The following is a 56847-nucleotide window of genomic DNA, read 5'->3' on the forward strand; positions in this document are numbered from 1 at the left end:
TGAAGCGCACGGACGCCATGCCGTAGCCCCAGCGGTCCAGGGCGTCCTTGGCGGCGGCGACGACCTCGGGGTGGTCGGCCAGGCCGAGGTAGTTGTTGGCGCAGAAGTTCAGGACGTCCGCCCGCCCGCCGTCGGCGGTGACGCCGACGGTGGCGCTCTGCGGGCTGGAGATGACGCGCTCGGGCTTGAAGAGGCCCGCTTCGCGGATCTCGTCGAGGGTGGCGCGGAGTTCGTCGCGGACGGACGCGTACATGAGGAGCTCCCTGGGGGACGCGGTACGGAAGGATTCACGGTGTCGGACGGGCGCGGGCCGAAGCCCTGCGGAGGCCGGCCGGGTGCCCGGCGGGTGAGCCGGGGAGAGGGTGCCCGGGCGCCCGGCGGGTGGGCCGGGGGCCCGGGCGCCCTAAAGCGAACCGGGCTTCGAGCGGCGGGGCTCACGCCTCCCAGTTCAGGATGATCTTGCCGCTGCGGGCGGTCGCCGCCTCGTCGAAGGCCGCCTCGAAGTCCTGGTAGCCGTACGAGCCGGTGATGACGGGGGTCAGGTCGAGGCCGCCCTCGATCAGCACCGTCATCGCGTACCAGGTCTCGTACATCTCGCGCCCGTAGATCCCCTTGACCGTGATCATCGACGTGACGATCTTCGCCCAGTCGACGGCGAACTCCTCGGCGGGCAGGCCCAGCATGGCGATGCGGCCGCCGTGCGTCATGTTGGCGACCATGTCGCGCATGGCCTCGGGGCGGCCGGACATCTCCAGGCCGATGTCGAAGCCCTCCTTGAGGCCCAGCGTGTGCTGCGCCGCGGCGATGGACGACTCGGCGACGTTGACGGCGAGGGTCGCGCCGGCCTTGCGGGCCAGTTCCAGGCGCGGCTCGCTGACGTCGGTGATGACGACGCTGCGGGCGCCCGCGTGCTTGGCCACGGCGGCGGCCATGATGCCGATCGGACCGGCGCCGGTGATCAGGACGTCCTCGCCGACCAGCGGGAAGGACAGCGCGGTGTGCACGGCGTTGCCGAACGGGTCGAAGATCGCCGCGACGTCGAGGTCCACCTTCGTGCGGTGCACCCACACGTTCGAGGCGGGCAGCGCGACGTACTCGGCGAAGGCGCCGTCCACGCCGACGCCGAGACCGACGGTGGCGCGGCACAGGTGGCGGCGGCCGGCCAGACAGTTGCGGCACTTGCCGCAGACCAGGTGGCCCTCGCCGCTGACGATGTCGCCGGGCTCGATGTCGGCGACGTCCGCGCCGACGTGCGCGACCTCGCCGACGAACTCGTGGCCGAGCACGCGCGGCGTGGTGACGGCCTGCTGCGCCCAGCCGTCCCAGTTGCGGATGTGCAGGTCGGTGCCGCAGATGCCGGTGCGCAGCACCTTGATGAGCACGTCACCGGGCCCGGTCTCGGGCTCGGGGACGTCCATGAGCCACAGCCCGGGCTCGGCCTTGTGCTTGACGAGTGCTCGCATGGCTGTGGCTCCTGGAGGTAGTGCGTGACGGTGGCGCGCGGACGGCGCCGGTCCATGGCAGGACGCCACGGAACGCCCATGGTGATCGCCTGCGGGCTCCAATCTGCCGACCTGCGGCGGCCGCGTCCATCGAGGTTTTCTTAAGTGGCCCCCAAGGGGAGCTTCATTCGCACGCGCGCCCGCCGCTCGCGCCCGCTCCCGGTACGCGCTTCACCCCCGGTACGTCTCCAGCAGCCGCAGCCACACCTCGCTGATCGTCGGGTACGAGGGGACCGCGTGCCACAGCCGGTCGATCGGCACCTCGCCGACCACGGCCACCGTCGCGGAGTGCACGAGCTCGCTGACGCCCGGGCCGACGAAGGTGACGCCGACCAGGGTCTCGGTGTCGAGGTCCACGACCATCCGGGCGCGGCCCGTGTACCCGTCGGCGTAGAGGCCGGCCCCGGCGACCGCGCCCATGTCGTAGTCGACGGCGCGCACCCGCCGCCCGGCCCGCTCGGCCTCCGCGAGGGTCGCGCCCACCGATCCGGCCTCGGGGTCGGTGAAGACCACCTGCGGCACGGCGGCGTGGTCGGCGGTCGCGGAGTGCGCGCCCCACGCGGCGTCGTCCACGGCGCGGCCCCGCGCCCGGGCGGCGATGGCGTCTCCGGCGACGCGGGCCTGGTACTTGCCCTGGTGGGTGAGGAGCGCCCGGTGGTTGGCGTCGCCGACGGCGTACAGCCAGTCCGAGCCGGTGACCCGGCAGCTGTCGTCGACGTCGAGCCAGGAGCCGGGCTCCAGGCCGACGGTGTCCAGTCCGATGTCGTCGGTGCGCGGCGCGCGGCCCACCGCGAAGAGGATCTCGTCGGCCCGGAGCGTGTCGCCGCCGTCGAGGGTGACGGTGACGCCCGCGGCGTCGCGGTGGACGGCCGACACCGACGCCCCGGTACGGACCGTGGCCCCGGCCGCTTCGAGGGCCTCCCGGACGAGCTCGCCCGCGAAGGGTTCCATCCTGGGCAGCAGGCCCTCCTCGCCCCGGACGAGGACGGTGACCTCGGAGCCCAGGGCCTGCCAGGCGGTGGCCATCTCGACGCCGACCACTCCCCCGCCGACGACCACCAGCCGCCCCGGCACGGACTGTGCGCTGGTGGCCTCCCTGCTGGTCCACGGCCGGGCGTCGGCGACGCCGGGCAGGTCGGGCACGACGGCCCGGGTGCCGGTGCACACGGCGACGGCGTGGCGGGCGGTGAGCGTGGTCAGGGCGCCGTCGGGGCCTTCGACCACGACGCGCTTCTCCCCGGCGAGCCTGCCGTGGCCCCGGTGGATGTCCGCGCCGATCGACTCCAGCCAGCCGACCTGCCCGTCGTCCTTCCAGTGCGAGGTGTAGTCGTCGCGGTGGGCGAGCACGGCCGGGGCGTCGAGGGGGCCCCGCACCGCCTGCCTCAGCCCCGGCACGCGACGGGCGTCGGCCCGGGCGGTCACCGGGCGCAGCAGCGCCTTGCTGGGCATGCACGCCCAGTACGAGCACTCGCCGCCGATCAGCTCGGCCTCCACGACGGCCACGCTCAGGCCGCCCGCGCGGGCCCGGTCGGCCACGTTCTCGCCCACCGGTCCCGCGCCCAGCACCACCACGTCGTACGCCCGCGTCGTGCGGTCTTCTTCGTTTCCCGCGTCAGTCGTCATGAAGCTCAGTCTGATGGGTGGTGTGGGCAGCGACCACAGGGGAAGGCGGTCCTGCGGAATAGCGCCTCGCCGTCCGTCGTTGAGCGGGGACGGCGACGCGCTGAATGACGGAAGAGGAGCACACCATGGCCACTGTCGAACTCACGAAGGAAAACTTCGACTCGGTCGTCACCGACAACGACTTCGTTCTGATCGACTTCTGGGCCTCGTGGTGCGGTCCGTGCCGTCAGTTCGCCCCGGTGTTCGAGAGCGCTTCCGACCGTCACGAGGACCTCGTCTTCGCCAAGGTCGACACCGAGGCGCAGCAGGAGCTGGCGGCGGCCTTCGAGATCCAGTCGATCCCGACCCTGATGATCGTCCGGGACAACGTCGCGGTGTTCGCCCAGCCGGGCGCGCTCCCCGAGGCGGCGCTGGAGGACGTCATCGGCCAGGCCCGCAACCTGGACATGGACGAGGTCCGCAAGTCGATCGAGCAGGCGCAGGCGCAGGCCGCCTCCGGAGAAACCAAGGAAGCGGGCTGACTCGTCCGTCTCCCCGTACGCGGCCTCCCCGTACGCGGCACAGTGGGCGCCACCCGGCACGGGTGGCGCCCACTGCCGCGTACGGGCCCCTCAGCGCTCCAGCACCAGCGCCAACCCCTGCCCGACCCCGATGCACAGCGCGGCCAGGCCCGTGCCCGATCCGGCCGCCGCGAGCTGGTGGGCCACCGCGCCCGCGAGCCGCGCCCCGGAGGCCCCCAGCGGATGCCCGACGGCGAGAGCGCCGCCGCGCGGGTTGACGACGGCCGGGTCCAGGCCCGGCCACTCGGCGAGGCAGCCCAGCGCCTGGGCGGCGAAGGCCTCGTTGAGCTCGAAGACGGTGAGGTCGTCGAAGGTGCGGTCCGCCTTGGCCAGCGCCCTGCCGACCGCCTCGACCGGGCCCAGCCCGAAGAGGTGCGGCTCGATGCCGGTGACGGCGGAGGCCCGGATGCGGGCCAGCGGCTCGCGGCCGGTGGCGCGCAGGCCCTCCTCGCCGACCAGGAGCAGGGCGGCCGCGCCGTCGTTGAGGGGTGAGGAGTTCCCCGCGGTGACGGTGCCGCCGGGGCGGAACACGGGCTTCAGCTTCGCCAGGGCCTCCGGGGTGGAGGACTCGCGCACGCACTCGTCGCGGACCAGGTCCACGCCGTCGTACGGGACGACTTCGCCGTCGTAGTGCCCCCGGGCCCACGCGGCGGCCGCCTTGCGGTGGCTGGCGAGCGCGAAGGCGTCCTGCTCCTCGCGGCCGATCCGGTGCTTGTCGGCGACGAGTTCGGCGCCCTCGCCCAGCGGGACGGTCCACTCGACGGGCATCTGCGGGTTGGTCATCCGCCAGCCCAGCGTGGTGGAGTGCAGTTGCTGGTGGGCGGCCGGGAAGGCCCGTTCGGGTTTCTGCAGGACCCAGGGGGCGCGGGACATGGACTCGACGCCGCCCGCGATGGCCACGTCCGCGTCGCCGACGGCGATGGCGCGGGCCGCCTGGATCACGGCCTCCAGGCCGGAGCCGCAGAGCCGGTTGACGGTGACGCCGGGGACGGTGACCGGCAATCCGGCGAGCAGCACCGCCATGCGGGCCACGTCGCGGTTGTCCTCGCCCACGCCGTTGGCGTCGCCGAAGTACACGTCGTCGACGCGGGCCGGGTCGAGATCGGGGGTGCGGGCGACCAGGGCGCGTACGACATGGGCCGCGAGGTCGTCGGGGCGTACGCCCGAGAGCGCGCCCCCGAACTTGCCGATCGGTGTGCGGACGGCGTCGACGACGTACACGTCGCGGATGCTCGTGGGCATCGGAACTCTCCTCCGGGTCGAGGGCGTTCGGACCGGAGAACGGCACCGGTGCGCGACCGCCTGTGATCGTCCTTGATCACCCGTGCCCGAGTCTGTGGCGCGTCCCGTCGGCTGTCAACGACGGGACGCGTCACCGACGGGGGTCAGCTCGACTCCCGGGGGACCGCGTGCGCGCCCATCAGGTCGTGGTTCTCGGCCCGGTCCGCGGGGTGGGCCACCAGCCGGTCGACCAGGTCGGCGAGGAACCGGCCCGGCGGCAGCTCCATGTGCACGGTGCTGAGGCTGGGCCGCAGCAGCTTGCCCATCAGGAGGTCGTCGGCGCCCATCACGGCGGTCTCGCCGGGCACGTCGACGCCCGCGTCCTGGAGCGCGCGCATCAGGAGCTGCGCGTACTCGTCGTTGTAGGCGAACACCGCGTCCAGGTCGAGGTCGCGCCAGCGGGCCGCGAGCGCCGCCGCGGACTCCTCGTCGTACCGCATGCCGAGCGGCTCCACGCGGGCGCCGGTGCCGCTGACGGCCTTGCGCAGTCCCGCCAGGCGGGGTTTGGAGAAGAGCTCGAGGCCCGGCTCCTCCGGGAGGACCGCGCCGATCCGGCGGCGGCCGCGCTCCATCAGGTGCCGGGCGGCGGCGATGCCGACCTCGCGCTGGTCCATCACCAGGGAGTGCGCGCCCTCGACGCGCTGCGGTCCCATGGTGATGACGGCCTTGGCGCCCGACCTCTTGAGGAGGGAGACGCCGCGCGCGGTCAGGGTGATCTCCCCGAGCGAGACCACCGCGACCGGGCGCAGTTCCGCCCAGGCGCGGGCGGCCTCGTCGCCGCTGAGACCGAGGCTGCCGTACTGCACGACGGTGTAGTCGAGGTTGCGCAGCGCCCAGTGCAGCTCGTTGAAGAACTGTCCGTACAGCGGGCCGACGGGGATGTGCGCGGTCGGCAGCAGGACGATGCGGGTGTGGCCGGCGCGCAGGCTGCGGGCGGCGGCGTGCGGGACGTAGCCGAGTTCCTCGGCGGCCTCGCGGACCCGGCGGCGGGTCGGCTCGCTGATCCGCACGGCCGAGGTGTTGTTCAGCACGTAGGAGACGGTGGCGCGCGAAACGCCCGCCAGGCGTGCGACGTCGGTGCTGGTGGGGACGGGTTGTTCGGCTGGCTTCTTCGGTGTCTGGCTCATCGCGTTCGGCATCTTTCCAGACTGGTGCGGCACAGGGTCTGGCGGTTGGCCGGATTTCGGTGCTACAAAGCGTTTACACGCGTCACTGACACGTGTCATCACGGCGTTCCGAGCTCCCTGTCCGGCGCCCCGCACGGGTTCCCCTCCCGGCGGACGTGTCCGTCGTCCCAGGAGCCCGCCTCCCGTCCCATTCACCGTTCTCTCGACACTGGAGGGCAGCGTGGCCCTTTCCTCCCCCGGCTCCGGCGTTGCAGCCGCTTCCGACTCCGTTCAGGCGCCCCGTCCCACTCGTGGGCTGCTGCCGCTGCTGCTCCTCGGCAACACGGCCATGTACGCCCTCTACATCGGTGTTCCGGGCTTCGTGCTGGCCCTCCAGGTGGCCGGCATCGACCCGGCGAACAAGGTCGGCAACATGACCGTCGTGTCCGGTGTCTCGGCCGTCTTCGCGACGGTCTTCAACCCGGTGGCGGGCGCGCTGTCCGACCGCTCCGGGCGCCGCAACCCGTGGATCCTGGGCGGCGGCGTCGGGGCCCTCGCGGTGATGGCGCTGCTCGGCAGCGTCAACACCGTGCTGCTGGTGACGATCGTCTGGTGTCTGGGCCAGGCGGCGATGAACTTCTACCAGGCGGCGCTCACCTCGGTGGTCCCCGACCGCGTCCCGGTGGCCTCGCGCGGCCGGGCGTCGGCGGCCGTCGGCCTCGGCATCCCGATCGGCTCCACCGTCGGCGCGCTGCTCGGCGCGGCCTTCTCGGACAGCTACCGCACCGGTTACCTGGTCTTCGGCGCCCTGGTCGCCGTGTCCGCCGTGGTCTTCACGAGCTGCGCCAAGGAGGAGCGCCGTCCGGGCAAGCCCGCGGCGCCGTTCAAGGAGCAGGTGAAGACCTTCGCCGGCGCGCTCGCCCACCACGACTTCCGCTGGGCCTTCATCGGCCGGGCGCTGCTGATCCTGGGCTACTTCGGCGTCCTCGGCTTCCAGATGTACATCCTCCAGGACCACACGAAGCTGCCAGCGGGCATGACCGCCCCGGCCGCCGCCGCGATCCTCACGATGGTCAACTCGGCCGCCTCCGTGGTCTCCACCGTCCTGGGCGGCTGGCTGTCCGACAAGTACGACCGCCGCAAGCTCTTCGTCGCCGTCTCCGCGCTGCTGGCCGCCGTCGCCATGGTCTTCCCGGCGCTGTCCGCCAGTTGGACCGCGATGCTGGTCTTCGGCGTGATCAACGGCCTGGGCTTCGGCTGCTACATGGCCGTGGACACCGCCCTGGTGACGATGGTGCTGCCGAGGTCCGAGGACGCCGCCCGTGACATGGGCATCCTCAACGTCGCCAACGCCGGTCCGCAGATCGCCGCGCCGTTCGTCGCCGGCCTGGTGGTCCAGCTCTCCGGGGGGTACACGGCGCTCTTCCTGGTCGCCGCCGTACTCTCCCTGCTCGGAGCACTCGCGGTCCACCCGATCCGCGGCGTCCGCTGAACCCCCGGGGGGCGGGCCGGGTCCGCACCGGCCCGCCCCCCGGACGTACGAAGGCCCCACCGGGCCCCGCACCCCCGAAAGGCACGCACGTGCAGCTGAACACCCACACCTGGGGCGAGGGCGACCGCGTCGCCCTCCTGGTCCACGGCATCATGGCCGACCACCGCGCCTGGCGCACCGTGGGCCCCGCGCTCGCCGACCGGGGTTACCGCGTCATAGCGGTGGACCTGCGCGGTCACGGCCTGAGCGGGCGCGCGGACTCCTACGCCCCCGAGGACTTCGCCGACGACCTGGTCGAGACGCTCCCCGCGGGCGCGGAGCTGGCCATCGGCCACTCGCTGGGCGGCCTGACGCTCTCCCTCGCCGTGGACCGGCTGCGGCCGCGGCGCGCGGTGTACTCCGACCCGGCGTGGCACCTGGAGCTTCCCGGGGGCCTGGGCCCGGAGGTCTTCGCCCAGTTCAAGACGACGCCCCGGGAGGTCGTCGCGGAGCTGAACCCGCGCTGGGCCGACGAGGACGTGGACGTGGAGGTGGCGACCCTCGCGCTCTGGGACGAGGCCAGCGCGCACGGCCTGGCCGGCCTCGGGGGCCGCGACCTGCTGCCCGTGAAGCCGGTCGTGCCGTCGCTGGTGCAGCTCGCCGACCCGAGCATGATCATCGACGCGGCGCGGGCCGCGCTGCTGCGCGAGCGCGGCTTCGAGGTGCGCGTCGTGCCGGGCGCGGGTCACACCATTCAGCGTGACGACTTCGACGGCTTCATGGCCTCGCTGGATGGCTGGATCTAGTCCGTCGTCGCACCGGTGGACCGGACCATGCTCCGGTCCGCTCGCGGCGGCCGGTTCCCCGCGACGGGGGCCGGCCGCCGCGCCGTGCGGGCCTTCGCCGTGCGCACCGCGCTCACGGCCGCCCGCCCGCCAGCACCTTCCACACCCCGGGGTCCTCGAACCCCAGCGCCCACAGCCCCGTCCGGGTGATCCCGTGCTTGCGCAGCACCGGCAGGTGGGCGGCGACCCCGCGCGCGTCCTGGTACCAGACGGTGCGCCTGCGGCCCTGGTCCTCGTAGCTGAAGTGGGGCGACCCCGCGTCCGGGTCGAGGCGGTACGGCGCGCCGGTCCGTTCGCGCAGCGCCTCGGCCTCCTTCCAGGTCACGTGCCGGGTGGGGCCGCCGGGGGTCCAGTCCCAGCCGTAGGCGGGCAGCGCCGTCTCGATCTTGGCGCGGGGGATCACGGCGGTGGCGTGGGCGAGGATGCGGTCGTACCACCGCGGGGTCGACAGCGGGCCCGGCTTCCCGCCCTCCCAGTGCAGGTTGTACGCCATGATGCGCACCCGGTCGGCGGCCCTGCCGAGTGCGGGGTAGTCCCAGATGCGGCCGCTGCCCCCGGTCTGCGGGGTGACCGCGACGGCGCACGTCTTCCGCTTCGTGTGCAGCGCCGCGCACAGGTCGGTGACCAGGGCCGCGTAGCCGGCGCGGACTTTCCGGTAGGCGGGGTCGGGGGTCGGCGCGATGGTCTCGTAGTCGAGTTCGAGCCCGTCGTAGTCACCGCGTTCCGCGACGGCGAGGAGGGTGCGCAGGTGGGTGGCGCGGCGCTTCGGGTCGGTGAGGATCGCGGCGAGGACGCCGGCCGGGAGGGTCTCCATCACCGTCGGCACGACCTTGATCCCCGCCTTGTGGAGTCCGTCGACGATGCGGGTGTCCTCGGCGCCGTCGTGCGGGTCGACGCGGTCGGCGGCCCTGGCCCGGTACCAGAACGGGCTGACGGTGTGCAGTTGGTCCGCGTGCGCGAGGGCGTCCCGGTAGCCCGTCTCCTGGTCCCAGTACGGCAGCCAGGCGGAGGAGGTGCGCGCGGTCGGCGCCGCTTCGGGCGCGGGCGGCACGGCCGCGACCGCCCCGAGGGCGAGGAGCAGGGCGGGCAGGGTGGTGTTCATGGGAGGAGCCTGGGGGCGCCGCGCCCGGCACGCGCCGTGTGCTGGGCCGGTCGGCCGCATCCGCCGTCCGGGCCCGCTCACCCCCTACGCTGCACGCGTGACGACTTCACTGGACGACGAGACCGCGCACGGCGACCCGGAGCGGCGCACCGACCTTCCCGGCAGCAATGGCCCGACCGCGACGGTGGAGGTCGAGCCGTACGACATCGGGCCGGTGCGCATGGAGTACGCGCCCGAGCCCGACGGGGACCCCGATCCCGGCGAGATCGTCTGGACGTTCGTGCCGTACGAGGAGAACGACGGGCGGGGCAAGGACCGGCCGGTGCTGGTGGTGGCCCGGGAGGACGCGGGCACCCTGCTGGCGGTGCGGCTCTCCAGCAAGCGGCACGACCACGACCGGGAGTGGCTGCCCATCGGTTCGGGGCCGTGGGACAGCGCGGGGCGCGCGTCGTGGGTGGACCTGGACCGGGTGCTGCGGGTGCACGAGGAGGGCATGCGGCGCGAGGCGTGCGCCCTGGACCGCGCGTCCTTCGACCGGGTGGCGGGGCGGCTGGGCGAGCGTTACGGCTGGAGCGGCTGAGGCCGCCGCGTCTCAGGCCGCGAAGGCGGCACGGAACGCGGTGAGTGCGGGGCCCCTGCCGGTGCGGTCGAGCACGGCGAGGGTCACCCTCTCGAAGTGGGCGGCGAACCGGCCCTCCCCCGTGAGGAGTTCGCGGAAGGCTCCGGCGACGGCGGCGGGGTCGTTCTGGAAGACGCCGCAGCCCCAGGCGCCGAGCACGATCCGCCGGTAGCCGTGCGCGACGGCGACCTCCAGGACGCGTTCGGCCCGCCGGGCGAGCGCCCGTGGGACGCGGTGCTCGCGGGCGGGGTCGGTGCGCCGGATCACCCCGGCGTTGGGGGCGGGCGAGGTGAGGAAGCCGACGCGGTACGGGTCGGACAGCAGCGTGCCGCGGTCGTCGCGGAAGACGGGGACGCCCGGGGCGCAGATCACGCGGTCGGTGTAGAACACGTCGCGTTCGGCGCGGTGGTGGGCGTAGAACTCCGGGGCGCGCAGCAGGCAGGTGTAGAGGGCGGAGGACCGGCAGAGCGCCTCTTCCTGGGCCTGCGCCCCGTTGAGGTAGCCGCCGCCGGGGTTGCGGGCGGAGGCGAAGCAGAGCACGGCGACCGGGTCGGCGGCCTCGCCGGTCAGGCGGCGGGCCGCCTCGGTGCTGCTCTCGGCGGTGACCTCGAAGGCGGTGGCGCGGTCGGCGGCGGGCTCGGCGGGCACCGGTCCGGGTCCGTGCACACGGGTGCCGGCGACGGCCTCGGCCACGTCGGCGGCGATGGATACCTCGCGGCCCCGGGGGCAGGTGTACCGACCGGCGGCGACGATGTCCTCGGTTTCTCGCGCGACTTGGCGCAGGCGTGCACTCACGCCGGTGATCGTGCGGGACGGCGGGCCGGCGGCGCAACGGGATTTGCCGGGCCGGGACGAGGCGGAGGGGGGTCGGAGGGGTGCCGCGCGGTGGTGCGCGCGGCCAAAAGGTGCCTCTTGTGCGGGGCCCGGACAGTGGGTTGGGTGGACTGCTGCGTCCCGGCCCGGGGAACCGTGGCGGGCGGGGCCGTTGAGCGAACCGGAGGAGAACACGGGTGCCACGAAGGAGGAACTGTCCATGCCGACAGCCCAGTTGACCGGCGAGGGGCCGCCCATCACGGAGACGGAGGCGGCCGACCTGCTGCGCTGCATCTGCTTCAAGACGGGGCCGCCCCGGATGCTCGGCGCGGAACTCGAATGGCTCGTCCACGACGCCGGCGCACCGCAGCGGCCCGTCACGGGCGAGCGTCTCGCCGCCGCCCACGAGGCGGCCCGCAGACTGCCGCTGCGGTCGGGACTCACCGTCGAACCCGGCGGCCAGCTCGAGCTCAGCTCGCTGCCCGCCGCCTCCCTCACCGAATTGCTGGACTCCGTGTCCGCCGATCTGACCGCCGTGCGCGCCGCGCTGGGGGAGCTGGGGCTGGCGCTCGCCGGGTTCGGCCAGGATCCGTGGCAGCCGCCGCGCCGCTTCCTGCGGGAACCCCGGTACGACGCGATGGAGACCGCCCTGGACCGTGCGGGGCCGGCGGGCCGCACGATGATGTGCTCCTCGGCGTCGATCCAGGTGTGCGTGGACGCCGGGCACGAGGGCCCCGGCCCGCGGGGCCTGGCCCGGCGGTGGGAGCTGGCGCACCTGCTGGGGGCGGTCCTGGCCGCCTCCTTCGCCAACTCGCCCTACGCGCAGGGGAGCCGTACGGGCTGGCGGTCGCACCGGCAGGCCCTGTGGGGCGACATCGAGGCGGGCCGCTCACTGGCCCCGCCCGCCGGGTCCGAGCCCCGCACGGCCTGGGCCCAACGCGCCCTGGACGCGCCGGTGTTGTGCGTACGCGCCGAGGAGGGCGAGCCCTGGGACGTTCCGGAGGGGCTGACGTTCCGCGAGTGGACCCGCAGCCGGGCCCCGCGCGCACCCGACCGGGCCGATTTGGAGTACCACCTGACGACGCTGTTCCCGCCGGTGCGCCCGCAGGGACACCTGGAGCTGCGGATGATCGACGCGCAGCCCGGCGAGGACGGCTGGGTGGTGCCGCTGGCGGTGACGGCCGCGCTCTTCGACGACCCGCGGGCCGCGGAGCACGCCTGGCAGGCCGTCCGTCCGCTGGCGAAGCGCGCCGGCCCCGGTCCCGCGCCGCGCAATCCGCTCTGGGAGGCGGCCGCCCGCGACGGGCTGGCCGACCCCGAGCTGCGCGCCGCCGCCGTCACCTGCTTCGCCGCGGCCCGGGACGCCCTGCCCCGGCTGGGCGCGTCGGCGGCCGTGCTGGACGCGGTGGACGCGTACACCGGGTGCTACGTGGCCCGGGGCCGCTGCCCCGCCGACGACCTGCTGGACGCCGGGCTGTGCCCGGCCGACGGTGCGTCCGACAGCACGGCCGGCGGCCCGGCCGACGGCCCGGACACTCCTTCCTGCCCCGACTCCGGTGAGGATTCCCCGCGATGACCGACACCGCCCAGCCCCTGGAGGCCGACTCCGAGGGGCTTCGCAGCCGCGCCCTTCAGGCGCTCGCCGACGCGCGCCGCCGCACCGAACTGCTCACCTCCTGCGTCGACGACGGCGAACTGATCGCCCAGCACTCGCCGTTGATGTCGCCGCTGGTGTGGGACCTGGCACACATCGGCAACCAGGAGGAACAGTGGCTGCTGCGCACCGTCGGCGGCCGCGAGGCGCTGCGCCCGGAGATCGACTCGGTGTACGACGCCTTCGAGCACCCGCGGTCGGCCCGGCCCGCCCTGCCGCTGCTCCCGCCCGCCGAGGCCCGCGCCTACGCGGCCGAGGTGCGCGGCCGGGCCCTGGACGTACTGGAACGCAGCCCGCTGCGGGGCGCGCCCCTGGAGGACGCGGGGTTCGCGTTCGGGATGGTCGCCCAGCACGAACAGCAGCACGACGAAACCATGCTGATCACCCATCAACTGCGCCGGGGACCGGCCGCCCTGACCGCTCCCCCGCCACCCGCACCGGACACGGCCGAGCGGATCAGGAGCGAAGTACTGGTCCCCGGGGGTCCGTTCACCATGGGAACGTCCGTCGAGCCGTGGGCGCTGGACAACGAGCGCCCCGCCCACGCCACGTTCGTCCCGTCCTTCTTCCTCGACACGACCCCGGTGTCGTGCGGGGCGTACCTGGAGTTCATGGCGGACGGCGGATACGCCGACGCCCGCTGGTGGCGGCCCGAGGGCTGGGCCGCGGTCCGCGAACACGGCCTGCGGGCACCGCTGTTCTGGCGGCAGGAAGGCGGCCAGTGGCTGCGCCGGCACTTCGGGGTGGTGGAACCCGTGCCGCTGGACGAGCCGGTCCTGCACGTGAGCTGGTACGAGGCCGACGCGTACGCGCGCTGGGCGGGGCGGCGGCTGCCGACGGAGGCGGAGTGGGAGAAGGCCGCCCGGCACGACCCGGCGACGGGCCGCTCGCTGGGCTATCCGTGGGGCGACGCCGACCCGACCCCCGAGCGCGCCAACCTGGGGCAGCGCCATCTGCGACCGGCACCGGTGGGCGGCTATCCGGCCGGTGCGTCGCCGCTCGGGGTACGGCAGTTGATCGGCGACGTGTGGGAGTGGACGGCGAGCGACTTCCTGCCCTATCCGGGGTTCGCGGCCTTCCCGTACCGCGAGTACTCGGAGGTCTTCTTCGGACCCGGGCACAAGGTGCTGCGCGGGGGTTCCTTCGCGGTGGACCCGGTGGCCTGCCGGGGGACGTTCCGCAACTGGGACCTGCCGGTGCGGCGGCAGATCTTCGCCGGGTTCCGCACGGCGCGCGACGCCGGGGAGGACCAGCTCTGATGTGCCGTCACCTCGCTTACCTGGGGCCGGACGTGCCCCTGGCCGAACTGATCACGAGCCCGAAACTGGGGCTGTACCGGCAGGCGTGGGCGCCGCTGCACCAGAAGCACGGCACGGTCAACGCGGACGGCTTCGGCGTCGGCTGGTACGCCGGGGACGACCCCGCTCCGGCCCGTTACCGGCGTACGGGCCCCCTGTGGGCCGACGCCAACTTCCCCGACCTCGCCCGCGTCATCCGCTCCGGGGCGGTGCTGGCCGCCGTGCGGGACGCCACCGAGGCGGGTGCCGACGGGGAGGCGGCCGCGGCGCCCTTCGCGGCCGGGCCGTGGCTGTTCAGCCACAACGGGGCGGTGCGCGGCTGGCCCGCCTCGCTGAGCGGACCGGCTGCCGGGCTGCCCCCCGAGGCGCTGCTCACCCTGGCGGCCCGCAGCGACTCGGCCCTGGTGTGGGCGCTCGCCCTGCACCGCCTGCGCGCGGGCGCCGAGCCGGGGCGGGCGCTCGCCGAAACGATCCTGGAGGTGGCGGCCGCGGCCCCCGGATCCCGGCTGAACCTCCTGCTCACCGACGGCACGACCGTCACCGCGACCGCCTGGGGCGACACCCTCTGGTACCTGGCCGAGCCCGGCCGGTACACCGTCGTCGCCTCCGAGCCGTACGACGACGACCCGCACTGGACCGAGGTCCCCGACCGCACGCTGCTCGCCGCCACCCGCACGGACGTCCTGCTGACCCCGCTCAAGGAGCCCACCGCGTGAGCCCGTACTCCGTCACCCGTACCCTGCCCGTGCACGCCACCGCGGCCGACCTGCGCACCGACGTCCTCCAGGGGCTGGGCCGCTCCCCCAAGTCGCTGCCGCCGAAATGGTTCTACGACGCCCGCGGCAGCGAGCTCTTCGAACAGATCACCGCGCTGCCCGAGTACTACCCCACCCGCGCCGAGCGGGAGATCCTGCGCGAGCGCGCCCGGGAGATCGCGTCCGTCACCGGGGCCCGGACGCTCGTCGAGCTGGGCTCGGGGTCCTCGGAGAAGACCCGTGTCCTCCTCGACGCCCTGCCCGGGTTGCACACCTACCTGCCGGTCGACGTGAGCGAGAGCGCGCTGACCGCCGCCGCCGAAGCCCTGCTCATCGAGCGCCCCGGGCTGTCCGTGCACGCGCTGATCGCCGACTTCACACGCGGGCTGACCCTGCCGGGGACGCCCGGGCGCCGGCTGGTGGCGTTCCTGGGCGGCACGCTCGGCAATCTGCTCCCCGACGAGCGGGCGGTGTTCCTGAAGTCGCTGCGGGCGCTGCTGCGACCGGGGGACGCGCTGCTGCTCGGCACGGACCTGGTGAAGGACGAGCAGACCCTCGTGGCCGCGTACGACGACGCGGCGGGCGTGACCGCCGCGTTCAACAAGAACGTCCTGTCCGTCCTCAACCGGGAGCTGGACGCCGACTTCGACCCGGACGACTTCGCCCACGTGGCGCGCTGGAACACCGAGCACGAGTGGATCGAGATGCGGCTGCGGGCCAGGTCCGCGCTCACGGTCAAGATCCGCGAGCTGGGGACGGTGGTCGCCTTCGACAAGGGTGAGGAACTGCGGACGGAGGTCTCCGCGAAGTTCCGCGAGGAGGGCGTACGGGAGGAGCTGGCGGCGGCCGGTCTGGCGCTGCGGCACTGGTGGACGGACCGCGAGGGCCGCTTCGCGCTGTCGCTGGCCGCACCGGAGTAGGACCTTGCGACTCGGCTGCGGCGGCCGGGGAGGGGTGTGCGGCTCCCCTCCGGCCGCCGCGCCGCGCAGCGCACTCGTGCCCTACTCGCTGTACTTCTGCAGTGTCCTCGTGATGCTCTGCGAGGCCTGCCGCGCGGCGGTTTTCGGGTCGGCGCCGCGCAGCACCTTCGTCATGTACGGCTTGATCGGGTTCTCCGCCTCGACCTCGCCCCACTTGGGCGACGAGGGGGTGGCGCGGCCGTACTTGGCGCCCTCGGCCATGGTCCGCACGCCCTCCTCGGTGCCGACCGCGGACGCCAGCCTGGACTTGTTGGGCACGTAGTTCATGGCGCGCGCGAGCTCCACCTGCCACTTGTCGCCGGCCAGCGCCGACACCACCTTGATGGCGGACCTCCGCTGGTCGGTGGCGCGGGGGACCACCAGGTCCGAGCCGCCGGTGAACACCGTGCCCGGCCGCTTCGAGGTCTTGCCGGGGACGGGGAAGAAGCCGATCTTTCCGCGCAGTGCGGGGTTCTTGGCCTCGATGAGCTTGGCGGTGCCGGGGGTGGCGACGATCTGCGCGATGTTCCCCCGGGCGAACAGGTCGCGCTGCGGCGGGTGCTCCTCGTCGGCGTCCTCGGGACCCCGGCCCAGGGCCTGGAGCTTCTTGTAGAAGGCCATGCCGGCGAGCGCGGCCCTGCTGTCGAGGGCTCCGCTCCACTGCCCGCCGGTCTCGACGGCGAGTTCGCCGCCCTCGTCCCAGACGAACCCGGAGAGCGTGTACCAGTCCTGGCCCGCCAGGTAGATGCCCTGGTTCGGGCCGGTGTTGAGCTTGCGGGTGTCGCGTATCCACTCCTCGCGGTCGGCGGGCGGCTTCGTGATGCCCGCTGCCGCGAAGAGGTCCTTGTGGTAGACGACCACGCGGTTGGCCGCGTACCAGGGGATGCCGTACTGGGCCTCGCCGACGCTGCCCGGCTCGGCGAGGCCCGGGAGCCAGTCCTCGGAGCCGAGGTCGCGCACCGCCTCCAGGGTCAGGTTCTCCAGGCCGCCGCCGACGGCGTACTGGGCCACCTGGGTGTTGCCGACCTCGATGACGTCCGGCGGGTCGGTGCCCCGCAACGCCTTGGTGATCCTGGGGCCGATGCCGGCCCAGGCCTGGATCCGGATGTCCAGCTCGATGCCGGGGTTGTCCTTCTCGAAGCCCGCCGTGAACCGTTCGAGGAAGTCCGGGGACGCGCTGTTCTCCATCAGCCAGACCGTGACGGTGCGGGTCCCGCCGTCGGCGGACGAGGAGCCGCCGAGGACGCCGCAGCCGGTGAGCAGGGCGGCGGACAGGGCGGTGGCGAGACAGGCGGAGGTGACGCGCTGTGGCACAAGGTTCACGATTCAAGAAATTGGCATGGACCAATCGCCGGGTCAAGGGGTTGCCGATCACATCTTGTACTTCGGCCACCCGGGTCCCGTCCGCCGTCCGTTCACCTCAGGTACGTCCCCGACGCTCCCGGGCGTCCTTCATGGCGGGCGAGGACGCCGCCCACTGGGCGCGTACGACGGTGAGACCCGCCCGCTCGGCCGCCTCGCACACCAGCAGGTCGTCGTCGACGAGGACCCTCACCCCGCGCGTCCGGGCCGGCTTCTTGAGCAGCTCCAGCTCGGTCAGCCGCGCGGGGCGGCGGTCGCGGTCGGCTCGCATCCGGAGCCGCCCCTCGGGCAGCCCATGGGCGGCGAGCCAGGCGACGGTGTCGGCGCGGCACCTCTCGGGGCGGCCGGTGAGGCAGCCGACCTCGCTGTCCCGCGCACGGCGCAGCGCGAGGGCGACGCCTTCGGCGAGCGGCGGGTCGGCGGGGGCGGCGGCGAAGAAGGCGTCCCAGTCGCGGGGTCGGCGCTCCAGGAAGCGCTGCCGGTGGGAGCCGTCGGCGAGAGTGCCGTCAAGGTCGAAGACGGCGAGGGGGAGGCGGTGGTCGTTCATCGCTCCACCCTGGGCAGCGGCTCGCGCGTCCGTTCGGGAATCTTCCCGGCGTCCGTGTGTTGTCCCTGGTGTGAGCACAGTGATCTCCCGGACCCGCTTCTCCGTACTCGACCGTTCCCGCGTGCGCGAGGGCCACGACGGCCCCGGGGCGCTGCGTGACACGGTACGGCTCGCGCAGCAGCTCGAACCCCTCGGCTACCACCGCTTCTGGGTCTCCGAGCACCACAGCGTGCCGGGGGTGGCCGGTTCGGCGCCGACCGTGCTGGCGGCGGCGGTCGCGGCGGCCACGTCCACGATCCGGGTGGGCACGGGCGGCGTCATGCTTCCCAACCACCAACCCCTGGTCGTGGCAGAGCAGTTCGGCGTCCTGGAGTCGCTGTTCCCGGGGCGGATCGACATGGGTCTGGGCCGGTCGGTGGGCTTCACGGACGGCGTACGCAGGGCACTTGGCCGGGACAAGGGCGACGCGGAGGGTTTCGCGGGCCAACTCGACGCGCTGCTGGGCTGGTTCACCGGGTCGGGGCCGGTGCACGCCTATCCGGCGGAGGGGCTGCGGGTGCCGCCCTTCGTGCTGGCCCTCGGCGAGGGGGCGTCGATCGCGGCGGCGGCGGGACTGCCGGTGGTGGTCGGCGACCTGCGGGGCCGGGACAGGCTCCGGGCGGCGGTGGACCGCTACCGCGCGGAATTCCGCCCGTCGGTGTGGTCCGACCGCCCCCACGTGACGATCGCGGGGACGGTCGCGGTGGCGGACACCGAGGAGGAGGCCCGCCGTCTGCTGGTGCCGGAGGCGTGGTCGATGGCGCACTCCCGTACGCACGGGACGTTCCCGCCGCTGCCGCCGGCCGAACGCGTGGAGGCGCTGGTGCGGGCGGGGGGCCTGGGGCCGAAGGAACGCGACTTCTACGAGGACGGCCTGCGCGGCCATGTGCACGGTACGCCTTCCCAGGTCGCGGCGGCGCTGGAGGAGGTCATCGCGTCGACCGGCGCGGACGAGGTCCTGGTCACCACGAGCACGCACGACCGGGCAGCGCTCCTCGCCTCCTACCACCACCTCTCCCGCCTCTTCACCGCCCCCTGAAGCCCCCCCTCCCCTCCCGCACGGCTCCACCCGGAGTGACGCCCCTCCAGGGGCGCGGGGAACTGCGCGACCAGCCACGACACATCCGCAGTGAACCGGGGGCAGCCGCGCGGCGAGCGCTTTAGGGAAAGGGGCGGGTCCGGGGCCTCTCTGCCAAAGCCGGGCGGGGCTGAGGCGTCCGGCACGGGGGCTGGTGTCCCGGCCTCGGCGGAGGAGCTTGCCCGGCACAGGCGCTTACGCAACGGAGCGGCACCCGGATGGGCCGGGAGCGGGAGGGGCCGCCCCCTTGCCCGCCCGTCCCGCCCCCTTGGGGCGGCCCCGTCGCCCCAAGGGAGCGGGGCCGAAGGAGGGGCTGCGAAGCCCAAGGAAGCGGGGGCGAAGGCAGGCTGCGGAGCCCAAGGAGGCGGAGGCGGCGGGAGGTCGCGGCGGTCAAGGGGGTGGGGCGGGGAGGGGAGGGAGGGAGCGCCGGGGGTGCAGGGGAAGGGAGGTCTAGGATGGGGGCGTTTGCCCCAGTTCCCCCCCCCGCCCCCCGGAGCCCCCATGCACGACCCCCTCATCCACGTGCGCGGCGCCCGCGAGCACAACCTCCGCGACGTCGACGTCGACCTCCCCCGCGACTCCCTCGTCGTCTTCACCGGCGTCTCCGGCTCCGGCAAGTCCTCCCTCGCCTTCGGCACCCTGTACGCCGAGTCCCAGCGCCGCTACTTCGAGTCCGTGGCCCCCTACGCCCGCCGCCTCATCCACCAGGTCGGCGCGCCCCGGGTCGACGAGATCACCGGGCTGCCCCCGGCCGTCTCCCTGGAGCAGCGCCGCTCCGCCCCCTCCTCCCGCTCCTCGGTCGGCACCGTCACCACCCTCTCGAACTCGCTGCGCATGCTCTTCTCCCGCGCGGGCGACTACCCCGAGGGCGCCGAGCGCCTCGACTCCGACGCGTTCTCGCCGAACACCGCCGCCGGCGCCTGCCCCGAGTGCCACGGCCTGGGCCTGGTCCACCGCACCACCGAGGCCCTCCTGGTGCCCGACCCCTCCCTCTCCGTCCGCGAGGGCGCGATCGCCGCCTGGCCCGGCGCCTGGCAGGGCAAGAACCTCCGCGACGTCCTGGACACCCTCGGGTACGACGTCGACAAGCCGTGGCGCGACCTCCCCCAGCAGGACCGCGACTGGATCCTCTTCACCGACGAGCAGCCCGTCGTCACCGTGCACCCGGTCCGCGACGCGGGCCGCATCCAACGCCCTTACCAGGGCACGTACATGAGCGCCCGGCGCTACGTGCTGCACACGTTCGCCGACACCAAGAGCTCGTCGCTGCGCGCGAAGGCCGAACGCTTCCTCACCAGCGACCCGTGCCCGGCCTGCGCCGGACGCCGGCTGCGCCCGGAGTCCCTGGCCGTCACCTTCGCGGGCCGTACGATCGCCGAGCTGGCCGCACTCCCCCTGTCCGAGCTGGACCGCGTCCTGCGAGCGGGGGTCACCGGCGAGACCGCCCGGGTCCTCACCGAGGACCTGCGCGCCCGCATCGCCGTCGTCACGGAGCTGGGCCTCGGCTACCTCGGCCTGGACCGCACCACCCCCACCCTCTCCGGCGGCGAGCTGCAACGGCTGCGGCTGGCGACGCAGTTGCGGTCCGGCCTGTTCGGCGTCGTGTATGTCCTGGACGAGCCGTCCGCAGGTCTGCACCCCGCCGACGCGGAGGCGCTCCTCGTCGTGCTCGACCGGCTGAAGGCCGCGGGCAACTCCGTCTTCGTCGTCGAGCACCACCTCGACGTCGTGCGGCGCGCGGACTGGCTGGTGGACGTGGGTCCGGCGGCGGGCGTGCACGGCGGCCGCGTCCTGTACAGCGGCCCGCCCGCCGGTCTCGCCGACGTGCCGGAGTCCGCGACCCGCCCCCATCTGTTCGCCCACGAGCCCCTGCCGGTACGGGAGGTCCGCACGCCGTCCGGCCGGCTCGGGCTGGGCCCGGTCACCCGGCACAACCTGCACGCCCTGGAGGCCGAACTCCCGCTGGGCGTCCTCACCGCCGTCACCGGCGTCTCGGGGTCCGGCAAGTCCACCCTCGCCGCCGCGATCACCGAGGAACTTCCCGGTGTGCAGCGGCTGGTGACGGTGGATCAGAAGCCGATCGGCCGGACACCGCGCTCCAACCTGGCGACGTACACCGGTCTCTTCGACGTGGTGCGCAAGCTGTTCACGGAGACGGAGGAGGCCAGGGCGCGCGGTTACCGGGCGGGCCGGTTCTCCTTCAACGTGGCAGGCGGGCGCTGCGAGACCTGCCAGGGCGAGGGCTTCGTCTCGGTGGAGCTGCTCTTCCTGCCCAGTACGTACTCGCCCTGCCCGGACTGCCACGGCGCGCGCTACAACCCGGAAACCCTCCAGGTCACCCACCGGGGCCTGAACATCGCCGAGGTGCTCGACCTCACCGTGGAGCGGGCGGCGGAGTTCTTCGCCGACGCCCCCGCCGCCGCCCGCAGCCTGCGCGCCCTGCTGGAGGTCGGCCTCGGGTACCTGACGCTGGGCCGGCCTGCGACCGAGCTGTCCGGCGGCGAGGCGCAACGGATCAAGCTGGCCAGTGAGCTGCAGCGCGCCACCACCCGGCGCGGTCACACCGTGTACGTTCTGGACGAGCCGACGACGGGTCTGCACCCGGCGGACGTCGAGGTCCTGATGCGCCAGTTGCACGGGCTGGCCGACGCGGGCCACACGGTGGTCGTCGTCGAGCACGACATGTCCGTGGTCGCGGGCGCCGACTGGGTGATCGACCTGGGGCCCGGCGGCGGCGACGCGGGCGGCCGTGTCGTGGCGGCCGGCCCGCCGCGCGAGGTGGCCCAGGCGCAGGACAGCCGGACCGCCCCCTACCTGGCCAGGGAGTTCGCGGGCGGGGCGTAGCCGGCGGTGTGCCCGTCCGCGGGCCGGCGCGGGCTCACCGCTTCGCCTTCCGGTTGGCCCGCAGCCATTCCTTGTTCATGGCCGCGATCGACGGCAGCGGAATCCCCTTCGGGCAGGCGGTGGCGCACTCCCCGGCGAGGGTGCAGCCGCCGAAGCCCTCGGCGTCCATCTGCGCGACCATGTCGAGCACGCGGGTCTCGCGCTCGGGGGCGCCCTGCGGCAGGACGTTCAGGTGGTTGACCTTCGCCGAGGTGAAGAGCATCGCCGAGCCGTTGGGGCAGGCGGCGACGCAGGCCCCGCAGCCGATGCACTCGGCGTGTTCGAAGGCGAAGTCGGCGTCGGCCCTGGGCACCGGGGTGGCGTGCGCCTCGGGGGCGGCGCCGGTCGGCACGCTGACGTAACCGCCGGCCTGGATGATCCGGTCGAACGCCGACCGGTCCACGACGAGGTCCTTGACGACCGGGAAGGCGGCGGCCCGCCACGGTTCGACGTCGATGGTGTCGCCGTCGGAGAAGGACCGCATGTGGAGCTGGCAGGCGGTGGTGCGCTCGGGGCCGTGGGCGTCGCCGTTGATGACGAGCGAGCAGGCCCCGCAGATGCCCTCGCGGCAGTCGTGGTCGAAGGCGACGGGGTCCTCGCCGCGCAGGATGAGCTCTTCGTTGAGGGTGTCGAGCATCTCCAGGAAGGACATGTCGGCGGAGATGCCGTCGACGTCGTAGCGCGCCATCTCCCCGGGGGTGTCGGGGTTCTTCTGGCGCCAGACGCGCAGGGTGAGCCTCATGCGTAGCTCCGCTGGGTGGGGTGGACGTACTCGAAGACGAGGTCTTCCTTGTGCAGGACGGGGGCGTTGCCGGTGTGCTCCCAGGCGGCGGCGTACGCGAAGCGTCCGTCGTCGCGGGCGGCCTCGCCGTCCGGGGTCTGGGACTCCTCGCGGAAGTGGCCGCCGCAGGACTCCTCGCGGTGCAGGGCGTCGAGGCACATCAGCTCGGCCAGCTCCAGGTAGTCGACGATCCGGTTCGCCTTCTCCAGGGACTGGTTGAACTCCTCGCCCGTGCCCAGGACCTTGATCCGCCGCCAGAACTCCGCGCGGATCTGCGGGATGCGGCCGAGGGCCTTGCGCAGCCCCTCCTCGGTGCGGGCCATGCCGCAGAACTCCCACATCAGCTCGCCCAGTTCGCGGTGGAAGGAGTCGGGCGTGCGGTCGCCGTCGACGGCCAGGAGCCGCGCGATGCGCTCCTCGGTCTCGCGCACGGCCTCCGCGGCGGCCGGATGCGTGGCGTCGACCGGGTCCGGTGCGGCGTGCCGGGCGAGGTAGTCGTTGATGGTGGCCGGGAGGACGAAGTACCCGTCGGCCAGGCCCTGCATCAGCGCGGACGCGCCGAGGCGGTTGGCGCCGTGGTCGGAGAAGTTGGCCTCGCCGATGGCGAAGAGGCCGGGGACGGTGGTCTGGAGGTCGTAGTCGACCCACAGGCCGCCCATCGTGTAGTGCACGGCGGGGTAGATCCGCATCGGGGTCTCGTACGGGTCCTCGGCGGTGATCCGCGCGTACATGTCGAAGAGGTTGCCGTACTTGTCCTCGACCGCCTTGCGGCCCGTCCGGGCGACGGCGTCCGCGAAGTCGAGGTAGACGCCCTGCCCGCCGGGCCCCACCCCCCTGCCCTCGTCGCAGACGTTCTTCGCGGCGCGGGACGCGATGTCGCGGGGGACGAGGTTGCCGAAGGAGGGGTAGATCCGCTCCAGGTAGTAGTCGCGCTCCTCCTCGGGGATCTCGCGGGCGGGGCGGGTGTCGCCCTTGGCCTTCGGCACCCAGATGCGGCCGTCGTTGCGCAGCGACTCGCTCATCAGGGTCAGCTTGGACTGGTGGTCGCCGGTGCGCGGGATGCAGGTGGGGTGGATCTGGGTGAAGCAGGGGTTGGCGAAGTAGGCCCCGCGCCGGTGGGCCCGCCAGATCGCGGTGGCGTTGGAGTTCATGGCGTTCGTCGACAGGTAGAAGACGTTGCCGTAGCCGCCCGACGCGAGGACGACGGCGTCCGCGAAGTGGCTGGAGATCTCCCCGGTGACCAGGTCGCGCGCCACGATGCCGCGCGCCTTGCCGTCCACCACGATCAGGTCCAGCATCTCGGTGCGCGGGTGCAGCTCGACGTTCCCGGCGGCGATCTGCCGCGACAGCGCCTGGTAGGCGCCGAGGAGGAGCTGCTGACCGGTCTGGCCGCGTGCGTAGAAGGTCCGGGAGACCTGGACGCCGCCGAAGGAACGGGTGTCGAGCAGGCCGCCGTACTCGCGGGCGAAGGGCACGCCCTGCGCCACGCACTGGTCGATGATCTCCACCGAGATCTGTGCCAGCCGGTGCACGTTCGACTCGCGCGCCCGGAAGTCGCCGCCCTTGACCGTGTCGTAGAAGAGGCGGTGGACGGAGTCGCCGTCGTTGCGGTAGTTCTTCGCCGCGTTGATGCCGCCCTGGGCGGCGATGGAGTGGGCGCGGCGCGGGGAGTCCTGGAAGCAGAACTGGACGACGTGGTAGCCCTGTTCGGCGAGCGTCGCGCCCGCCGAGCCGCCCGCGAGGCCGGTCCCGACGACGATGACGGTGTGCTTGCGCCGGTTGGCCGGGTTGACCAGCTTCGCCTGGAAGCGGCGGGTGTCCCAGCGCTCGGCGACGGGCCCGGCGGGGGCCTTGGTGTCGGCGATCGGATCGCCCGTCGTGTAGTCGGCGTACGACGTGGTCATGTGTCAGCCCACCAATCCGGTCATGACCGCGACCGGCACGGAGAGGAAGCCCACGGTCAGTACCAGGGCGAGGAGGTCGGCCAGCGTCCTGAGCACGCGCTCGCGGGTCGCGCTGCCGACGCCGAGGGTCTGGGCGGCGCTCCAGAAGCCGTGCCGGACGTGCAGGCCGACGGCGAGCATGGCGACGACGTAGATCGCGTTGCCGTACCAGGTGGAGAAGGTCGCGACGACGTTCTCGTACGGCTTTCCGTGCTGCGCGTTCCCGTTGACGGTGAGCGTGGTCAGGTCGAGGAGGTGCCAGACGATGAACAGGGCGAGGATGACGCCGCCCCAGCGCATGGTGCGCGTCGCGTAGCTGGCGCGTCGGCGCCGGTGGACGTACTTCTGCGGCCTGGCCCCGAGGTCGCGCCGGCTGAGCTGGTACGCGGCCGCGCCGTGGCCGATGACGGCGGCGAGCAGCAGCACCCGCACGAGCCACAGCGCCCACTCGTAGTGCAGCACCGGGTCGCCCATGGTGCGCAGCCAGTGCGCGTACCCGTTGAACTCGTCGGTCCCGAAGAAGATCTTCAGGTTGCCGATCATGTGGGCCACGAGGTAGCCGAGCATGATCAGTCCGCTGACGGCCATGACGGTCTTCTTGCCGACGGTGGAGCCCCAGAAGCCGCGGAGTCCTGAGGCGTGCCGCACGGGCGGTTTTCGGGTGGGCGGGGTGTCCCGCCGCGTTGCCGGAGCCATGGTCCGAAACGCTAGGGCCGAAAGGCCCCAGAGGTCCAAGACATGGTCCGGCTCATGTCCATAGCTTCAGCCTATCGGCGCACTTAGACTGGGATCATGCAGTTCCAGCAGCTCCGCTATTTCGTGGCCGTCGCCGAGTTCCGGCACTTCACCCGCGCCGCCGAGGAGCTGCACGTCGCGCAGCCCTCGCTGTCCCAGCAGATCCGCTCCCTGGAGCGCGAGCTGGGCGCGGACCTGTTCACCCGGGCCCGGGGCAACATCGCCCTCACCGACGCGGGCGAGGCCCTCCTGCCGCTGGCCCGGCGCATCCTCGCCGACACGGACACCGCCCGCCGCGAGGTGCAGGAGCTGGCCCGGTTGCGCCGGGGCCGGGTCCGGCTGGGTGCGACACCGAGCCTGTGCACGGGCCTGCTGCCGGACGTGCTGCGCACCTTCCACGACGCGCACCCGGGCATCCAGCTCCTCGTCGAGGAGGGCGGCTCGCACGACCTGGTCCGCGAACTGGCGCGCGGCGCGCTGGACCTGGCCCTCGTCGTGCTGCCGCTGCCCACCCCCTCCCCCGCCCTCACCACGGTCGAACTCCTCCACGAGGACCTGGTGGTGGTCTCCTCCCCGGCGGAGCGCGCCCCGCGCCGCCCGGTGCGCATCGCTGATCTCCGCGACACCCCGATGGTGATGTTCCGGCACGGCTACGACCTGCGGGAACTGACCGTCGCCGCCTGTCGTTCGGCGGGCTTCGAGCCGGCGTTCACCGTCGAGGGCGGTGAGCTGGACGCGGTGCTGGGCTTCGTACGGGCGGGCCTCGGGGTGGCGGTCGTGCCGCGCATGGTGGCGGAGCGGGCGGCCACCGGCCTGCGGGTCACGGAGCTGGCCCGGCCGGGGCTGCGGCGCACGATCGCGCTGGCGCACCGCAGCGACGTGGCGCCTCCCCGGGCGGCACGGGAGCTGCAGCGGGTGCTGCTGGCGGCGCACGCGTAGGCGCGGCCGGTCCGCCGCACCGGCCGCACCGCCCCGTGCCCCTCAGATCGCGTCGGTCAGCACCAGCGAGTGGATGCGGTCCGGGGCGCCCGGACGGGCGTAGTACCAGCCCTGCGCGGTGTCGCAGCCGAGTTCCCGCAACTGGTCGGCCTGCGCGCCGGTTTCGACGCCTTCGACGGTGACGGCCAGCTCCAGGCTGTGCGCGAGCGAGACGATGCCCTCGACGATCTTCAGGTCGACGGGGTCGGCGGGGGCGCGCTGCATGCTCTGGGTGAAGGAGCGGTCCAGCTTGAGGACGCTCACCGGCAGCCGGCGCAGGTTGGCGAGGTTGGAGTACCCCGTGCCGAAGTCGTCCAGGGCGATGTCGACGCCCATGTCGGCGAGTTGGCGCAGCGGCTTGAGCAGGCCCTCGTCGGCTCCTATCAGCGCGGACTCGGTGACCTCCAGGCACAGGGCGCCGGGTGAGAGTCCGGCCCGCTCCAGGACCTCCACCGTGTCGGCGACGAGGCCGGGGTGGTGGAGCTGGGTGGGCGAGAGGTTGACGTTGATGCGCAGCGGGCCGCCGTCGGCGTGCCGCTCCTGCCAGACGCGGGCCTGGGCGACGGACTCCTCCAGCACCCAGCGGCCCAACGGCACGATGAGGCCGGTGTGTTCGGCGAGCGGGATGAACCGGTCGGGGCCCAGCACGCCGTGCTGCGGGTGGCTCCAGCGGACCAGGGCCTCCGCGCCGTGCACGCTGCCGTCGCCGAGGTGGACGAGCGGCTGGTACTCGATGAAGAACTCGCCGCGTTCCAGGGCGGCGGGCAGCGCGTTGGTGAGGCCGTGCCGGGTGATGGCGCGCTCGTCGGCCTCGCGGTCGGCGAACTCGAAGCGGTTGCCGCCGGCCGACTTGGCGCGGTACATGGTGATGTCGGCGCTGCGCAGCACGTCGGCCGGTCCGCGTTCGCCGGCCGGGCCCTCGACGATGCCGATGGAGCCGCGCACGGTGATCTCGCGGCCCTCCAGGTGGATCGGGGTGGCCAGCGCGGACAGTATCCGGGCGGCCAGGTCGTCCACGTCGCGGCGGGTGGTGGCGCCGGTGGTGAGCGCCACGAACTCGTCGCCGCCGAGCCGGGCGACCATCTCGCCGGGCGCGGTCGCGCAGGCCTGGAGGCGGTCGGCGACCTCCACCAGCAGGCGGTCGCCCGCGGAGTGGCCGAGGCTGTCGTTGACGGCCTTGAAGCCGTCGAGGTCCAGGTAGCACAGGCCGAAGCGGGCGTTCTCGCCGGCGGCGAGCGCCTTCTCCAGGCGTTCGAAGAACAGGGTGCGGTTGGGCAGCCCGGTGAGGGCGTCGTGGGTGGCCTCGTAGCGCAGCCGCAGGTTGAGCAGCCGGCGCTCGGTGGTGTCCTCCATCAGGGCGAGCTGGTACTGGGGGCGGCCCTCGGCGTCGCGCAGCAGGGAGACGGTGAGGTTGGTCCACAGGACGGTGCCGTCGCCCCGGTAGAAGGCCTTCTCGCTGCGGTAGTGGTCGCGTTCGCCGCGCACCAGTTCCTCGTACATCCGCCAGACCTGGGCGGAGTCCTCGGGGTGCCCCCAGTCGGTGACCTTGCGGCCCTTGACCTGGGACTCCAGGCCGCCGAACATGCGGGTCAGCGTTTCGTTGACCTCCAGGATGGTGCCGTCCAGGGCGGCGATGCCGATGCCGACGGCGGCGCCCTCGAAGACCGCCCGGAAGCGTTCCTCGGTGGCGTGCAGGGCCTGCTGGGCCTCGCTGCGGGCGCTCAGCGCGGACCGGGCGATGGCCTCCTGCTCGCGCAGGGTGCGCTCGCGCAGGGCCTTGGCGAACCCGGCGGCGATGCCGTGCTGGAGCCGGGCGCAGCGGGCCCGGTTCTCCTCGGCGACCAGCGTGGTGCCCTCGGCGGAGGTGTCCGCGCAGTACAGGACGAGGTAGGAGTCGATGACGCCGAGGGTGCGGACGAGGGCGTCGGGGTCGGTGCAGTGCGCCGCGACGAGCGCTTCCCCGACCGCGTGCGCGGGGGCGGTGTCGAAGGGCCGCCCGTGCAGGGCGGTGCCGAGCCGCCGGGCGAGCGGCAGGAGGAGCTGCTCGAACTCGGGGCGGGTCAGGGAGGTGGCGGTGGCCGGGAAGATGGCCCGGCTCCAGATGGTCGCGAACCGGCGCAGCCTGTCCTCCGGGCTGCCGGGCGCGTCGTCGTCCGTGCCGACCGCGCCGACCGCGCCGAGCACGGAGGACGGGTCGGCTTCGCCGGGCGAGGGATCGGTACGGTCGGACGGGGCCGGGGGGCGGCCGCCGTCCGGGGTCTGCGCCTGCGCGCTCACGCCGTGCGCCCCACCCCTGCGAAACCCGAGAACGCGTACGGGTCCTCCTGCGCCACGGGGGTCTCCGGGCGCCACTCGGCCATCTTCACCAGGCCGGGTTCCACCATCTCGTACCCGTCGAAGAAGCGGGCGACCTCGTCGCGCGTGCGCATGATCAGCGGGTTCTTGATCTGCCGGTAGACGTCGACGGCGCCGCCGGCCGTCTCCTGGTCGGTCGGGATGCCGTCGTACGCGGCGTGCGTGACGATCAGCAGGCTGCCGGGCGCCAGCGCGTCGCGGAGCGTGGCGACGGCGGCCTGCGGGTCGTCGGCGTCCTCGATGAAGTGCAGGACGGCGACGAGCAGGAGCGCCACCGGTCTGTCCAGGTCGAGGAGGCCCGTGAGATCCGGGGCGGTGAGGATGTCCTTGGGGGTGCGCAGGTCGGCGGCGACGACAGTGGCCAGCTCGTTGCCCGCCAGCACGGCCTGGCTGTGCGCGACGGCCACCGGGTCGTGGTCGACGTACACCACGCGGGCGCTCGGGTCGGCGCCCTGGGCGACCTCGTGGACGTTGCCGAAGGTGGGGATGCCGGAGCCGATGTCGAGGAACTGGGTGACGCCCTCGGAGAGCGCGTGGCGCACGGCGCGGCGCATGAACGCCCGGTTGGCCTGCATGACCTTGGGCAGCCCCGGCAGGAACTCCATCGCGCGGCGGGCGGCCTCCCGGTCGACCTCGAAGTTGTGCGAACCGCCCAGGTAGAAGTCGTAGATGCGGGACACGCTCGGCATCGAGAGGTCGATGCCGGGCGGGGCCCAGGCGGGACGCTCCATCAAGGTCTCCAACAAGTCGCCGCGACGAGTGCGGGCACGGAAGGGACGTCCGTGCCCGGTGTTCGAGCCGAGGCTACTGATCCGCTGCCAGCAGGGCGAGCGAAAACGGAAATTGGCGGTCCGTTCTCGGTCACACCCGAAAGCAAATACGCGGTTTCGCGGCAGCTCCGGGCGGATCTGCCGCACGCACTCGGCCCGTCGGACCCACGCGCGCGGGCCCGACGGGCCGAACTGTACGAGGAAGCGGGGCCTGGGGCCTACTTGAGGCTACCGGGGGGCGCCGACGAGCCCGCCCCGGGGAGACACGGCGTACCAAGTGCCGCCCACGCCCTGCCCGTTGGTGTCACCGGCCTTCGTGTCACCCGAGAAGGTGTAGAGCGGCCAGCAGTCGACGGTCTGCTGCTTGACGCCGTCGGGGCGGTGGTGGACGACGTACCCCTTCTGCCGGATGCCGACGGTCTTCTCCTTCGGCACCGGCGGCACGGCCGGCCACGTGGTGAGGCAGGCGCCGGTGCAGGCGCTCTTCATGGGCCAGGCGGAGTCCTTCGTGAAGCGGTAGACGGTCCTGCCCCGGGAGTCCACGACGATCTCGCCCAGTTCGGGGTCCTTGCGGACGGACATGCCGGGGAGGGCGGCGGGAGCGCCGGACGCCGCGGGCCGTCGGGCGTCCCGCGCGCCGGGGGCCGCCTTCCCGCCGTCCGGCGCCGCGGCGAACCAGGTGCCGCCCACGCCCTGCCCCTTGACGTCCCCGGCCTCGGTGTCCCGGGCGAAGCGATACAGGGGCCGGCCGCCGAGGGTGAGCTGGCGACTGCCGTCGGCGCGGGTCACCGACCCGACGGCGGAGGGATCGGTTCCGGGTACCGCGGTGGCGGCGTCGGCGGGCACCGGGGGCCAGGTCTTCGCACAGTCGCCGTCGCAACGCGACGCCGGGGGTTTCGCGGTGTCCTTGTCGAACCGGTAGAGGGTCATGCCCGCGCTGTCGGTGACCACCTCGCCCAGTCCGGCGTCGTCGCGCGCGGCGAGCTGCCCGGCCCTCCGGGGGGCGGCGGCCTTGTCGTCGCCGTACCCATAGCCCCCGCCCCCGGCGGCTGCCGGGCTGCCCACGGACCGCGCGCCGGCGGAGCCGTCTCCGTTGTCCTGACCGCACGCCGTCGTCAGTGTCAGCACCGCCGCCGCCGTCACCGCGAGCGAGACATTCCGCCAGGTACCCATGTCGACTCCCGTTTCCCGAGCTTTCCCGAAGATGGGGGGCGACGCCGCTGTGCGCCGCTCTCGGGACGGGGTACGTGCGCGGGCGGCCCGCGCGTTCAACGCCCGGGGAAAAACTTCCCACCTCTCGAACGCACGCGCTTTCTCATCTCATATGCAAATTCGAAAAAGTCCCCACCATCGAGCGAATCGATTACCTCTGCCGGGTACCGCTCGTTGAGCAGGCTCATGATGCCCCTCGTGTACGGATCACGCCGGAAGCCCGGTCCGCTCCTCGTACGTCTCCTGTCCTCGGCCGCCCTGTGCTGGCTGCTGGCGGGCTCCGTGCCCGCCTCCGCGGACAGTTGCGCCTACGCGTCCACCGACCAGGGGGTCGCGGTGTCGATCGCGGGCGGCGACAGCGCGGCCTGCTGGCCGCCGCCGGCACCACCGCCCCCTCCGCCGGAGCCCCCGCCTCCGCCTCCGCCTCCACCCCCTCCACCGCCTCCGCCGCCCCCGGACCCCAAGCCCCCGGCCCAGCCGCCGAAGCCCCCGCCGCCCGAACCGAAACCCGAACCCCCGGCGCCGCCCGCCCGGCCGCAGCCACCCGCCCCGCCCGAACCGCCCGTCCCGCCGGATCCGGTACGGGCCGCCCCCGCGCCCCCGGCGCCCGTCCCGACTCCGCCGCCCGCCCCGCGGCCCCCCGCTCCGGTTCCCGCCCCACCCGCCGCCCAGGCTCCGCCCCCGCCGAGGGCGGTCGCCCTGCCCGCCTACCGCAAACCGGCCCGCCAGCAGCCCCGGGGGCAGACCTCGATGCTGACCCTCGCCCTCATGATCACAGCGCCCGCGGTGTTCGCCGTCGCGGTCCTGCGCCCCCGCTCGTCCCGCTGAGCGGCCTCACCGAAGGAGGTTCCCCGTGTCGGAATGGCTTGTTCTGACCATCGCGATGGCCGCTGCCTGCGCCGTCGTCCTCACCATCGTCGTGATCAACAACCGCCGGATCGGCGAGGACGACGACCCGTCGGAAACGCCGGACGTCCTCGAGTACATGACGATGATGATCGGCGTGATCTACGCCATCGTCCTCGGCCTCGCCATCGCGGGCGTCTGGGAGGGCCGCGGCGCCGCCCAGGAGTCGGTGCGCCTGGAGGCCCAGGCCCTGCACGAGGTCAGCACCCGCGCCGAGGTCTACCCCGCCGAGGTCCGCACCCGGATCCGCAGCGACATCGACGCCTACGTCAGTCACGTCGTGCACACCGAGTGGCAGCACATGGTCGACCACAACGAGGTCACCGACCAGGGCGACGACCTCCTCGCGCGCGTCCGCCAGGACGTCACCCTCTACGCCCCGAAGACCGACCTGGAGGGCCAGGCCTACCAGCCCCTGGTCGACCAGGTCGCCGCCGCCGACGACGCCCGCGACCAACGCGCCCAGAACACCGAGGCGACGATGCCGCCCATCGTCTGGTTCGGCCTGATCACCGGCGCACTGATCACGGTCGGCCTGATCTTCACCCTGCAAATCCGGCGCACCCCGCGGGAGTTGCTGCTCGCCGGGCTCTTCAGCGTGATGATCGCCTTCCTGCTCTTCCTCATCTGGGACCTCGACGCCCCCTTCGGCCACGGGATCGCCGCCACCCCGGACCCCTTCGTGAACAGGTTCCCGGGCGCCGCATAGCGCGGACACCGCCACGCGGCGCCCCACCCAGCCCCACCGGGCGGCTCCTGCCCGGTGGGGCTGCGTCAGGAGGGGGCGCCGGACGGCTCGCCCAGGGTGTGCAGGCAGTCCCGTACGGCATGCGCCTGCGACGGATCCGCGATCAGCGCGACGTGGTTGTCCGGGCGGACCAGGACCAGGGCGTCACCCGTGATGCCGTACGCGGTCCTGGCGTGGCCCGCGGTGTCCGCGAGGTCGCTGCGCGGGCCCGCGTCCAGCGCGTACGCGTGGAGCCGGTCGCTCCGCCGGGGCAGGGCGCGGGCCGCTCGCGCGCCGAAGGCGAGCAGGGTGACGTGCGGGCCCGCGAAGACTTCGAACAGGCGCACGGGAGCCCCGGTCCGGGCGTCCGCGCACGGGGCGTCCGGGGCGCGGTCGCCCGGCCTGAGCGGGGTGTCGACGGTGGTGGGCGGGGCGAGGGAGCTCCAGCGGTAGCCGACGCCGAGGCCGCTCATGGCGTCCGTGATGCCCACGTCCAGGCCGCCGCCCGGCCGCTTGATCGCGGCCAGGACCATGTCGAGCCCGCGGGAGGTGAGGTCCAGGGTCCGGGCGGCCACCGGGAGGCGTTCCTCTTCGTAGGTGTCGAGGAGCGCTTCGTCGGCCCGGCCCGTCGCGACCGCCGCCAGCTTCCAGCCGAGGTTGTACGCGTCCTGGATGCCGGTGTTCATGCCGAGTCCGCCCGCGATGGGGTGGACGTGCGCGGCGTCGCCCGCCAGCAGGACGCGGCCCGCGCGGAAGCGGTCGGCCATCCGGACGTTGACGCGGTACGTGGACAGGAGCGCGGCCTCGGTGAGGGTGGCGCCGGGGAGACGGGCGTGCCGGTCGAGGAGGCGCTGGAAGCCGTCGCGGGAGGGCGGTACGGGGGTGCCGTCCGCGGCGCGCTCGGGCCCGGCCTGGAACCACCAGTGCGCGGCGGTGCCGGGGATCGGGCAGAGCATGACCGCGCCGTCCTCGTCGAACCACTGGTGCCAGTGGTCCCGGCTCAGGCCGTCCGCACCGGTCAGGGCGACATCACCGGTGACCATCACCTGCTCCTCGCGGGTGTCGCCCTCGAAGGTGGCGCCCATGAGCTTGCGCACGCGGCTGTGCCCGCCGTCGCAGCCGACGAGGTACCGCGCCTCGATCGCCTGCCCTCCGGCGGTCCGCGCGAGAACGGCCGTCGTCGATTGCTCGTACGAGACGATCTCCACGCCCAGTTCGACGCGCACCCCGTGGGCGGCGAGGCGGTCGCGCAGGATCTCCTCCAGCTTCCACTGGGCGAGCAGCCACCCCCGGTCGTACGGGACGTCGGGCGTCGGCCGCCGGCCCGCCCAGGGGTCGGCGTCGGCGACGGGGAGGCCGTCCCGGTACTTGCGCATGGGGACCGGCGCGCGTCCGCCGTCCAGCACCGCTCGGACGACGCCGAGGTCTTCGAGCACTTCCAGGGAGCGCTGGTTCGGACCCTTGGCCCGGGAACTGCGCGGGAATTCCGGGGACTTGTCGACCACCCGGACGGATGCGCCGCGCCGGGCCAGGTCCAGCGCCAGGGTCAGCCCAGTCGGGCCGGAGCCCACGATCAGCACGCTCGTCGTCATCTCGGTTCCTCCGTCGCGAATGCGGTCGGCCACGGCTCCGTACCCCGGGAAGAACACCACAACCGAGAATCAAATGCAACCGAGTAACGTTTTGCGACGTCATCTTCACCTGCGGCGGCGCCAGGGGCTCCGCCTCCCTGACCGCGGCGGGCGGTGCGGCGGTGCGCCGCCGGGCGGCGGGCGCCCGCCGCCACTGACGCGCCGCCGACGGTGCGCACACCGATGGGCCCGAGTCCGGTACGGGGGCTCGGGCCCATCGGCGCAGGGGGCTCTCCGCGCGGCGGTCAGGTCCGGCCGCCCGGGGTGTCGCGGCGGCGGGCCACGAAGATCGCGCCGCCGAGCGCGGCGGAGGCCACCAGGCCCGCGCCGACGGCCACGTCCGTGTCGCTGGGTCCGCGTGAGCCGCCGAGGCCGCCGTGCGCGCCGCGTCCGGCGAGGACGGTGAAGCGGTGGGTGGCGACCATCGTGTCGTCGCTGCACTTGACGGTCAGGTCGTAGTGGCCGGGGGCGGCGTGGTCATGGATCCGGGCCGACGCATACCCCTTGGTCCCGGCCGACAGGCCGACCTGCGAGAAGGCGTCGGACGTCACGGTCCCGCCATGGTCGCAGCCGGTCGCCGCGATCGAGATCGTCCCGCCCTGGTGCACGGAGTACGGGTTGACCGTGACACCGCCGGGCCCTTCGGCCGCCGGCGCCGCCGGAGCCGAGAGGGCGAGGGCCGTGCAGGCGAGCGCGGTCGCCGCGTAGGCACGTGAAGCACGCATCGTGGAACCTCCTGGGAAGACGCTCCGGGGCGGTGCTCCGGGAGATTCGACGAGGACGCCTTCCATGACGAACCATCACGTCGGCCCTCAGTGCCCGCACTCCGCACTGGGCCGGACCGGTGACGTAACGGACCGATCCGGTGACGGGCACCTGACGCCCCCTCACCTGACAGCACGTCATCTCACGGTGCGTCAACTGTCGTGCCCGCCACCCGTTCGCCCCGCGCACCTCGCCGCCCCGGCAGGGCGCGCTTAGCGTCCGTACCAGAACGGCGGGACCGTGCACAGCGGGCCGGCCGGGCGCGACGAAGGGAGCGGCAGCATGGGGCACCACCGGCAGGAATGGCGCGGCGCGCACCCCCGGCGGCGTCCGCCGTGGGGAGTCCTGGCGCTGGCGATGCTCACCGGGCTCGCCCTGTTGCGCAACGGCAGCGAGATCGACTTCGGACCGCCCCAGCCCGCGGCGGCCGCCGCCCGGGACAGCGGCTCCGACGGGTCCGCGGCGCGGCCGGCGGCGCACGGGGCGGCCCCGCTCGCGTACGCGCCCGCCGCCCGCGTCCGCATTCCCGCGCTGCGGGTGGACGCGCCGACCGTGGACGTCGGGCTCGACCCGGAGGGCTGGATCGAGGCCCCTCCCCCGCAGGACGCCAACCTCGCGGGCTGGTACCAGAACGGCGTCTCCCCCGGCCAGAACGGGACGGCCGTCGTCGTCGGGCACGTCGACAACGCTACCGGCCCCGCGGTCTTCTTCGGCCTGGGAGCGGTCGGGAAGGGCCAGCGCGTCGAGGTGGACCGCTTCGACGGACGCACCGCGGTCTTCGAGGTGTACGGGGTGGAGGTGTACGCCAAGGAGGACTTCCCCGGCTCCCGGGTCTACGGCGGCACCGGACGCCCGGAGCTGCGGGTCATCACCTGCGGCGGGGGCTACGACCGGGACAGCGGCTACGCGGGGAACGTGGTGGTCTTCGCGCGACTGGTGGCCACCCGGTAGCCCCGGGCGGCCACCGCACCCGCTAGGCGTCCTGCGGGACCGTGATCCGGTACCCCTGGTCCAGCAGTTCGGGCAGGTAGGTGCGCAGCGCCCGCACCGTGCCGCTCCGGTCGCCGCCCGCGTCGTGGGAGAGGACGACGACCCCCGGGCCGGCCCCGGCCCGCACCCGGCGGACGATCGCCTCGCTGCCCGGTTCGGTCCAGTCGAGGGTGTCCGTGGTCCAGCCGAGCGGTTCCATGCCGAGGTCCGCGCCGATCTCGAAGGAGGCCCGGTTCCAGGCCCCGTACGGCGCCCGGTACCAGCGGGGTGCCTCGCGGACCGCCTTCTCCACCACGTCGCTGGTGCGCGCCATCTGGGAGCGGATGCGCGAGCGGGGCAGCTTGGGCATCAACGGGTGCGACCAGGAGTGGTTGCCGATCACATGGCCGTCGTCGACCATCTCGCGCAGCAGGTCCTGGTTGTCTACGGCCATCTCGCCGCAGACGAAGAACATGGCGCGCGCGCCGTGCCGGCGCAGTGTCCTGAGGATGGCCGGGGTGTAGCGGGGGTCGGGTCCGTCGTCGAAGGTGAGGACCATGGTGCGCCCGGGGGCGTCCATCCGCAGGAACGGTCTGCGCCGCACCGGCGGCCGCGCGGGGCGCGTCCCCGGTGCGGCGTACGCGGTCATGGGGCGCAGCCGGTACGCGGACGGCTTGAGCGGCGCGGCGGCCCGGGGCGGACCGGCGGCGGGCGGGGGCTCGGCCGGGGCCGGGGAGACGGGCGCGTCGCCCGGGTCGGCGGTCAGCACGTGCACGGTGGCCGCGGCTCCGACGCAGGCGGCGAGGCGCAGGACGCCGCGACGGCCGAGGAAGGAACGCCCCCCGGCCTCGCCGTGGGCGCCGCCGCCGGCGCCCTCGCCGGAAATCGACTGCTGATCTTCTTTCATGACTAATGCCTCGCACGCCGTGGCGTGCGAGGCATCGATCCACTCCGGGCGCGGGTCCCGATTGCACCCGTTGGAACCACGTCACCGAGTGCGGCGCCGGCCGCGTCCCCTGCCGGTCAGCGGCGCACCAGCGGGAACGGCAGCGTCTCGCGGATGGTGCGGCCGGTGAGGAACATGACCAGGCGGTCGACGCCGATGCCGAGCCCACCGGTCGGCGGCATCGCGTACTCCAGCGCGTCGAGGAAGTCCTCGTCGACCTCCATGGCCTCCGGGTCGCCGCCCGCCGCGAGCAGGGACTGGGCCGTCAGGCGGCGGCGCTGCTCGACGGGGTCGGTCAACTCCGAGTAGGCAGTGCCGAGTTCGGTGCCGAAGGCGACCAGGTCCCAGCGCTCGGCGAGGCGCGGGTCCGTGCGGTGCTGGCGGGTGAGCGGGGAGACGTCGGTGGGGAAGTCCTTGTAGAAGGTGGGCAGCGTGGTGCGCTCCTCCACGAGGCGTTCGTACATTTCCAGGACGAGGTCGCCGCGGGTGTTCTCCGGGGTGTGCGGAACGCCCGCGCTGTCGCACAGCCGCCGCAGTTCGGGCTCCTCGGTGTCGGCGTCGATCTCCTCGCCGAGGGCTTCGGAGACCGCGCCGTACAGCGTCTTGACCGGCCAGACGCCGGAGATGTCGTGCTCGACGACCTTGCCGTCGGCGTCGGTCCTGCGGGCGACGGGCGCGCCGAAGGCGGCGGTGGCGGCGCTCTGGACGAGCTCGCGGGTGAGGTCGAGCATCACGTCGTAGTCGGCGTACGCCTGGTAGGCCTCCAGCATCGTGAACTCGGGGTTGTGCTTGTAGGAGACGCCTTCGTTGCGGAAGGTGCGGCCCATCTCGAAGACCTTCTCCATGCCGCCGACGCACAGCCGCTTGAGATAGAGCTCGGGGGCGATGCGCAGGTAGAGGTCGAGGTCGTAGGCGTTGATGTGGGTGGTGAAGGGGCGGGCGTTGGCGCCGCCGTGGATCTGCTGGAGCATCGGCGTCTCGACCTCCAGGTAGCCGCGCTCCAGCAGGCCCTGGCGCAGCCCCTGGACGACCGCCGAGCGGGAGCGCACCACCTCGCGGGCGTCGGGGCTGGCGACCAGGTCGACGTACCGCTTGCGCACCTTGGCCTCGGGGTCGGTGAGGCCGAGGCGCTTGTCGGGCAGCGGGCGCAGGCACTTGCCGGTGAGCTGCCAGGCGGTGACGAAGAGGGTCAGCTCGCCCTTCTCGGACGTGCCGATCTCGCCGGTGACGGACACCAGGTCGCCGAAGTCGACGTCGGCGGTGAACCGGTCGAGGACGTCCTTGCCCGAGCCGTCGCGGGTGAAGGCGATCTGGAGGTCGCCGGACCAGTCGCGCAGGTCGGCGAAGACGACGCCGCCGAAGTCGCGGACGACCATGACGCGGCCCGAGACGGTGGCGCTCTCCGCGGTACGGGTCCCGGGCGCGGCCGTCGGGTGCGCGGCCCGGATCGCGGCGACGGTGTGGGTGGCGGCGGGCACGCCGACGGGGTAGGGGTCGGTGCCCTGGGCCCGCAGCCTGGTGAGCTTGCGGTGGCGGACGCGGATCTGCTCGGGCAGGTGGGCGACGGGGTCGGCGTTCGCGTCGGCGGCGGGGCCGGACAGGCCGAGCGCCTCGATGGGGGGCAGGCCCGCGGTGCTGGCCGGGTTGGTGAACGTACGGCGCGGGGAGTGGCCGCGGCCCCACATCTTGCGCAGGCTCGGCACCGCGACGAAGCCCTCGGCGATGCCGGAGGCCAGCGAGACCCGGGCGAGGGAGCCCGCGTCGCCGTAGCACAGGAAGCGCGGGTACCAGGCGGGCTGGTACTTCACGTTGGAGCGGTAGAGCGCTTCGAGCTGCCACCACTTGGAGAAGAACAGCAGCAGCCTGCGCCACAGCCGCAGGATGGGACCTGCGCCGATGCGCGCGCCCTCCTCGAAGGCGGAGCGGAAGACGGCGAAGTTGAGGGAGACCCGGCGGATGCCCAGCTTGGGCACCTGGGCGCAGATCTCGGCGACCATGAACTCCATGACGCCGTTGGGCGCCTGCCGGTCGCGGCGCATCAGGTCCAGCGAGATGCCGTCCTTGCCCCAGGGCACGAAGGACAGCAGGGCGATGAGCGTGCCGTCGGCGTCGAAGGCCTCGGCGAGGAGGCAGTCGCCGTCCTCGGGGTCGCCGAGCCGGTCCAGCGCCATGGAGAAGCCGCGCTCGGTCTCGGTGCCGCGCCAGGCGTCGGCGCGGTCGATGATCTGCTCCATCTCGGCGTCGGAGAGGGCGGAGTGGCGGCGGATGCGGGTGGTGGCTCCGGTGCGCCGGACCCGGTTGACGGCCTGCCGGGTGACGCGCATGTCGCGGCCGTCGAGGTCGAAGGAGGCGACGTCGAGAATGGCCTCGTCGCCGAGCTGCATGGCGCTGAGTCCGGCGCGGGCGAACGCGGTCGCGCCCTCCTCGGACGCGCCCATCACGGCGGGCGCCCAGGCGTACCGCTTGGCCATCTCCAGCCAGGCCTCGATGGCCTGCGGCCAGGCCGCCTTGTCGCCGACCGGGTCGCCGGAGGCCAGCGACACGCCGGCCTCCACGCGGTAGGTGACGGCGGCGCGCCCGTTGGGGGCGAAGACGACGGCCTTGTCGCGGCGGGTGGCGAAGTAGCCGAGGGAGTCCTGTTCGCCGTACGCGCCGAGGAGGGCCCGCAGGCGGGGCTCCTCGTCGCCGTGCAGGGCGGCCTCCATGCGCTGCGAGCGGAAGAGGGTGGCCGCGGACGCCAGCAGGGCGAGCGCGCCGAAGAGACCGAAGAGGAAGTAGAGGAAGCGGGGGCCGTGGCCCTCGAAGTCGCCGTACAGCACGCCGCCGAAGACGCGGACCAGCACCCAGGGCACCCGCTCGTCACTCTTGAGGGTGCCGGGGAACAGGGAGATCAGGCCCCAGCCGACGAGCACGGCGGCGGCCAGCGACACCAGGAGGACGCCCAGCGCGCGCCGGACCGCGCCGTGCCGGGACGCCGCGTAGAACTCGCGGCGGGCCCGGATCAGCACCACCAGCGCGGCGACGGCCGCCACGGCGGACGCCAGGTGCGCCCGCCAGCCCTCGTCGATGACGAAGAGGATGTCGCCGACCAGCAGCAGCACCAGATAGGCGACCACCAGCCACCAGGCGATCTTCTTGCGCGAGCCGACGGCGGCGGCCAGCAGGAAGAAGAACACGGCGTACGCCAGGTTGGCGCTGACGGGGACGGTGATGTACTCCAGCAGTTCGGTGAAGGGCCGCACCAGTCTGCGCAGCGGCTGGCTGATCGCGAGCAGGGCGCAGTACAGACCGAGCAGACCGAAGAAGGTCGCGAATCCGTCGGGGACCCTGCTGAGGAAGCGGTTGCGGCTGGTGGGAGTCTCCTCCACGGTGACACTCATGGAGGGAACTCTAGGGATCGCCGGGACCCCACGCCTCCCGGGGTAGGGCGTTTCACCTGCGGGTGGGTCTCTTTTCGGCCCGTAAGACCGTGTGTGCGCCGCTCGTTCCGGACCGCGCGCCGTATCGGGATAACCTCCGCTCTGTGACCGAACAGCCCGAACAGCAGCACCACTCCTTCGAACGCGGCACCGACGGCCCCAAGGTGATCGTCGCCGGAGTGGACGGCTCCCCGTCGTCGCTGCGCGCCGCCGCCTACGCGAGCGGGCTCGCCCGGCGGCAGAACGCGCTGCTCGCCCTCGTGTACGTGCAGCCGCTGGTTCCGGCGGGCGCGGCGCTCGGCGCGCCGGTCGCCGGGACCACCGAGGAGATCGCCGAGGAACTGATCGCGGAGATCCGGCAGGCGGCGGAACGCGTGAAGGGCATCTTCGAGGTGCGCTGGGAGTTCCACACCTTCCGCGGCGATCCGTACAACGGTCTGGTCACGGCCGCCGACGAGCTGACGGCGGACGCGGTGGTGGTGGGCGCGTCGGAGTCGGCCGGACACCGGTTCGTGGGGTCGGTGGCGGTACGGCTGGTGAAGGCGGGCCGCTGGCCGGTCACCGTCGTGCCCTGACCGGCCCCGTCGGCGCGGCCCGTCCGGCCGGGGTCAGCGCCCCGCCGTGAGGCCGTGCCGTGCCGCTCCCCGGCTGAGCACGACCCGGTGGATGTGGGCGCGGACGTCGTCGTGACCGGAGCCGGGGGAGCCGAGGTTGAGGACCCGGTTGGAGTTCAGGTCGAAGTACTGGGGGACGAACTCCGCCCTGCTCACCTCCCAGCGCCTGCCCGGGGCCACGGGCGGGACGAAGGTGAAGCGGCCGATGCTGCTCATGTTGCCGCGGTCGTCCCGGGCGCCGGAGTGGTCGACCATCATCCCGGCGATCTGGTCGCCCATCCCGTAGACGACGTACGTCCCGTTGACCTTCTCGTACGCCTGCGGAACGTGCGCGTGCGTGCCCAGGATCAGGTCGATGTCCGGGCGTCCCGCGGTGGCCGACGCGGTGAGGGCGCGGCCGAGGGAGAGCTGGTCCTCGTCGGGCTCCTCCTGCCACTCGGTGCCCCAGTGCAGCGAGACGACGACCACGTCGGCTCCCGCCTTCCGGGCGGCGCGCGCGTCGGCGACGATCGTGTCGCGGTCGATGAGGTCGACCGCCCAGGGCCGGTCCTCGGGGAGCGGAGGGCCGTTCGTGCCGTACGTGTAGGCCAGCTGGGCGACCCGGGCGGCGCCGGCCTTCAGCAGCGCCGGCCGGGCGGCTTCGGCCGCGGTGCGGGCCGAGCCCGCGTGGGCGATCCCGGCCTCGTCCAGCGCGTCCAGGGTGCGGCGGATTCCGGCGGGGCCGTCGTCCAGGGAGTGGTTGGAGGCGGTGGAGCAGGAGTCGTAACCGGTGGCGCGCAGCCCGGCGGCGACCTGGGGCGGGGAGACGAACGCCGGGTAACCGCTGTAGGGACCGTCGGCGTCGCCGTAGACCGTCTCCATGTGACAGATCGCCAGATCGGCCCGGGAGACGACGGACTTGACGCCCGCGAGCATCGGGGCGAAGTCGTAGCCGTCACCGCCCGCGTCGGCGCGGGCCTGCCGGATGATCGAGTCGTGCGGGAGCACGTCGCCCGAGGCGACCAGGGTGAAGCCGCGCTGCGGAGCGCCGGGCGGCCCGGCCGCGGGCGCCGATGTGGTGGCGGGGGTGGTGGTGCAGGCGGTGGCCCCGAGCGTCAGGGCGGCGATCGCGGCCACCGCGCACCGGCGTTTCGCCGGTCGTCGGGGCGGGGCGGAGGCCGACGGGGACGTCAACACCGTGCGCTGCTTCATCGGACCGACTTCCCTCGGGTGGAAATGTCTCGAACATGCGCTGGACATGCGTAAGGAGAATCCATCCGGGGGCGCTCGTGAAGTCAAGGGACTCGACGGCCGGGCGCGGGCAAGAGCGCCCGAACAGCCCCGGAGCGGGCCTCCGCTCGCCCGGCGCGGGCCGTCGACCGTTCGTCGTACCACTCGTCGCACGGCTCGACCGTTCGTCGCACGCACCGGCCGCCTGCTCGCACGCTGCACACCGCCTGCCAGCACCGGCGCACACCGACGGTTATCTTCGCCCCTGAGCTCGGCCGGGCTGTGACCGCCGTCACCCCTTCCGGCCGCCCTCTCCACCCCGTCCTGTGCTTCCCGTTCTGTTTCCGGCGTCCCGCCCCTCCCGTCCCGCCTCTCTCCCCGCCCGCTCGCCCGAAGGAGCGTCAACGGTGACCACCTCCCCGCCCCTCGCCCGCCGCACCGACGAACGCGCCCTCGCCGCGCTCCAGCGCGAGCACGGCCCCGCGCTCTTCGGCTTCCTGCTCGGTCTCACCCACGGCGACCGGCAGCGCGCCGAGGACCTCGTCCAGGAGACGCTGGTACGGGCCTGGCAGCACCCGGAGGCCCTCGCCAGCGACCACGACTCGATGCGGCCGTGGCTGTTCACGGTCGGGCGGCGGCTCGCGATCGACGCCCGGCGCGCCCGCCGGTCCCGGCCGAGCGAGGTCACGGCCGAGGTGCTGGACCACTCCCCCGTGCCGGTCGACCTCGCCGAGCGCTCGGCGACCGAACTCGACGTGCGCCGGGCAGTGGGAGCGCTGCGCACGGAGCACCGGGAGGTCCTGGTGCAGGTGTACTTCCGGGGGCGTTCGGTGGCGGAGGCGTCCACCGAACTGGGCATTCCGGAGGGAACCGTGAAATCCCGTACGCACTACGCGCTCCGGGCACTGCGCACCGTGCTTCCGGGATACGGCGCGGGGGCCGACCGGCGCACGGGCCGCGGTGCGGCCTGAGCCCGCCCCCCCGGGCCTCGGCCGAGAACACGTGCGTCACACCTGCACCGGCGGTACACCCCTTCCTCCCCCGCCACGGGCTCGGCACGACTATTTCGAAAGCACGGCGTCAAGTTCGGTAAAGACGCCCCGCCAAACCCCTCTCAGCGTGAAAGCTCTTCGCCGGGGCCCCCGTCCGGAGCCCCGGACACCGTAAGCACGACTGGAGAAGGTGGAATGCTGTGCTGCCCGAGAGCGCCAATGGCACCGGCGGAAGCGGCCTCGCCGTACCCATGGCATGGCTGTACGCCGAGTACATCGCCGACGAGCTGCTGCGCACCGGGCAGTTGATCCCGCCCGGCACGCTGGAGTTCCGCGCGGGGCGCGAGGCGCTCGCGCTGACCGTATACCTGTCGGACTCCACGGACGAGCTGTCCGGGGTCGGGGTGATCTCCCAGCTCGACGAATGGCTGTCGCTCACCGCGTACGGCCACCCGTGGGAGCAGTGGGTACGGGAGTGCTTCGCGGCCCGCGCCGAGCGGGGTGACGGCGGCCCGGACCTGGAACTGGCCACGGCGTCCTGGCGGTGGCTGGAGTCCACGGAGCTCCTCGCCACGGACCTGGCCGGCACGGGCGTCGAGCCCGGCCCCGCGACCCGCGGCGAATCCCCCCTGGCCTGCGGGGACGGCGACGGCCCCGGCCCCGGCCCGGCGGAACGCGCGGACCCGGTGGACGAGAACGCGCGGGTGTGGCTGCCCGCCTGGCAGCTCGGACTGCCGCTGGGGCACCTCTCGGTGCACCTCTTCTGAGGAGCCCCGCCGACAAGGTCCGCCGACAAGGTCCGCCACGTCCGCGTCAGTGGTCGGGCCGGGGCGAACTGTGCACGCCTGCACGGTACTTGGGGATGCGGACCGTGATCTTCATGCCCGCGCCGACGGCCGTCTCGACGACGATGCCGTAGTCGTCGCCGTAGACCTGGCGCAGCCGCTCGTCCACGTTGGACAGGCCGATGCCCGCGGTGGCGGGCTCCTGTCCGGCGAGGATGCGGCGGAGCCGGGCGGGGTCCATGCCGACGCCGTCGTCCTCGATGGTGACGATCGCCTCCGCGCCAGCGTCCCGGGCGGCGAGGGTGATCCGGCAGTTCTTGCGGGAGTCCTCCAGGCCGTGCTTGACGGCGTTCTCCACGAGGGGCTGGAGGCAGAGGAAGGGCAGGGCGACGGGCAGCACCTCGGGAGCGATCTGGAGGGTGACCTCGAGGCGCTCGCCGAAGCGGGCCCCGGCGAGCGCCAGGTACTGCTCGATGCAGCGGAGTTCGTCGGCGAGCTGGGTGAAGTCGCCGTGCCTGCGGAAGGAGTAGCGGGTGAAGTCGGCGAACTCCAGAAGCAGTTCGCGGGCCCGCTCGGGGTCGGTGCGGACGAACGAGGCGATGGCGGCCAGGGAGTTGAAGATGAAGTGCGGGGAGATCTGCGCACGCAGCGCGCGTATCTCCGCCTCGACGATCCGGGTGCGGGAGCGGTCCAGCTCGGCCAGCTCCAGCTGTACGGAGACCCAGCGGGCGACCTCGGTGGCGGCCCGCACCAGGACGGCGGACTCCCGGGAGCCGTAGGCGACCAGCGCACCCAGCACGCCGTCCTCGCCGGTGAGGGGGGCGATGACGGCCCACCGGAGGGGGCAGGAGGGGTCGTCGCAGGCGGTGTGGACGCAGGTGCTGCGGCCGGAGTCGAGCATCTCGGCGACCTTGAGCATCACCTTCTCCTGGTGGTGCGCGGCACCGGGGCCGTCCCAGGCCAGGACGGTGGTGCGGTCGGTGAGGCACAGGGTCTCGGTGCCGAGGAGGGAGCGCAGCCGGCGGGCGGCCTTGCGGGCGGTGTCCTCGGTGAGTCCGGCGCGCAGCGGGGGCGCGGCGAGGGACGCGGTGTGCAGGGTGAGGAAGGTGGCGCGCTCGACGGGGGTGCCGAGGTCGAGGTTCTTCTCGGCGCGCAGGGCGGAGAGCCGGCCGAGCGCGGTGCCCACGGCGAGGAGCAGCGCTCCGGCCGCGGCGAGAGCGGCGATCTCGATGGTGGTCACTGCGCTGCTCTCCGGGTGCGGTGTTCTGGGGGGTGAACGGCGGCCTGCTCTGCGAGCGCTGCTCTGGTCCGTGAGCGCCGCCCTGCTGCATGAGCACTGCTTCGGGCAACGAGCACCGCTCCGGCCCGTGAGCGCCGCTCCGGTCGGTGAGCGGCGGACCAGCACGTGAGCAGCAGAAGGGCCCGCGAGCACCGAACCGACCCGCGGACCGGGGCCCGCGTCGCGAGCGGCGTCCCGCCCGGCGAGCAGCGCCCCACAACGCGAGCAGTGCTCTCGCCCCTGGTCACCGCTCCGCCTCCGGAGCACCGGTCCCGGTCGGTTTGGTGGTCAGCTCTTCCGGCAGGTGCAGCCGGGCCAGGATCGCGGCCGTGCCCGCCGGGACGCGGCTGCGTGTGGCGAGGGACACCAGCACCATGGTCAGGAAGCCCAGCGGGACGGACCACACCGCGGGCCAGGCGAGCAGGGAGTGCGACCAGCCGGAGGCCGGGATGCCCGCGCGGGTCGCCATGACCGCGGTGAGCGCCGCCCCGCCCCCGGTCACCAGCCCCGCCGCCGCCCCCGGCGGGGTGAGCCCCCGCCACCAGATGCCCAGCACCAGCAGCGGGCAGAACGACGACGCCGACACCGCGAACGCCAGCCCCACCGCGTCCGCCACCGGCACGTCCGCCGTCACCGCTCCCAGCCCCAGCGGCACCGCCATGGCCAGCACCGTCGCCAGCCGGAAGTACCGCACCCCGCGCGCGGGCAGCACGTCCTGGGTGAGCACCCCCGCCACCGACATCGCCAGCCCGGACGCGGTGGAGAGGAACGCGGCGAACGCCCCGCCCGCGAGCAGCGCCCCCAGCAGGTCGCCCCCCACACCCCCGATGAGCCGTTCCGGCAGGACGAGCACGGCGGCGTCGGCGTCCCCGGTCAGGGCGAGCTCGGGGGCGTAGATCCTCCCCAGGACCCCGTACACCGGCGGCAGCAGGTAGAACGCGCCGATCAGGGCGAGGACGACGAGGGTGGTGCGGCGGGCGGCGGTGCCGTTCGGGCTGGTGTAGAAGCGGACGGCGACGTGCGGCAGGCCCATGGTGCCGAGGAAGGTGGCGAGGATGAGCCCGTAGGTGGCGTAGAGCGGGTGTTCCTCGCGGCTGTCGGCGAGGGGCTCGGACCAGACGGCGGCGCCGGCGGCCCGGGTGTCGCGCTGTTCGGGGACCTCGGCCCCGGCGGGGAAGCGCAGGGTGGTGCCGGAGGAGACGCGGTGCGGGCCCGGGTCGAGGGTGACGCCGGCGTCGTCGTACGGGCGGTCGTCGACGGTGCCCGACACGGTGAGCGTGAGCGGCCGGTCGAGTTCGATGCGTACGGTCTCCTGGAAACGCACCAACGTGTGCTCGCGGAAGGTGGCGGGGGCGTCGAAGCGGGCCCGCGGGGTGTCGTCGCCGAACCAGGCCCCGGCCAGGAACAGGGCGGGCACCAGCAGCGCGGTCAGTTTCAGCCAGTACTGGAAGGCCTGCACGAAGGTGATGCTGCGCATGCCCCCGGCGGCGACCGCGCCCGTCACGACGACGGCGACGACGAGCCCGCCGACCCACCCGGGCGCGCCCGTGAGGATCTCCAGGGTGAGCCCCGCGCCCTGGAGCTGGGGCAGCAGGTACAACCAGCCGATCCCCACCACGAAGAGGCTCGCCAGCCTTCTCACCTGCGGTGATTCCAGGCGGGCTTCGGCGAAGTCGGAGAGGGTGTACGCACCGGAGCGGCGCAGCGGGGCGGCGACCAGCAGGAGCAGCACCAGGTATCCGGCGGTGTAGCCGACCGGGTACCAGAGCATTTCGGGGCCCTGGAGGAGGACCAGGCCCGCGATGCCGAGGAAGGAGGCGGCGGAGAGGTACTCGCCGCTGATCGCGGCGGCGTTGAGGCGGGGGCCCACGGTGCGCGAGGCGACGTAGAAGTCGGAGGTGGTGCGGGATATGCGCAGTCCGAGGGCGCCTATGAGGAGGGTGGCCAGGACGACGACGGTGACGGCCGTGACGGCGTACGCGTGGTTCATGAGGGGTGGGTCAGCGGCCTTCCACGAGGCCGCGGAAGTCCCGTTCGTTGCGCTCGGCCCGGCGGACGTACCAGCGGGCGATCAGCCACATCACCGGGTAGACGACGACGCCGAGCACCACCCACAGGTGGGGTCCTGGCGCGAGGGGCGTGCCGGTGAGGACGCGCGGGAGCTGGAGCAGCAGGGGCAGCGTGCCGACCAGCAGGGCGAGCGCGCCGAGGCCGAGGAGGGCGGTGCGGAGCTGACTGCGCATCAGGGAGCGGACGTAGGTGGCGCCCAGCGGTGTCTGCTCGCTGATCTCGGAGCGGGCGGGCGCGTGTCCCGGGGCCCGGCCGCCGGGCTTCCTGGCTGCCCGGGGCACGCCGGTCACGGTCTCGCGGCGGGGGCGCGGGGCTGCGGGCATGGGAGCGGGCTCCGGGGGTCGGCGGCGGTCCGGGGGCTGCTGGAGTCTACGCAGAGGCGCCGGTCAGGGGTAGGCCGAGGGGCCGGGAAGCCGGGGGGCTCGGCGCAGGACCGGGGGGTCAGGAACGGCCGGAGGGGCGCCGGGAACGGCCCGGGGCTCAGGAGCGACCGGAATCGTCGAGGGCAATCTCCAGTTCCACGTACGACTCCTCCGCGCGCCGGAAGGCGACTTCCAGGGCGGCCGCGGTGCGCGGGGCGGCGTACGGCTGGGCGGACTCCTGGACCTCGTAGAGGACGTCGGCCCAGCGGGCGGCGGCGCGCTTGACGTGGCGGAGGAGGGCGTCGAGTTCGTCCGGGGCGCGGGGGCGGATCGCGGGCAGGGCGCGCAGTTCCGCGAGCAGCGCGTCGACTTCGGACATTTCGCCTTCGGACATCCGGCTCCCTCACCCTGTGGTCGAGGGTCAGGGTAGGTGCGCGGGGACGGGGCGCGGAGGGTGGTTCGTTCTGCGGTGGCACTGCGTCGGTGAACGGTGCGGGGCACGCGCCGGGCGGTCCGCCGGGCCGGTGTGTCACCGGCCGCCCCCGGCGCGGCGCGTCAGCAAGTCGCGCAGTTCGCGGGCGTGCCGGCGGCTGACGACGAGTTCGGCGTCGGCGACGCGGACGGTGGTGGTGCCGGAGTCGAGGCGCAGTTCCTCGATGCGGTGGAGGGCGACGAGGTGGCGCCGGTGTATGCGGACGAAGCCGCGGGACGCCCAGCGCTCCTCCAGGGTGGAGAGGGGGATGCGGACGAGGTGACCGGTGCCGGGGCCGGCGGGGGTGGTGGTGTGCAGGCGGGCGTAGTCGCCGTGGGCCTCGACGTAGGCGATGTCGGCGATGGGCACGAAGCGGGTGACGCCGCCGAGTTCGACGGGGATCTGGTCCTGCGGGGCGGGTGCTTCCGTGGGAGGGCGGGGCGCGGGCGCGCTGGACACTCCGGCGGCGGCACGGCGCACGGCTTCGGCGAGACGCTCGCGGCGCACGGGTTTGAGCACGTAGTCGACGGCCTTGAGGTCGAAGGCCTGGACGGCGAAGCCCTCGTGGGCGGTGACGAACACGATGAGCGGCGGCCGGGCGAAGCCCGCGAGGAGGCGGGCCACGTCGAGGCCGGTCAGCCCGGCCATGTGGATGTCGAGGAAGACGACGTCGATGGCGTCGGCGCCGTCGGGCCCGGCGTCCAGGGCCCGGTTGATCCGCAGGAGGGCCTCGGTGGCGTCGGTGGCGCCCTCGGCGCTGGTGATGCGGGGGTCGGCGCGCAGGAGGTAGAGGAGTTCCTCCAGGGCGGGCTTTTCGTCGTCGACGGCGAGGGCGCGGAGCATGGGGACACGTTACGGGTCGGCCTGGCGGCACGGTACGGGGTGGCCGCCTCGGCCCACTGCGGGCGGCGGCGCGCACGGCGGGCAGGCCGTCGGAGGACGATGGAACCCGCGGTCCGGGCACGGCGGAGCCCGCAGCGCCCATGGCCCGCGGCGCCCGCGGCCCGGGTGCGGCGAAGCCTGCGGTCCAGGCGCTGCGGCTCCCGCAGTCGAGCGCCCTCGCACACCACGGCCAAGCGCCCCTGTACGCGAACCGTCACCGCCCGCCCGGAGCCCTCAGGCCGGTCCGCCCCGCGCTCCCCCGCGCTGTCCGCCGCGCGCGGGCACGATGAACTCGCACCACAGCGCCTTGCCCTCGCCCCTGGGCTCCACGCCCCACACGTCCGCGAGCCGGTCCACGAGCAGCAGTCCGCGTCCGGACACCGCCGCGTCGCCCGCCTCCCGGCGGCGCGGCAGCGCGCTGGAGCCGTCGGCGACCTCGACGCGCAGCCTGCGCTCGGGGGCGTCGAGGATCCGTACGGTGAGGAGAGCGCCGCCCTCGGTGTGCATGAGGGCGTTCACCATCAGCTCGTCGGCGGCCAGTTCGACCTCGTCGCCGACGCTCTCGGCGCCCCAGGCGCGCACGGCGGCCCGGATCAGGTGCCGGGCGGAGGCCAGCGACTCGGGGTCGCCCACGGCGACGTGCTGCTGGAGGCGGCCGCCTCCGCGGGGCGCGTCGGAGGTACGGCGGCGCAGCAGGAGCAGGGCGACGTCGTCTCCGCCGTCGCGTTCCTCGACGGACGCGCAGAGCCGGTCGGCGAGGTGCTGGAGGTCGCGGGGGCCGTCGTGGACGAGGTCGGCGAGGGCCTGGAGCCCGTCGTCGAGGTCCGACCCGGGCTGCTCCACGAGCCCGTCCGTGTAGAGGATCAGCGTCTGCCCCGGGTCCAGCTCCCGTGTGCTGACGGGGTATTCGAGCTGGCCGAACTCGGCGGAGAGCCCCAGCGGCAGCCCGCCCAGGACGGGGACGCGGCGGCAGGACCCGTCGGCGAGGCGCAGCAGCGGGTCCATGTGGCCGGCGCGGACCAGTTGGACGACGCCGGTGCTGAGGTCGATCTCGGCATACGTGCAGGTGGCGAAGCGGTCGGTGTCGAGTTCGTGCAGGAACCCGGAGGCGCGGGCCATCACGGTGGCGGGGGTGTGCCCCTCGGTGGCGTACGCCCGCAGCACGATGCGCAGTTGGCCCATGACGGCGGCGGCGTGGGTGTCGTGCCCCTGCACGTCGCCGATGACCGCGCCGACCCGGCCGCCGGGCAGCGGGATGACGTCGTACCAGTCGCCGCCGACGTCCTGCCCGTCGCGGGCCGAACGGTAGCGGACGGCGATGTTCGCACCGGGGACGGAGGGCACCCGCCGGGGCAGCATGGCCTGCTGGAGGTTCTCGGCGAGGTCCTTCTCCTGCTCGTACAGCATGGCCCGTTTCAGGCTCTGCGCGATGCTGGAGCCGAGGGCGATCAGCAGGTTCCGCTCGTCGGCGCTGAAGCCGCACTTGCCGCTGTAGAGCAGCCCGAGCGCGCCGACGGGGCGGGCCTGCGCGATCAGCGGGAGGTAGGCGGCCGAGCTCACCCCGAACTTCGAGACGTGCTCCCACAGCCGGGGGTAGGCGGCGGCGAAGGCCTCGCCCGACTCGATGAAGCGGGGCGCCAGGCTGCGCACCACGTCGCCCATCGGGTACGCGGGGTCGTCGATGCGGGTGTAACGGGTGCCGGGCATGTATTCCGGCCCTTCGGCGACCAGCCGGATGCGGCCCGCCTCGACGAGCCCCATGACCAGCGACGACGACTGGAACCTGCCCAGCTCGTGGGCGTCCTTGAGCACGTCGATCACGTCGCGGACGCTGCGGGCGTGCGCGAGCGCCGCCGTGGTCTCGGCGACCACTCCGGTGCCGCCGTGCCGGCCGGTGTCCCGCTCGGTGCGGGCGGCGAACTCGTCGAGCTCGCGGGTGGCGTCGCGCACGACGCCGATGATCCGGTACGGGCGGCCGTCGGCGTCCCGGCGGATCACCCCCTGGGTGTGCCCCCAGCGGAGCGAGCCGTCGCGCAGCCGGACCCGGAAGTACGCACCGTACGACGGGGCGCCGCTCTTCAGGGCCTGCGAGACCACGGCGTCCATGCGCTCGCTCTCGCCCGCTGCGACGGTGGCGAACAGGGCCGACGGGGTGCCGTCGAACTCGCCCGGGCGCAGGTCGAAGACCGCGAGGGCGGAGTCGTCGAGGTCCAGGTGGGACTGGTCGAGGTCCCAGTCGAAGATGCCCATGTGGTTGAGGGCGAGGGCGGCCCCGGCGGGGACGGGCCGGTCGGAACGCGGTTCGTCCCCCGTCGGCGCGGGACCGGACCGCCCGCCCGGGCCGCGCTCCGCGGGCGGGTCGGTCCGCCGGTCGGGCGAGCGGTCAGCCACCGTCCGGTCCGGACTCGGTCCCGGTGTCCCGCTCCGGGGCGGTGCCGGGGGCCGACGGCGGCCGGAGCGCCGGGTGGTCGCCGGGCATGGGGCAGCCGGAGGGCACGGACGCGCGCGGGGTGCGGGCGGGGCGGGGGGTGGTGGGCGGCGCGACGGGCGGGCCGCTGTCGCCGGTGGTTTCCGAGCGAGGGTTCGCGGGGGCGCCGGACGTGCGGAAGCCGGGTGCAGCCGGGGTGTCGGCGCGCGGCACGACCGGGGCCGGACCCCGCGGGAAGCGGGGGACGGCGTCGACGCCGACGCGACCGGCCCCGGCGAACGCCCGCGCCTTCGCCGGAGCGGCGCCGGGCCCGGTCAGGCGGTGGATCCGCTGCTCGACGTCGCAGGTGGAGACCGGCCGGGCGCCGCCGTGGAGCCCGGGCGGCCCGCCGGAAATCCGCCGGACGCCGCGCGCGGACGCGGACGGGGAAGCGCTCTCCGTGTGCGTGGGGGCGGGACCGTCCGTGGTGGGCAGCGGTGCGGTCGCCTTCGCGGTCGACCGCGTGAACGGATCGGGTCCGGGTGCGGCAACCGGCTGAAGCAGTACGCCGTGGCCGCCGGCGTCCGTGGCGTCACCGAGGCCGGAGTCGCCGCTTCCGCACCGGGCCGCCGGCAGTGCCGGGGGCACGGCCGACACCGCTGTCACCACGGTGCGGCGACGCCTGGATGAGTGCACGCGGCTCTCCCGTCCTCTTCCTCGCCCAGCCCGTTCGTCCGTTCGCACCCCTGCGCGGAACGTACGATTACTCACTTATCTCCCTCTATGTCTGCCGCACTTCCGGGCCCCTCGCAAGTGGACGGAGCCCGCCCCGCCGCCCGCGCACCCGTCGGCTCTCGACGCCCGCGCCCCCGCCGGGCACAGTGGCCCGCATGACTGACGCCTCCGCTTCCGCCGCCCTCCCGCCCCTGGGCACCGCATCCGAGATCGCCGCCGCCGTCCGCGGGAAGCGGCTCGCTCCGCGCGAGGCGGTCGCCGCGTCGCTCGCCCGTATCGAGGCCATGGACGCCCGGGTGGGCGCGTTCCGCTTCGTGCGCACCGCACGGGCGCTCGCCGAGGCGGACGCCCTCCTCGACCGCCCCGACCTGGACCGGCTGCCGTTGGCCGGGGTGCCGGTCGCGATCAAGGACAACCTCCCGGTACGGGGCGAGTCGACCCGTACCGGATCCGCGGCCACCTCGCCCGTGCCCGCCGGGGAGGACCACGAGACGGTGGCCCGGCTGCGTGCGGCGGGCGCGGTCGTCGTCGGCCTCACCCACGTCCCGGAGCTGTGCGTGTTCGGCACCACGGACGGCGTGCACGGCATCTCGCGCAACCCCTGGGACCTCACCCGCACGGCAGGCGGCTCGTCCGGCGGCAGCGCGGCGGCCGTCGCGGCCGGAATGGTGCCGATCGCGCTCGGCAACGACGGCATGGGCTCGCTGCGCATACCCGCCGCGAACTGCGGGGTGATCGGCCTCAAGCCGGGTCTCGGGCGGGTGCCCGCCGGGATCGGCGACGGCGACTGGTACGGCATGTCCGAGAACGGCCCGCTCGCCACGACCGCCGAGGACGCCCGCCTGATGTTCGCGGTACTCGCGGGCGACAGGGCAACCGGGTCCATCGGCACAGGGGCCGCCGGGCGCACCGGCACAGCGGTCACCGGACTCGCCGGCGCAGAGGCCACCGGGCGGACGGGCGCAGAAGGCACCGGGCTCACCGGCACCGCGGCCACCGGAGCCACCGGCCTCCCCGACACCACCTCCCTGCGCCTGGCCGCCTCCACCCGCAGCCCCCTGGCCGGCACCCCCGTCACCCGCCCGTACGCCGACGCGGTCTGCGCCGCCGTCCGTCTGCTGGTCGACGCGGGGCACACCGTCCGCCACGACGACCCGCCCTACCCGCTCTCCCTCTCCATCACCGCCCTGGCCCGCTGGACCGGCGGCACCGCCAAGGACGCCGCGGGCCTGGACCCGCGCCTGCTGGCGCCCCGCACCCGCCGCCACGCCGCCGCCGGACGCCTCTTCGCCCGTACGCCGCTGCTGCGCACCGACCACCGGGAGCGCCTGCGCGAACGGCTCACCCCGTTCTTCACGGAGTACGACGTCCTGCTGATGCCCGCGCTGGCCCGCCGCGCTCCCGAGGCCGCCCCCTGGCACGAGCGCGGCTGGCTGCGCAACGTCCTGGTCAACACGGCGTACGCACCCACCACCCCGCCCTGGAACCTGGCCGGCTGGCCCGCGCTCACCCTCCCGCTGGGCACCCTGCCCGGCACGGCCGCGCCCTGCGCCGTGCAGTTGGTGACGCGGCCCGGCGGAGAGGAACGGCTCCTCGCGCTGGCGGCGCGCATCGAGTCGCTCAAGCCGTGGGAGCGGACTGCCGCGCACCACCTGGCCGGCTGACGCCGCTTCGCGCGGTTCCAGCAGCCCGACCGCCACGGCCCCCCGGAGCGACCCGGGCGCGCGGGAGCCGTGGTGGTCGGGCGGGACGCAAACGCCCCGGTTCACCCCTGCGCTACAGCAGCGCGGGCCGCACCCACTCCTCGCCCTTCACCTTCTCGTCGAAGAAGTTCAGCACCGTCTCGTACCAGACCACGGCGTGGTTCGGCTTGAGCACCCAGTGGTTCTCGTCCGGGAAGTACAGGAACTTCGCCGGCACCTCGAACCGCTGGAGGTCCTGGAACAGGGCCATCCCCTGCCCCACCGGCACCCGGTAGTCCCGTGCCCCGTGGATCACCAGCATCGGCGTGGTGATCCGCTCCGCCCCCAGCACCGGCGAGTTCGCCTCGTGCCGCTGCGGCTGGGTCTCCGAGTGGCCGAAGATCCGGCGGAAGAACCACGACGCGTCGGAGTCGCTCTGGAAGGCCGCCGTGTCCCAGATCCCGGCGTGCGACATGATCCCCCGGAAGCGGCCCGTGTTGGTCGCCACCCGGTTCGCCATGTACCCGCCGTACGAGCCGCCCGCGAGCCCGGTGCGCGTCTCGTCGATGTCCTCGCGCGCCTCCGTGGCGTCGGTGAGCGCCATCAGGTCGCGGTAGGGCTGCCCGCCCCACTGGCCCCAGCCGCGCTCGTGCATCTTCTGTCCGTAGCCGGTCGACAGCGCCGGGTCCGGCAGCAGCACCGCATAGCCGCGGGCCACGAACACCCACGGGTTCCAGCGCCACGTCCACGCGTTCCACGACCCCTGCGGCCCGCCGTGCACGAACACCAGCAGGGGCGCGGGCGTGTCCGCAGACGCGCCTTCCGGCACCGCGAGCCAGGCCCGCAGCGGGAAGCCGTCGTCGCCCGTGGTCTCGACCTCGGTGAGCGTGCCCGGCAGTTCGGGCAGCGAGCCGGGGGCCTTCAGCGCCACCGGGCTCTGGTCCTCGCCGGCCGCCGCGAGCCGCACCGGGACCGGCGCCTCGTCGAGGTTCGTCCGCAGCGCGTACAGGGTCGCCCCGTCCGGGGACACCTGGAGCGAGCCGTACGCCCCGGAGGCCGTCAGCCGGGTGACCGTGCCGTCCGCGTCACGCCGGAAGACCGGGAGGTGGCCCAGCTCGTCGGCGGTGAACCACAGCGTGCCGTCGCCCTCGACCGGCGAGACCCGGACGCCGCCCGGCCAGTTGTCGAAGCCGGGCAGCAGGTCGGTCTCCTCGCCGGTCGCCAGGTCCACCCGTACGAGAGTGACGTCGTACGGCGTCTCGTACGTCTCCTGGAGTTCCCGCTCCAGCACCACGGCCGTGCCGTCGTTCGTGAAGACGGCGCCGCCGTACTGGAAGCCGGGCCGGTCCACGACACGCAGTTCCTCGCCGGTCGCGGCGTCCGCGACGACGACGCACGACCGGTTCTCGCTCGGGACGCGGCCGTTCACGAACCTGCCGTACGCGACCCGGCTGCCATCCGGCGACAGCGCGACGCCGCCCTCGTCCACGGCGCCCTGCCCGCCCGCGTCGACGGGCGCCGCGTCCTCGGCGAGGGGGCGCACGAAGGCGTGGAGCTCGCCGGGGCCCAGGTCGTGGTCCCAGAACCGGGTGGGTCCGCCCTCGTAGAGGATCGCGGTGACCTTGGCCTCCTCGCGGTCCTTGGTCAGCTTGGCGTGCGCCTCGGCGTCGGCCGCGCCGGGCAGCAGACTGCCGGAGTAGACGAGTGCGTCGGCGCGGGCCGCGAGGGCGAAGCCGGCGATGCCGCCCGGGTGGCGGGCGACCCTGCGGGCCTCGCCGCGCTCGGGCAGCGCCCACAGCGTCGCGCCGTCCTCGCCGTCCGCCTTCTCGGCGGTCGCGTCGGTCTCCTCCCGGCCGGACAGGAAGTGCAGGGTGCCGTCGGCGGCGAACGCCGGGGCCGACTCGCCCTTGACGGACCGGGTCAGGCGCAGCGGTTCCCGCACGCCCTGCGGGTCGACGTCCCAGAGCCCGGAGACGTACCCGGTGCCCTCCGCGTTGCGGGACTGCACGGCGGCCACGAGCCGGGTGCCGTCCGGCGAGAGGGCGAGGGCCCCCACGCGCGGGGTGGAGAAGAAGGCGGACACATCGTGAAAGGCGGTTTTGCCGCTGGATGTCGCAGACATGACCGTCATCCTCGTGCCCACCTCGGTGCCCGCACCAGGGAATTCGCTCTGGGCTCAGCGAAGGGCGCCCGGGTGACCGGGACGATCGCCGCGGTGCGGCCGTCCACCCCGCTGCGGGTCGCGTACGTACGGGCAGCGCCCGGCGCGGTACGCGCGACGGGTCACGGAGCGCGGTCGTACGGTTTGGCCGGTTCTGGTCACCGGCGGGTCAGAAGCGCTGGAGGCGGCCACCGGCACGTAGCGGGCCGGGCCCCCCGCCCTGTGGCGGGGGACCCGGCCCGTCCGGTGCCAGGGGGCCGTGGGGACGCGGCCCGTCGTGTCGGCCCGGTCAGTCGACGCCGGGCAGGATGTGCGGCTCCGCGAGGTCGTCCTCGTACCCGGCGAGCCGGATCGGTGCCGACCTGGCCCACACTTCCAGGTTGCCGAGCTTCTCCGGCTTGGCCGCCCGGCCGCCCGCTCCGGCCCTGGGGGTCCGGTTCGTCGACCGTTCGGACCTTCGCTGGTCCTGGTGAGTCGTCTTTGGTGTCACCGCGCACTCCTTTGTGTCGCGCAACCCGTCGGACGTGTCCGCGCGGTCCTCATGCCGAAACCGCCGAACTCGCCCGGAGGGGCAAGAGGGAAAGGGCTCTTCCGTCGCGGTGGCGCCGGTCTCACTCGTGCGGGAGACGCCGTGGTGGTGGGCGTTTCCCGGATACGGGCCGAGGGTGTCGCTCCGTCCGTGACGAACAGAGTACCCATATGAGCGCCCCCGCGCTCGATGGATTCCGTCGACTTTCGGCCCATGCCTCCGACGGAGGGCTCACTGTCCGCCGTCACCCCGGTGGACGGATGCCCCTCCGGTCCGTCCCGGCACAGGCGCGACCGCACGCACAGGGCCCCCTTCCGTCGTCCTGTTCCTCGGACGGCGGAAGGGGGCCCTGGCCTGCCGGTGGGTTACCAGCCCGCCGGCGCGTAGTCCTTGAGGAAGACGCCGTAGAGGTCCTCGCCCGCCTCGCCGCGCACGACCGGGTCGTACACCCGGGCGGCGCCGTCGACCAGGTCGAGGGGGGCGTGGAAGCCCTCCTCGGCCAGCCGCAGCTTGTCGAAGTGCGGGCGCTCGTCGGTGATCCAGCCGGTGTCGACGGAGGTCATCAGGATGCCGTCGGTCTGGAACATCTCCTGCGCGCTGGTGCGGGTCACCATGTTCATGGCGGCCTTGGCGGCGTTCGTGTTGGGGTGGCCCGCGCCCTTGTAGCCGCGGCCGAAGACGCCCTCCATGGCGGAGACGTTGACGATGTGGGCGCGGCCGCTCTGCGCCTTCTTCGCGGCCTCGGCCATCGCCGGCCGGAGCCGGCTGATCAGGATGAACGGCGAGGTGTAGTTGCACAGCTGGGTTTCGAGCAGCTCCACCGGGGAGATCTGCTCGATGGTCTGCACCCAGGTGTTGGTGTCGACGACGTCCGGGACGAGACCGCCCGCGTCGATGGCGCTGCCGTCGCGGTGCCGCTCGATGCTGGCGTTGCCCGCGACCAGGGCCAGCTCGGCGACCTGCTGGGCGTCCAGGCCGCTCACGCCGAGCGGCAGGGCGGCCAGGCCGTCGACGGCGCCGGAGTTGAACGCGCC

48 protein-coding genes (2 of these 48 cut by a window edge) are annotated in these 56847 nt (G+C 73.9%); 18 read left to right on the plus strand and 30 right to left on the minus strand.

What is annotated here, in order from left to right; all coding sequences use genetic code 11:
- The 3 genes from ACZ56L_RS27395 to ACZ56L_RS27405 all read right to left on the minus strand — a co-directional run.
- Positions 1–253: the beginning of a glycine C-acetyltransferase gene (locus ACZ56L_RS27395; protein WP_401761477.1), read on the minus strand. Its footprint begins 941 nt before the window's first position; 253 of the gene's 1194 nt are visible here — the first part of the coding sequence; its start codon is at positions 251–253; its stop codon lies off the left edge, out of view.
- 181 nt (positions 254–434) lie between these two features.
- Entirely contained in the window at positions 435–1463 is a 1029-nt protein-coding gene (gene tdh / locus ACZ56L_RS27400) for an L-threonine 3-dehydrogenase (protein ID WP_345225890.1), read from the minus strand.
- A 210-nt stretch (positions 1464–1673) separates the two neighbouring features.
- Entirely contained in the window at positions 1674–3125 is a 1452-nt protein-coding gene (locus tag ACZ56L_RS27405; protein ID WP_345225888.1) for a dihydrolipoyl dehydrogenase family protein, read from the minus strand.
- A gap of 125 nt (positions 3126–3250) precedes the next feature.
- Between ACZ56L_RS27405 and trxA the strand changes: the two genes are divergently transcribed.
- A complete protein-coding gene (trxA, locus tag ACZ56L_RS27410) occupies positions 3251–3646 on the plus strand; it encodes a thioredoxin (RefSeq protein ID WP_345225886.1) in 396 nt (131 codons plus the stop codon).
- A gap of 90 nt (positions 3647–3736) precedes the next feature.
- Here the strand turns inward: trxA and ACZ56L_RS27415 are convergent, their stop codons facing one another.
- Both ACZ56L_RS27415 and ACZ56L_RS27420 read right to left on the minus strand, forming a co-directional pair.
- A complete protein-coding gene (locus ACZ56L_RS27415) occupies positions 3737–4927 on the minus strand; it encodes a thiolase family protein (RefSeq protein WP_471066969.1) in 1191 nt (396 codons plus the stop codon).
- A 143-nt stretch (positions 4928–5070) separates the two neighbouring features.
- A complete protein-coding gene (locus ACZ56L_RS27420) occupies positions 5071–6093 on the minus strand; it encodes a LacI family DNA-binding transcriptional regulator (protein WP_471066971.1) in 1023 nt (340 codons plus the stop codon).
- 220 nt (positions 6094–6313) lie between these two features.
- Between ACZ56L_RS27420 and ACZ56L_RS27425 the strand changes: the two genes are divergently transcribed.
- Together ACZ56L_RS27425 and ACZ56L_RS27430 are read left to right on the plus strand one after the other, a co-directional pair.
- Entirely contained in the window at positions 6314–7564 is a 1251-nt protein-coding gene (locus ACZ56L_RS27425; RefSeq protein ID WP_401761471.1) for an MFS transporter, read from the plus strand.
- Positions 7565–7653: 89 nt separating this feature from the next.
- Positions 7654–8349: an alpha/beta fold hydrolase gene (locus ACZ56L_RS27430; protein ID WP_401761469.1), complete on the plus strand. Its 696-nt coding sequence runs from the start codon at positions 7654–7656 to the stop codon at positions 8347–8349.
- Positions 8350–8461: 112 nt separating this feature from the next.
- Here the strand turns inward: ACZ56L_RS27430 and ACZ56L_RS27435 are convergent, their stop codons facing one another.
- On the minus strand, positions 8462–9490 hold the full coding sequence (locus ACZ56L_RS27435; RefSeq protein WP_471066974.1) for a glycosyl hydrolase family 18 protein: 1029 nt from the start codon (positions 9488–9490) through the stop codon (positions 8462–8464).
- A gap of 97 nt (positions 9491–9587) precedes the next feature.
- On the opposite strand from ACZ56L_RS27435, the gene ACZ56L_RS27440 reads away from it, so the two are divergent.
- Positions 9588–10070, plus strand: coding sequence for a type II toxin-antitoxin system PemK/MazF family toxin (locus ACZ56L_RS27440; RefSeq protein WP_471066976.1), 483 nt, complete (start codon positions 9588–9590; stop codon positions 10068–10070).
- A 12-nt stretch (positions 10071–10082) separates the two neighbouring features.
- Here ACZ56L_RS27440 and ACZ56L_RS27445 read toward each other — a convergent pair whose 3' ends face one another.
- Complete coding sequence (locus tag ACZ56L_RS27445; protein ID WP_471066978.1) at positions 10083–10904, minus strand: TIGR02452 family protein; 822 nt, start codon at positions 10902–10904, stop codon at positions 10083–10085.
- 238 nt (positions 10905–11142) lie between these two features.
- Between ACZ56L_RS27445 and egtA the strand changes: the two genes are divergently transcribed.
- Genes egtA through egtD form a run of 4 tightly spaced genes read left to right on the plus strand, consistent with a single transcriptional unit; the run spans position 11143 to position 15549 of the window.
- A complete protein-coding gene (gene egtA, locus ACZ56L_RS27450) occupies positions 11143–12498 on the plus strand; it encodes an ergothioneine biosynthesis glutamate--cysteine ligase EgtA (RefSeq protein ID WP_471066980.1) in 1356 nt (451 codons plus the stop codon).
- Positions 12495–13835, plus strand: a complete 1341-nt coding sequence (gene egtB / locus ACZ56L_RS27455; protein WP_471066982.1) for an ergothioneine biosynthesis protein EgtB — start codon at positions 12495–12497, stop codon at positions 13833–13835. Before egtA ends, egtB begins: the two co-directional genes overlap by 4 nt.
- On the plus strand, positions 13835–14590 hold the full coding sequence (gene egtC, locus ACZ56L_RS27460; protein ID WP_471066984.1) for an ergothioneine biosynthesis protein EgtC: 756 nt from the start codon (positions 13835–13837) through the stop codon (positions 14588–14590). The genes egtB and egtC overlap by 1 nt, the downstream gene beginning before the upstream one ends.
- Entirely contained in the window at positions 14587–15549 is a 963-nt protein-coding gene (gene egtD / locus ACZ56L_RS27465; RefSeq protein ID WP_471066986.1) for an L-histidine N(alpha)-methyltransferase, read from the plus strand. Before egtC ends, egtD begins: the two co-directional genes overlap by 4 nt.
- Before the next feature lie 81 nt (positions 15550–15630).
- On the opposite strand, the gene ACZ56L_RS27470 is transcribed toward egtD, so the two are convergent.
- Positions 15631–16902 (minus strand): extracellular solute-binding protein, encoded by a 1272-nt coding sequence (locus ACZ56L_RS27470; RefSeq protein WP_468691250.1) that lies wholly within the window; start codon positions 16900–16902, stop codon positions 15631–15633.
- A gap of 106 nt (positions 16903–17008) precedes the next feature.
- The gene (locus ACZ56L_RS27475) at positions 17009–17497 is read right to left on the minus strand and encodes a phosphatase domain-containing protein (protein WP_471066988.1); all 489 of its coding nucleotides are present in this window, start codon (positions 17495–17497) and stop codon (positions 17009–17011) included.
- 70 nt (positions 17498–17567) lie between these two features.
- Between ACZ56L_RS27475 and ACZ56L_RS27480 the strand changes: the two genes are divergently transcribed.
- Positions 17568–18575, plus strand: coding sequence for an LLM class flavin-dependent oxidoreductase (locus ACZ56L_RS27480; protein WP_471066990.1), 1008 nt, complete (start codon positions 17568–17570; stop codon positions 18573–18575).
- 540 nt (positions 18576–19115) lie between these two features.
- Positions 19116–21458, plus strand: coding sequence for an ATP-binding cassette domain-containing protein (locus ACZ56L_RS27485; protein ID WP_468691200.1), 2343 nt, complete (start codon positions 19116–19118; stop codon positions 21456–21458).
- 34 nt (positions 21459–21492) lie between these two features.
- On the opposite strand, the gene ACZ56L_RS27490 is transcribed toward ACZ56L_RS27485, so the two are convergent.
- Genes ACZ56L_RS27490 through ACZ56L_RS27500 form a run of 3 tightly spaced genes read right to left on the minus strand, consistent with a single transcriptional unit; the run spans position 21493 to position 24917 of the window.
- Positions 21493–22239 (minus strand): succinate dehydrogenase/fumarate reductase iron-sulfur subunit, encoded by a 747-nt coding sequence (locus ACZ56L_RS27490; protein ID WP_401761452.1) that lies wholly within the window; start codon positions 22237–22239, stop codon positions 21493–21495.
- On the minus strand, positions 22236–24182 hold the full coding sequence (locus ACZ56L_RS27495) for a fumarate reductase/succinate dehydrogenase flavoprotein subunit (protein WP_471066993.1): 1947 nt from the start codon (positions 24180–24182) through the stop codon (positions 22236–22238). The genes ACZ56L_RS27490 and ACZ56L_RS27495 overlap by 4 nt, the downstream gene beginning before the upstream one ends.
- 3 nt (positions 24183–24185) lie before the next feature.
- Positions 24186–24917 carry a succinate dehydrogenase cytochrome b subunit gene (locus ACZ56L_RS27500; protein WP_401761448.1) on the minus strand — a complete coding sequence of 244 codons (732 nt, stop codon included), beginning with the start codon at positions 24915–24917 and terminating at the stop codon, positions 24186–24188.
- Positions 24918–25013: 96 nt separating this feature from the next.
- On the opposite strand from ACZ56L_RS27500, the gene ACZ56L_RS27505 reads away from it, so the two are divergent.
- Positions 25014–25895, plus strand: a complete 882-nt coding sequence (locus ACZ56L_RS27505; RefSeq protein WP_468691202.1) for a LysR family transcriptional regulator — start codon at positions 25014–25016, stop codon at positions 25893–25895.
- Between the two features lie 42 nt (positions 25896–25937).
- On the opposite strand, the gene ACZ56L_RS27510 is transcribed toward ACZ56L_RS27505, so the two are convergent.
- From ACZ56L_RS27510 to ACZ56L_RS27520, 3 genes are all read right to left on the minus strand, one after another.
- Entirely contained in the window at positions 25938–28118 is a 2181-nt protein-coding gene (locus ACZ56L_RS27510) for a putative bifunctional diguanylate cyclase/phosphodiesterase (protein WP_345226731.1), read from the minus strand.
- A gap of 89 nt (positions 28119–28207) precedes the next feature.
- Positions 28208–29020: an SAM-dependent methyltransferase gene (locus ACZ56L_RS27515; protein WP_471066995.1), complete on the minus strand. Its 813-nt coding sequence runs from the start codon at positions 29018–29020 to the stop codon at positions 28208–28210.
- A 267-nt stretch (positions 29021–29287) separates the two neighbouring features.
- The gene (locus tag ACZ56L_RS27520) at positions 29288–30232 is read right to left on the minus strand and encodes an SCO0930 family lipoprotein (RefSeq protein WP_471066997.1); all 945 of its coding nucleotides are present in this window, start codon (positions 30230–30232) and stop codon (positions 29288–29290) included.
- 228 nt (positions 30233–30460) lie between these two features.
- Here ACZ56L_RS27520 and ACZ56L_RS27525 point away from each other — a divergent pair, with 228 nt between their 5' ends.
- Both ACZ56L_RS27525 and ACZ56L_RS27530 read left to right on the plus strand, forming a co-directional pair.
- Positions 30461–31099 (plus strand): hypothetical protein, encoded by a 639-nt coding sequence (locus ACZ56L_RS27525; RefSeq protein ID WP_468691252.1) that lies wholly within the window; start codon positions 30461–30463, stop codon positions 31097–31099.
- Positions 31100–31124: 25 nt separating this feature from the next.
- Positions 31125–31886, plus strand: coding sequence for a bestrophin-like domain (locus tag ACZ56L_RS27530; RefSeq protein ID WP_345225842.1), 762 nt, complete (start codon positions 31125–31127; stop codon positions 31884–31886).
- A gap of 65 nt (positions 31887–31951) precedes the next feature.
- Here ACZ56L_RS27530 and ACZ56L_RS27535 read toward each other — a convergent pair whose 3' ends face one another.
- Together ACZ56L_RS27535 and ACZ56L_RS27540 are read right to left on the minus strand one after the other, a co-directional pair.
- Positions 31952–33496 carry an FAD-dependent oxidoreductase gene (locus ACZ56L_RS27535; RefSeq protein ID WP_471066999.1) on the minus strand — a complete coding sequence of 515 codons (1545 nt, stop codon included), beginning with the start codon at positions 33494–33496 and terminating at the stop codon, positions 31952–31954.
- 284 nt (positions 33497–33780) lie between these two features.
- Entirely contained in the window at positions 33781–34260 is a 480-nt protein-coding gene (locus tag ACZ56L_RS27540) for a hypothetical protein (protein ID WP_468691211.1), read from the minus strand.
- A gap of 322 nt (positions 34261–34582) precedes the next feature.
- Between ACZ56L_RS27540 and ACZ56L_RS27545 the strand changes: the two genes are divergently transcribed.
- Entirely contained in the window at positions 34583–35251 is a 669-nt protein-coding gene (locus ACZ56L_RS27545) for a class F sortase (RefSeq protein WP_401761440.1), read from the plus strand.
- A gap of 22 nt (positions 35252–35273) precedes the next feature.
- Here the strand turns inward: ACZ56L_RS27545 and ACZ56L_RS27550 are convergent, their stop codons facing one another.
- Positions 35274–36176 (minus strand): polysaccharide deacetylase family protein, encoded by a 903-nt coding sequence (locus tag ACZ56L_RS27550; protein ID WP_468691214.1) that lies wholly within the window; start codon positions 36174–36176, stop codon positions 35274–35276.
- Positions 36177–36292: 116 nt separating this feature from the next.
- Positions 36293–39595, minus strand: coding sequence for a bifunctional lysylphosphatidylglycerol synthetase/lysine--tRNA ligase LysX (gene lysX / locus ACZ56L_RS27555; protein ID WP_471067002.1), 3303 nt, complete (start codon positions 39593–39595; stop codon positions 36293–36295).
- Between the two features lie 143 nt (positions 39596–39738).
- Here lysX and ACZ56L_RS27560 point away from each other — a divergent pair, with 143 nt between their 5' ends.
- A complete protein-coding gene (locus tag ACZ56L_RS27560; protein ID WP_471067004.1) occupies positions 39739–40209 on the plus strand; it encodes a universal stress protein in 471 nt (156 codons plus the stop codon).
- 33 nt (positions 40210–40242) lie between these two features.
- Here ACZ56L_RS27560 and ACZ56L_RS27565 read toward each other — a convergent pair whose 3' ends face one another.
- Complete coding sequence (locus ACZ56L_RS27565) at positions 40243–41439, minus strand: CapA family protein (protein WP_471067006.1); 1197 nt, start codon at positions 41437–41439, stop codon at positions 40243–40245.
- Between the two features lie 425 nt (positions 41440–41864).
- Between ACZ56L_RS27565 and ACZ56L_RS27570 the strand changes: the two genes are divergently transcribed.
- A complete protein-coding gene (locus ACZ56L_RS27570) occupies positions 41865–42428 on the plus strand; it encodes a sigma-70 family RNA polymerase sigma factor (RefSeq protein ID WP_471067008.1) in 564 nt (187 codons plus the stop codon).
- Between the two features lie 272 nt (positions 42429–42700).
- Positions 42701–43216, plus strand: a complete 516-nt coding sequence (locus ACZ56L_RS27575; RefSeq protein ID WP_471067047.1) for a hypothetical protein — start codon at positions 42701–42703, stop codon at positions 43214–43216.
- A 46-nt stretch (positions 43217–43262) separates the two neighbouring features.
- Here ACZ56L_RS27575 and ACZ56L_RS27580 read toward each other — a convergent pair whose 3' ends face one another.
- The 7 genes from ACZ56L_RS27580 to ACZ56L_RS27610 form a co-directional block, all read right to left on the minus strand.
- Positions 43263–44474: a sensor histidine kinase gene (locus tag ACZ56L_RS27580; RefSeq protein WP_471067010.1), complete on the minus strand. Its 1212-nt coding sequence runs from the start codon at positions 44472–44474 to the stop codon at positions 43263–43265.
- A gap of 283 nt (positions 44475–44757) precedes the next feature.
- Positions 44758–46503: a sodium/solute symporter gene (locus ACZ56L_RS27585; RefSeq protein ID WP_471067012.1), complete on the minus strand. Its 1746-nt coding sequence runs from the start codon at positions 46501–46503 to the stop codon at positions 44758–44760.
- Positions 46504–46513: 10 nt separating this feature from the next.
- Complete coding sequence (locus tag ACZ56L_RS27590; protein WP_345225818.1) at positions 46514–46906, minus strand: hypothetical protein; 393 nt, start codon at positions 46904–46906, stop codon at positions 46514–46516.
- Positions 46907–47063: 157 nt separating this feature from the next.
- Entirely contained in the window at positions 47064–47339 is a 276-nt protein-coding gene (locus ACZ56L_RS27595; protein WP_345225816.1) for a hypothetical protein, read from the minus strand.
- Positions 47340–47474: 135 nt separating this feature from the next.
- Positions 47475–48260, minus strand: a complete 786-nt coding sequence (locus ACZ56L_RS27600) for a LytR/AlgR family response regulator transcription factor (protein ID WP_345225814.1) — start codon at positions 48258–48260, stop codon at positions 47475–47477.
- Positions 48261–48533: 273 nt separating this feature from the next.
- On the minus strand, positions 48534–50549 hold the full coding sequence (locus ACZ56L_RS27605; protein WP_345226725.1) for a SpoIIE family protein phosphatase: 2016 nt from the start codon (positions 50547–50549) through the stop codon (positions 48534–48536).
- 133 nt (positions 50550–50682) lie between these two features.
- Complete coding sequence (locus ACZ56L_RS27610; protein WP_471067015.1) at positions 50683–51402, minus strand: DUF6777 domain-containing protein; 720 nt, start codon at positions 51400–51402, stop codon at positions 50683–50685.
- Between the two features lie 194 nt (positions 51403–51596).
- Between ACZ56L_RS27610 and ACZ56L_RS27615 the strand changes: the two genes are divergently transcribed.
- Positions 51597–53105, plus strand: coding sequence for an amidase (locus ACZ56L_RS27615; RefSeq protein WP_471067017.1), 1509 nt, complete (start codon positions 51597–51599; stop codon positions 53103–53105).
- A 112-nt stretch (positions 53106–53217) separates the two neighbouring features.
- On the opposite strand, the gene ACZ56L_RS27620 is transcribed toward ACZ56L_RS27615, so the two are convergent.
- From ACZ56L_RS27620 to ACZ56L_RS27630, 3 genes are all read right to left on the minus strand, one after another.
- The gene (locus ACZ56L_RS27620) at positions 53218–55245 is read right to left on the minus strand and encodes a S9 family peptidase (protein WP_471067018.1); all 2028 of its coding nucleotides are present in this window, start codon (positions 55243–55245) and stop codon (positions 53218–53220) included.
- A gap of 328 nt (positions 55246–55573) precedes the next feature.
- Complete coding sequence (locus tag ACZ56L_RS27625) at positions 55574–55774, minus strand: hypothetical protein (RefSeq protein ID WP_401761429.1); 201 nt, start codon at positions 55772–55774, stop codon at positions 55574–55576.
- Between the two features lie 404 nt (positions 55775–56178).
- A protein-coding gene (locus tag ACZ56L_RS27630) for an SDR family NAD(P)-dependent oxidoreductase (RefSeq protein ID WP_471067020.1) crosses the window boundary here: on the minus strand, positions 56179–56847 show its 3' portion. The gene runs 855 nt beyond the window's last position; 669 of the gene's 1524 nt are visible here — the last part of the coding sequence; its start codon lies beyond the right edge, outside the window; the stop codon is at positions 56179–56181.

The organism is Streptomyces sp. NPDC039736 (assembly GCF_055596485.1).

What these genes read in the sequence shown, in the direction of transcription:
- tdh (WP_345225890.1), bottom strand. Translation starts at nt 1,463, where the DNA reads ATGCGAGCACTCGTCAAGCACAAGGCCGAGCCCGGGCTGTGGCTCATG.
- ACZ56L_RS27405 (WP_345225888.1), bottom strand. Translation starts at nt 3,125, where the DNA reads ATGACGACTGACGCGGGAAACGAAGAAGACCGCACGACGCGGGCGTAC.
- trxA (WP_345225886.1), top strand. Translation starts at nt 3,251, where the DNA reads ATGGCCACTGTCGAACTCACGAAGGAAAACTTCGACTCGGTCGTCACC.
- ACZ56L_RS27415 (WP_471066969.1), bottom strand. Translation starts at nt 4,927, where the DNA reads ATGCCCACGAGCATCCGCGACGTGTACGTCGTCGACGCCGTCCGCACA.
- ACZ56L_RS27420 (WP_471066971.1), bottom strand. Translation starts at nt 6,093, where the DNA reads ATGAGCCAGACACCGAAGAAGCCAGCCGAACAACCCGTCCCCACCAGC.
- ACZ56L_RS27435 (WP_471066974.1), bottom strand. Translation starts at nt 9,490, where the DNA reads ATGAACACCACCCTGCCCGCCCTGCTCCTCGCCCTCGGGGCGGTCGCG.
- egtA (WP_471066980.1), top strand. Translation starts at nt 11,143, where the DNA reads ATGCCGACAGCCCAGTTGACCGGCGAGGGGCCGCCCATCACGGAGACG.
- egtB (WP_471066982.1), top strand. Translation starts at nt 12,495, where the DNA reads ATGACCGACACCGCCCAGCCCCTGGAGGCCGACTCCGAGGGGCTTCGC.
- egtC (WP_471066984.1), top strand. Translation starts at nt 13,835, where the DNA reads ATGTGCCGTCACCTCGCTTACCTGGGGCCGGACGTGCCCCTGGCCGAA.
- ACZ56L_RS27475 (WP_471066988.1), bottom strand. Translation starts at nt 17,497, where the DNA reads ATGAACGACCACCGCCTCCCCCTCGCCGTCTTCGACCTTGACGGCACT.
- ACZ56L_RS27485 (WP_468691200.1), top strand. Translation starts at nt 19,116, where the DNA reads ATGCACGACCCCCTCATCCACGTGCGCGGCGCCCGCGAGCACAACCTC.
- ACZ56L_RS27490 (WP_401761452.1), bottom strand. Translation starts at nt 22,239, where the DNA reads ATGAGGCTCACCCTGCGCGTCTGGCGCCAGAAGAACCCCGACACCCCC.
- ACZ56L_RS27495 (WP_471066993.1), bottom strand. Translation starts at nt 24,182, where the DNA reads ATGACCACGTCGTACGCCGACTACACGACGGGCGATCCGATCGCCGAC.
- ACZ56L_RS27500 (WP_401761448.1), bottom strand. Translation starts at nt 24,917, where the DNA reads ATGGCTCCGGCAACGCGGCGGGACACCCCGCCCACCCGAAAACCGCCC.
- ACZ56L_RS27505 (WP_468691202.1), top strand. Translation starts at nt 25,014, where the DNA reads ATGCAGTTCCAGCAGCTCCGCTATTTCGTGGCCGTCGCCGAGTTCCGG.
- ACZ56L_RS27515 (WP_471066995.1), bottom strand. Translation starts at nt 29,020, where the DNA reads ATGGAGCGTCCCGCCTGGGCCCCGCCCGGCATCGACCTCTCGATGCCG.
- ACZ56L_RS27520 (WP_471066997.1), bottom strand. Translation starts at nt 30,232, where the DNA reads ATGGGTACCTGGCGGAATGTCTCGCTCGCGGTGACGGCGGCGGCGGTG.
- ACZ56L_RS27525 (WP_468691252.1), top strand. Translation starts at nt 30,461, where the DNA reads ATGCCCCTCGTGTACGGATCACGCCGGAAGCCCGGTCCGCTCCTCGTA.
- ACZ56L_RS27535 (WP_471066999.1), bottom strand. Translation starts at nt 33,496, where the DNA reads ATGACGACGAGCGTGCTGATCGTGGGCTCCGGCCCGACTGGGCTGACC.
- ACZ56L_RS27540 (WP_468691211.1), bottom strand. Translation starts at nt 34,260, where the DNA reads ATGCGTGCTTCACGTGCCTACGCGGCGACCGCGCTCGCCTGCACGGCC.
- ACZ56L_RS27545 (WP_401761440.1), top strand. Translation starts at nt 34,583, where the DNA reads ATGGGGCACCACCGGCAGGAATGGCGCGGCGCGCACCCCCGGCGGCGT.
- ACZ56L_RS27550 (WP_468691214.1), bottom strand. Translation starts at nt 36,176, where the DNA reads ATGAAAGAAGATCAGCAGTCGATTTCCGGCGAGGGCGCCGGCGGCGGC.
- lysX (WP_471067002.1), bottom strand. Translation starts at nt 39,595, where the DNA reads ATGAGTGTCACCGTGGAGGAGACTCCCACCAGCCGCAACCGCTTCCTC.
- ACZ56L_RS27565 (WP_471067006.1), bottom strand. Translation starts at nt 41,439, where the DNA reads ATGAAGCAGCGCACGGTGTTGACGTCCCCGTCGGCCTCCGCCCCGCCC.
- ACZ56L_RS27575 (WP_471067047.1), top strand. Translation starts at nt 42,701, where the DNA reads ATGGCATGGCTGTACGCCGAGTACATCGCCGACGAGCTGCTGCGCACC.
- ACZ56L_RS27585 (WP_471067012.1), bottom strand. Translation starts at nt 46,503, where the DNA reads ATGAACCACGCGTACGCCGTCACGGCCGTCACCGTCGTCGTCCTGGCC.
- ACZ56L_RS27590 (WP_345225818.1), bottom strand. Translation starts at nt 46,906, where the DNA reads ATGCCCGCAGCCCCGCGCCCCCGCCGCGAGACCGTGACCGGCGTGCCC.
- ACZ56L_RS27595 (WP_345225816.1), bottom strand. Translation starts at nt 47,339, where the DNA reads ATGTCCGAAGGCGAAATGTCCGAAGTCGACGCGCTGCTCGCGGAACTG.
- ACZ56L_RS27600 (WP_345225814.1), bottom strand. Translation starts at nt 48,260, where the DNA reads ATGCTCCGCGCCCTCGCCGTCGACGACGAAAAGCCCGCCCTGGAGGAA.
- ACZ56L_RS27605 (WP_345226725.1), bottom strand. Translation starts at nt 50,549, where the DNA reads ATGGGCATCTTCGACTGGGACCTCGACCAGTCCCACCTGGACCTCGAC.
- ACZ56L_RS27615 (WP_471067017.1), top strand. Translation starts at nt 51,597, where the DNA reads ATGACTGACGCCTCCGCTTCCGCCGCCCTCCCGCCCCTGGGCACCGCA.
- ACZ56L_RS27620 (WP_471067018.1), bottom strand. Translation starts at nt 55,245, where the DNA reads ATGTCTGCGACATCCAGCGGCAAAACCGCCTTTCACGATGTGTCCGCC.